The 56,487-nt window shown below is 61.1% G+C and carries 50 protein-coding genes and 4 tRNA genes; 26 read left to right on the top strand and 28 right to left on the bottom strand.

Annotated elements, in window-relative coordinates:
- Positions 1-99: 99 nt before the first annotated feature.
- The 6 genes from AC1VXC_RS04060 to AC1VXC_RS04035 all read right to left on the bottom strand — a co-directional run bounded on the left by AC1VXC_RS04060 (position 100) and on the right by AC1VXC_RS04035 (position 4,857).
- The gene (locus AC1VXC_RS04060) at positions 100-375 is read right to left on the bottom strand and encodes a hypothetical protein (protein WP_313170122.1); all 276 of its coding nucleotides are present in this window, start codon (positions 373-375) and stop codon (positions 100-102) included.
- 180 nt (positions 376-555) lie between these two features.
- Positions 556-631, bottom strand: a tRNA-Glu gene (locus AC1VXC_RS04055).
- Between the two features lie 51 nt (positions 632-682).
- Positions 683-758: transfer RNA gene (locus tag AC1VXC_RS04050), tRNA-Ala, on the bottom strand.
- 135 nt (positions 759-893) lie between these two features.
- Positions 894-969, bottom strand: a tRNA-Glu gene (locus AC1VXC_RS04045).
- A 51-nt stretch (positions 970-1,020) separates the two neighbouring features.
- Positions 1,021-1,096 (bottom strand) — tRNA-Ala (locus AC1VXC_RS04040).
- Positions 1,097-1,803: 707 nt separating this feature from the next.
- The gene (locus AC1VXC_RS04035) at positions 1,804-4,857 is read right to left on the bottom strand and encodes a response regulator (protein ID WP_481538100.1); all 3,054 of its coding nucleotides are present in this window, start codon (positions 4,855-4,857) and stop codon (positions 1,804-1,806) included.
- 192 nt (positions 4,858-5,049) lie between these two features.
- Here AC1VXC_RS04035 and AC1VXC_RS04030 point away from each other — a divergent pair, with 192 nt between their 5' ends.
- Together AC1VXC_RS04030 and AC1VXC_RS04025 are read left to right on the top strand one after the other, a co-directional pair.
- A complete protein-coding gene (locus AC1VXC_RS04030; RefSeq protein ID WP_481538099.1) occupies positions 5,050-6,276 on the top strand; it encodes an EAL domain-containing protein in 1,227 nt (408 codons plus the stop codon).
- A gap of 586 nt (positions 6,277-6,862) precedes the next feature.
- Positions 6,863-7,543 carry a response regulator gene (locus AC1VXC_RS04025; protein ID WP_482995006.1) on the top strand — a complete coding sequence of 227 codons (681 nt, stop codon included), beginning with the start codon at positions 6,863-6,865 and terminating at the stop codon, positions 7,541-7,543.
- Between the two features lie 60 nt (positions 7,544-7,603).
- Here the strand turns inward: AC1VXC_RS04025 and AC1VXC_RS04020 are convergent, their stop codons facing one another.
- Together AC1VXC_RS04020 and AC1VXC_RS04015 are read right to left on the bottom strand one after the other, a co-directional pair.
- Entirely contained in the window at positions 7,604-7,780 is a 177-nt protein-coding gene (locus AC1VXC_RS04020; RefSeq protein WP_313170127.1) for a hypothetical protein, read from the bottom strand.
- Positions 7,781-8,038: 258 nt separating this feature from the next.
- A complete protein-coding gene (locus AC1VXC_RS04015) occupies positions 8,039-8,716 on the bottom strand; it encodes a response regulator (protein WP_481527540.1) in 678 nt (225 codons plus the stop codon).
- A 505-nt stretch (positions 8,717-9,221) separates the two neighbouring features.
- On the opposite strand from AC1VXC_RS04015, the gene AC1VXC_RS04010 reads away from it, so the two are divergent.
- The 3 genes from AC1VXC_RS04010 (at position 9,222) to AC1VXC_RS04000 (ending at position 12,118) form a co-directional block, all read left to right on the top strand.
- Positions 9,222-9,530 carry a hypothetical protein gene (locus tag AC1VXC_RS04010; protein WP_481538096.1) on the top strand — a complete coding sequence of 103 codons (309 nt, stop codon included), beginning with the start codon at positions 9,222-9,224 and terminating at the stop codon, positions 9,528-9,530.
- Positions 9,531-9,732: 202 nt separating this feature from the next.
- A complete protein-coding gene (locus AC1VXC_RS04005; protein ID WP_481538095.1) occupies positions 9,733-10,632 on the top strand; it encodes an AraC family transcriptional regulator in 900 nt (299 codons plus the stop codon).
- Between the two features lie 388 nt (positions 10,633-11,020).
- Positions 11,021-12,118 carry a zinc-binding dehydrogenase gene (locus AC1VXC_RS04000; RefSeq protein ID WP_481538094.1) on the top strand — a complete coding sequence of 366 codons (1,098 nt, stop codon included), beginning with the start codon at positions 11,021-11,023 and terminating at the stop codon, positions 12,116-12,118.
- Positions 12,119-12,208: 90 nt separating this feature from the next.
- Here AC1VXC_RS04000 and AC1VXC_RS03995 read toward each other — a convergent pair whose 3' ends face one another.
- Complete coding sequence (locus AC1VXC_RS03995; RefSeq protein WP_481538093.1) at positions 12,209-13,096, bottom strand: LysR family transcriptional regulator; 888 nt, start codon at positions 13,094-13,096, stop codon at positions 12,209-12,211.
- A 124-nt stretch (positions 13,097-13,220) separates the two neighbouring features.
- On the opposite strand from AC1VXC_RS03995, the gene AC1VXC_RS03990 reads away from it, so the two are divergent.
- From AC1VXC_RS03990 to AC1VXC_RS03980, 3 genes are all read left to right on the top strand, one after another.
- Positions 13,221-14,270: an NAD(P)-dependent alcohol dehydrogenase gene (locus tag AC1VXC_RS03990; protein WP_481533726.1), complete on the top strand. Its 1,050-nt coding sequence runs from the start codon at positions 13,221-13,223 to the stop codon at positions 14,268-14,270.
- A gap of 259 nt (positions 14,271-14,529) precedes the next feature.
- A complete protein-coding gene (locus AC1VXC_RS03985) occupies positions 14,530-15,024 on the top strand; it encodes a (R)-mandelonitrile lyase (protein WP_481538092.1) in 495 nt (164 codons plus the stop codon).
- A 231-nt stretch (positions 15,025-15,255) separates the two neighbouring features.
- Positions 15,256-16,467: an MFS transporter gene (locus tag AC1VXC_RS03980; RefSeq protein WP_481538091.1), complete on the top strand. Its 1,212-nt coding sequence runs from the start codon at positions 15,256-15,258 to the stop codon at positions 16,465-16,467.
- 93 nt (positions 16,468-16,560) lie between these two features.
- Here AC1VXC_RS03980 and AC1VXC_RS03975 read toward each other — a convergent pair whose 3' ends face one another.
- Positions 16,561-17,628 (bottom strand): LLM class oxidoreductase, encoded by a 1,068-nt coding sequence (locus AC1VXC_RS03975; RefSeq protein WP_481538090.1) that lies wholly within the window; start codon positions 17,626-17,628, stop codon positions 16,561-16,563.
- Positions 17,625-18,290 carry a glutathione S-transferase family protein gene (locus AC1VXC_RS03970; protein WP_481538089.1) on the bottom strand — a complete coding sequence of 222 codons (666 nt, stop codon included), beginning with the start codon at positions 18,288-18,290 and terminating at the stop codon, positions 17,625-17,627. Before AC1VXC_RS03970 ends, AC1VXC_RS03975 begins: the two co-directional genes overlap by 4 nt.
- 558 nt (positions 18,291-18,848) lie before the next feature.
- On the opposite strand from AC1VXC_RS03970, the gene AC1VXC_RS03965 reads away from it, so the two are divergent.
- The 3 genes from AC1VXC_RS03965 to AC1VXC_RS03955 all read left to right on the top strand — a co-directional run bounded on the left by AC1VXC_RS03965 (position 18,849) and on the right by AC1VXC_RS03955 (position 21,462).
- On the top strand, positions 18,849-19,820 hold the full coding sequence (locus AC1VXC_RS03965) for a LysR substrate-binding domain-containing protein (RefSeq protein WP_481538088.1): 972 nt from the start codon (positions 18,849-18,851) through the stop codon (positions 19,818-19,820).
- Between the two features lie 139 nt (positions 19,821-19,959).
- Complete coding sequence (locus tag AC1VXC_RS03960; protein ID WP_481538108.1) at positions 19,960-20,451, top strand: glutaredoxin family protein; 492 nt, start codon at positions 19,960-19,962, stop codon at positions 20,449-20,451.
- A gap of 9 nt (positions 20,452-20,460) precedes the next feature.
- On the top strand, positions 20,461-21,462 hold the full coding sequence (locus AC1VXC_RS03955) for a 2Fe-2S iron-sulfur cluster-binding protein (RefSeq protein WP_481538087.1): 1,002 nt from the start codon (positions 20,461-20,463) through the stop codon (positions 21,460-21,462).
- Between the two features lie 185 nt (positions 21,463-21,647).
- On the opposite strand, the gene AC1VXC_RS03950 is transcribed toward AC1VXC_RS03955, so the two are convergent.
- Genes AC1VXC_RS03950 through AC1VXC_RS03940 form a run of 3 tightly spaced genes read right to left on the bottom strand, consistent with a single transcriptional unit; the run spans position 21,648 to position 23,880 of the window.
- The gene (locus AC1VXC_RS03950; protein WP_481538086.1) at positions 21,648-22,247 is read right to left on the bottom strand and encodes a DNA-3-methyladenine glycosylase; all 600 of its coding nucleotides are present in this window, start codon (positions 22,245-22,247) and stop codon (positions 21,648-21,650) included.
- Between the two features lie 47 nt (positions 22,248-22,294).
- Positions 22,295-22,750 (bottom strand): hypothetical protein, encoded by a 456-nt coding sequence (locus AC1VXC_RS03945; RefSeq protein ID WP_481538085.1) that lies wholly within the window; start codon positions 22,748-22,750, stop codon positions 22,295-22,297.
- Between the two features lie 20 nt (positions 22,751-22,770).
- Positions 22,771-23,880, bottom strand: coding sequence for a hypothetical protein (locus tag AC1VXC_RS03940; RefSeq protein ID WP_481538084.1), 1,110 nt, complete (start codon positions 23,878-23,880; stop codon positions 22,771-22,773).
- A 431-nt stretch (positions 23,881-24,311) separates the two neighbouring features.
- On the opposite strand from AC1VXC_RS03940, the gene AC1VXC_RS03935 reads away from it, so the two are divergent.
- On the top strand, positions 24,312-24,596 hold the full coding sequence (locus AC1VXC_RS03935) for a hypothetical protein (RefSeq protein WP_481538083.1): 285 nt from the start codon (positions 24,312-24,314) through the stop codon (positions 24,594-24,596).
- Between the two features lie 298 nt (positions 24,597-24,894).
- Here the strand turns inward: AC1VXC_RS03935 and AC1VXC_RS03930 are convergent, their stop codons facing one another.
- The 7 genes from AC1VXC_RS03930 to AC1VXC_RS03900 all read right to left on the bottom strand — a co-directional run bounded on the left by AC1VXC_RS03930 (position 24,895) and on the right by AC1VXC_RS03900 (position 32,892).
- Positions 24,895-26,466 carry an SDR family NAD(P)-dependent oxidoreductase gene (locus AC1VXC_RS03930; RefSeq protein WP_481538082.1) on the bottom strand — a complete coding sequence of 524 codons (1,572 nt, stop codon included), beginning with the start codon at positions 26,464-26,466 and terminating at the stop codon, positions 24,895-24,897.
- 269 nt (positions 26,467-26,735) lie between these two features.
- On the bottom strand, positions 26,736-27,542 hold the full coding sequence (locus AC1VXC_RS03925) for a class I SAM-dependent methyltransferase (protein WP_481527550.1): 807 nt from the start codon (positions 27,540-27,542) through the stop codon (positions 26,736-26,738).
- Entirely contained in the window at positions 27,542-28,318 is a 777-nt protein-coding gene (locus AC1VXC_RS03920) for an ABC transporter ATP-binding protein (protein WP_481538081.1), read from the bottom strand. The genes AC1VXC_RS03925 and AC1VXC_RS03920 overlap by 1 nt, the downstream gene beginning before the upstream one ends.
- Positions 28,315-29,334 carry a FecCD family ABC transporter permease gene (locus AC1VXC_RS03915; protein ID WP_481538080.1) on the bottom strand — a complete coding sequence of 340 codons (1,020 nt, stop codon included), beginning with the start codon at positions 29,332-29,334 and terminating at the stop codon, positions 28,315-28,317. Before AC1VXC_RS03915 ends, AC1VXC_RS03920 begins: the two co-directional genes overlap by 4 nt.
- A complete protein-coding gene (locus AC1VXC_RS03910; protein WP_481538079.1) occupies positions 29,331-30,368 on the bottom strand; it encodes an ABC transporter substrate-binding protein in 1,038 nt (345 codons plus the stop codon). Before AC1VXC_RS03910 ends, AC1VXC_RS03915 begins: the two co-directional genes overlap by 4 nt.
- Positions 30,365-30,904 carry a DUF2478 domain-containing protein gene (locus AC1VXC_RS03905; RefSeq protein WP_481538078.1) on the bottom strand — a complete coding sequence of 180 codons (540 nt, stop codon included), beginning with the start codon at positions 30,902-30,904 and terminating at the stop codon, positions 30,365-30,367. The genes AC1VXC_RS03910 and AC1VXC_RS03905 overlap by 4 nt, the downstream gene beginning before the upstream one ends.
- A 2-nt stretch (positions 30,905-30,906) precedes the next feature.
- Entirely contained in the window at positions 30,907-32,892 is a 1,986-nt protein-coding gene (locus AC1VXC_RS03900; RefSeq protein WP_481538077.1) for a TonB-dependent receptor plug domain-containing protein, read from the bottom strand.
- Between the two features lie 181 nt (positions 32,893-33,073).
- Between AC1VXC_RS03900 and AC1VXC_RS03895 the strand changes: the two genes are divergently transcribed.
- Both AC1VXC_RS03895 and AC1VXC_RS03890 read left to right on the top strand, forming a co-directional pair.
- Positions 33,074-33,880: a TOBE domain-containing protein gene (locus tag AC1VXC_RS03895; RefSeq protein WP_481538076.1), complete on the top strand. Its 807-nt coding sequence runs from the start codon at positions 33,074-33,076 to the stop codon at positions 33,878-33,880.
- 209 nt (positions 33,881-34,089) lie between these two features.
- On the top strand, positions 34,090-35,652 hold the full coding sequence (locus AC1VXC_RS03890) for an EAL domain-containing protein (RefSeq protein WP_481538075.1): 1,563 nt from the start codon (positions 34,090-34,092) through the stop codon (positions 35,650-35,652).
- 59 nt (positions 35,653-35,711) lie between these two features.
- Here AC1VXC_RS03890 and AC1VXC_RS03885 read toward each other — a convergent pair whose 3' ends face one another.
- Together AC1VXC_RS03885 and fdhD are read right to left on the bottom strand one after the other, a co-directional pair.
- Entirely contained in the window at positions 35,712-37,988 is a 2,277-nt protein-coding gene (locus AC1VXC_RS03885; protein ID WP_481538074.1) for an FdhF/YdeP family oxidoreductase, read from the bottom strand.
- Between the two features lie 455 nt (positions 37,989-38,443).
- On the bottom strand, positions 38,444-39,286 hold the full coding sequence (gene fdhD / locus AC1VXC_RS03880; RefSeq protein WP_313493399.1) for a formate dehydrogenase accessory sulfurtransferase FdhD: 843 nt from the start codon (positions 39,284-39,286) through the stop codon (positions 38,444-38,446).
- 308 nt (positions 39,287-39,594) lie between these two features.
- On the opposite strand from fdhD, the gene AC1VXC_RS03875 reads away from it, so the two are divergent.
- Positions 39,595-40,236, top strand: a complete 642-nt coding sequence (locus tag AC1VXC_RS03875; RefSeq protein ID WP_313493400.1) for a lysoplasmalogenase — start codon at positions 39,595-39,597, stop codon at positions 40,234-40,236.
- Between the two features lie 86 nt (positions 40,237-40,322).
- Positions 40,323-40,883, top strand: a complete 561-nt coding sequence (locus AC1VXC_RS03870) for a dihydrofolate reductase family protein (protein WP_313493401.1) — start codon at positions 40,323-40,325, stop codon at positions 40,881-40,883.
- Between the two features lie 126 nt (positions 40,884-41,009).
- Here the strand turns inward: AC1VXC_RS03870 and AC1VXC_RS03865 are convergent, their stop codons facing one another.
- The 3 genes from AC1VXC_RS03865 to msuE form a co-directional block, all read right to left on the bottom strand.
- Positions 41,010-42,038 carry a methionine synthase gene (locus tag AC1VXC_RS03865; protein WP_313493403.1) on the bottom strand — a complete coding sequence of 343 codons (1,029 nt, stop codon included), beginning with the start codon at positions 42,036-42,038 and terminating at the stop codon, positions 41,010-41,012.
- Positions 42,039-42,067: 29 nt separating this feature from the next.
- Positions 42,068-43,051 carry a DUF1852 domain-containing protein gene (locus AC1VXC_RS03860; RefSeq protein ID WP_313493404.1) on the bottom strand — a complete coding sequence of 328 codons (984 nt, stop codon included), beginning with the start codon at positions 43,049-43,051 and terminating at the stop codon, positions 42,068-42,070.
- Positions 43,052-43,124: 73 nt separating this feature from the next.
- Positions 43,125-43,709, bottom strand: a complete 585-nt coding sequence (msuE, locus tag AC1VXC_RS03855) for an FMN reductase (protein ID WP_313493425.1) — start codon at positions 43,707-43,709, stop codon at positions 43,125-43,127.
- 127 nt (positions 43,710-43,836) lie between these two features.
- Between msuE and AC1VXC_RS03850 the strand changes: the two genes are divergently transcribed.
- The 3 genes from AC1VXC_RS03850 to AC1VXC_RS03840 all read left to right on the top strand — a co-directional run bounded on the left by AC1VXC_RS03850 (position 43,837) and on the right by AC1VXC_RS03840 (position 46,184).
- Entirely contained in the window at positions 43,837-44,748 is a 912-nt protein-coding gene (locus AC1VXC_RS03850; protein WP_481538073.1) for a LysR family transcriptional regulator, read from the top strand.
- A gap of 5 nt (positions 44,749-44,753) precedes the next feature.
- The gene (locus tag AC1VXC_RS03845; RefSeq protein WP_481538107.1) at positions 44,754-45,626 is read left to right on the top strand and encodes a methylenetetrahydrofolate reductase; all 873 of its coding nucleotides are present in this window, start codon (positions 44,754-44,756) and stop codon (positions 45,624-45,626) included.
- Positions 45,627-45,788: 162 nt separating this feature from the next.
- On the top strand, positions 45,789-46,184 hold the full coding sequence (locus AC1VXC_RS03840; protein ID WP_481538072.1) for a DUF4124 domain-containing protein: 396 nt from the start codon (positions 45,789-45,791) through the stop codon (positions 46,182-46,184).
- Positions 46,185-46,369: 185 nt separating this feature from the next.
- On the opposite strand, the gene AC1VXC_RS03835 is transcribed toward AC1VXC_RS03840, so the two are convergent.
- A protein-coding gene (locus tag AC1VXC_RS03835; RefSeq protein ID WP_481538071.1) for an IS3 family transposase occupies positions 46,370-47,475 on the bottom strand; the annotation gives its coding sequence in 2 pieces (ribosomal slippage) (positions 46,370-47,217 and positions 47,217-47,475; 1,107 coding nt in all).
- A gap of 54 nt (positions 47,476-47,529) precedes the next feature.
- On the opposite strand from AC1VXC_RS03835, the gene AC1VXC_RS03830 reads away from it, so the two are divergent.
- Together AC1VXC_RS03830 and AC1VXC_RS03825 are read left to right on the top strand one after the other, a co-directional pair.
- Entirely contained in the window at positions 47,530-48,228 is a 699-nt protein-coding gene (locus tag AC1VXC_RS03830) for an autotransporter outer membrane beta-barrel domain-containing protein (protein ID WP_482995005.1), read from the top strand.
- A gap of 392 nt (positions 48,229-48,620) precedes the next feature.
- Positions 48,621-49,199 carry a hypothetical protein gene (locus tag AC1VXC_RS03825; RefSeq protein WP_481538069.1) on the top strand — a complete coding sequence of 193 codons (579 nt, stop codon included), beginning with the start codon at positions 48,621-48,623 and terminating at the stop codon, positions 49,197-49,199.
- A gap of 387 nt (positions 49,200-49,586) precedes the next feature.
- Here the strand turns inward: AC1VXC_RS03825 and AC1VXC_RS03820 are convergent, their stop codons facing one another.
- Positions 49,587-51,230 (bottom strand): phosphoethanolamine transferase, encoded by a 1,644-nt coding sequence (locus tag AC1VXC_RS03820; protein WP_481538068.1) that lies wholly within the window; start codon positions 51,228-51,230, stop codon positions 49,587-49,589.
- Between the two features lie 74 nt (positions 51,231-51,304).
- Between AC1VXC_RS03820 and AC1VXC_RS03815 the strand changes: the two genes are divergently transcribed.
- The 5 genes from AC1VXC_RS03815 (at position 51,305) to ku (ending at position 56,482) form a co-directional block, all read left to right on the top strand.
- Positions 51,305-51,997, top strand: a complete 693-nt coding sequence (locus AC1VXC_RS03815) for a response regulator transcription factor (RefSeq protein ID WP_481538067.1) — start codon at positions 51,305-51,307, stop codon at positions 51,995-51,997.
- Between the two features lie 17 nt (positions 51,998-52,014).
- On the top strand, positions 52,015-53,256 hold the full coding sequence (locus AC1VXC_RS03810; protein ID WP_481538106.1) for a sensor histidine kinase: 1,242 nt from the start codon (positions 52,015-52,017) through the stop codon (positions 53,254-53,256).
- Positions 53,257-53,515: 259 nt separating this feature from the next.
- A complete protein-coding gene (locus AC1VXC_RS03805; RefSeq protein ID WP_481527577.1) occupies positions 53,516-53,908 on the top strand; it encodes a diacylglycerol kinase in 393 nt (130 codons plus the stop codon).
- A gap of 472 nt (positions 53,909-54,380) precedes the next feature.
- The gene (locus AC1VXC_RS03800) at positions 54,381-55,043 is read left to right on the top strand and encodes a hypothetical protein (RefSeq protein ID WP_481538066.1); all 663 of its coding nucleotides are present in this window, start codon (positions 54,381-54,383) and stop codon (positions 55,041-55,043) included.
- A gap of 533 nt (positions 55,044-55,576) precedes the next feature.
- Complete coding sequence (gene ku, locus AC1VXC_RS03795; protein WP_313493426.1) at positions 55,577-56,482, top strand: non-homologous end joining protein Ku; 906 nt, start codon at positions 55,577-55,579, stop codon at positions 56,480-56,482.
- The last annotated feature ends 5 nt before the right edge of the window (positions 56,483-56,487 follow it).

Raw genomic sequence — 56,487 nt, 5'->3', positions numbered from 1 at the left:
ATTGTGGGGATATCCGGGCATCACGCTGCCGCCTTCTGGATCCGTGGCTTCGCGGCTTACGCCGTTCGCTCCCACAAAGGTATGCAGCTGCTTGCGGGCTTAGTTCTGTACGCGGTTTCGCTGCAGGGCGCCGCCCTTGGCGCCCAGCAGAAACAATAGAATCCCGGCGCCGAGAATCGACCAATGCTGCATGCGGTCGCCGTTGGTGATGTAAACCGTGCGATCCGATCCTTTTACCTTGAACTCAATGATCTCGCCTTTGCTCGGGTCGGGCGTTTGCGAGCGTTCCGCAAAGAGGTGGTTGGCGTGCAGCGTCGTCCCTGCGAACGCTAGAAGTGCTCCGGCCAACAAGATGGCGAGTGCTTTCATGTTCATTGGTTGATCCTGGCCGTTGCCCGCGCCCAAATAGCGCTCAAGTATGCTGGCGCGGGATGCTGGCTGTCGATGAAGGACTCGCTGGAGATTGGGTGCTGTGCTCGGCCTGGGCGGGCAGGGCAGCGCTGCTGTAAATCGCAGGCAAGAAAAAAGCCCCGATTGCTCGGAGCTTTTTAGAAATGGCGTCCCCACGGGGATTCGAACCCCGGTCGCCACCGTGAAAGGGTGATGTCCTAGGCCTCTAGACGATGGGGACGCGTATTCTTCAAATCTCAAATTGTAGATCCAGACGGCCTAAGGCCTGGATTGGTGGAGCCAAGCGGGATCGAACCGCTGACCTCCTGCATGCCATGCAGGCGCTCTCCCAGCTGAGCTATGGCCCCACGTTGTTGCTAGCCCGCCATTATAGCGGCCTTTTACCGAATTGGAAGCTTTTTCTTCTTCCTGTGCAATCCCTTGGGAAGATTGCTTCGATAAAAAAAGACCCGATACGGCTGGGTCCGTTTGTACCTGATGAATGGCGTCCCCACGGGGATTCGAACCCCGGTCGCCACCGTGAAAGGGTGATGTCCTAGGCCTCTAGACGATGGGGACGCGTTATACTCATCAAATTGTCGACAATTCAGACGGCCTAATGCCTGAATTTGGTGGAGCCAAGCGGGATCGAACCGCTGACCTCCTGCATGCCATGCAGGCGCTCTCCCAGCTGAGCTATGGCCCCGGTGGAACGTTGTTGCGTCGTTGCCGAGAAAGAAATAATAGCGGGGCTTCACATTTACCGCAAGCGATTTGTGAAGAAATTTCTTCATTCCATGAGATGCCACTGAAAGGCCGCCGAACCTGCCGCTGACCGTTATCGCGGACGAGTCTGACGCCCGGCTACGTCGCCGACCTGCATCGCGTGCAGGGTCAGGGTGGCAAGTTGGGGCAGGGTCAGTCAGTTGGAGCCGCAGCCGTGGCAGCCTATCTCCATGTCGTGTTGAGTTGTCTGCTTGTCCAGGGAGTCGGCGGGCCTGAATTCTTTGTTTACAAGTGCCGGACAGCGGACGGGTATTCCTATCAGCAGGCTGCCTGCGAAGGCGCTGAGCTGGAACGCAGGGCTTTTGCGTCCGGTGCCGAGGATGCGGCCGTGGTCCCGCCTAAGGACGCGGTTGGGTATCCATTGCGGGGAAAGACGCCGAGGCCGGCGGCGGCTGTTCGGCCAGTGCGGCAACAGCCGGCGGCACCGTCAAGAGCGAGCGCCTGTGAGGTGGCACGGCAAGGGCGGGACCGGGCTTATGCCAAGGCAGGACTGAAGCGCGACTTCAAGATGTCGAGCATCTGGGACAACAAGGTTCATCAGGCGTGCCGTTAGCGTGGCGCGTGAGGTTGGCTTCGATAAGGTAATGCCGTGCCACTGTGCGCTGCTTGGGCGACTTCCTGCTGGTTCTAGTTGTCTTTTGAGGAAGGGGGGCTCTTTCGCCTGCGCGCAAGTGCCGCATTTGCCGCAGCATCAAGATCGCTAAGTGCCTGTTTGAGTCGGTCCAGCTGTTGATGCTGCAAAAGCGTTTCCATCGCTGCGCATTGCCGGGCGATGTCCGCCTCGTGGATGAAGGCGAATGCGCCGCGCAGCGAATGCAGATGCTTGCCGATGATGTCGGTGTGGTGATGGACGCTATTCGGTTGCAGGCCATTCGCGCCGATTGAGTCCAAGGTTTGGCGGATTGCGGTGACGGAATCCTGAAGCGAGGCCAGCAGGGGGGCGTGCACCTCTGCGGGAAGCATGCCGGTGGCAATGTCCCAATGGCCTTCGTTGGTTTCTAATGGCGCGCGGGGCTTGCCAAGTTGGGCGAGTGTTGTGCGTAGCGTTTCCAGCAGAACTGGTTTGATCAGGATGCCGCTGATACCGGCTTCCCTGCTGCGCGCTCGGTCCCGGTCCGAGGCATGTGCGGTGACTGCGATGATGGGGGTGGCAACCCCGCGGTTACGCAGACAACTTGCGAAGGTGAAGCCATCCATGCCGGGCATGTTCAGGTCAGTCAGAATCAGGTCATAGGGCTGGTCGTTGAAGGTGGCAATGGCTGTACCGCAGTCTTCGAACGTTCTTGCGCTGCATCCAAGTGCTTCCAGTTGAAGCTGCAGCAGCTTCCGATTGGCGGGATGGTCATCAACCACCAGAACATGCAGTGCGGCCGTTTGTACGAGACCCGCCGCGTCGGGTGATGCGGCCAGGGCGGGGGCGCCCGCTGCGCCTGCTAGAGGCAAGGTGACGATGAAGGTACTGCCGTTGCCTGGTGAACTCTTCACCAGGATGGCGCCGTGCATCAGCTCGGCCAGGCGTCGACAGAGCGCCAGCCCCAGTCCGGTGCCGCCATAGCGTCGCGCGATGGTGGAGTCGGCCTGGGAGAACGTCGTGAACAGGGCTGTTTGCTGGGCTGCACTCATGCCGATGCCGGTATCGCTCACGCCGAGGACTATGGCCGAGTCAATAGCGTTGTCATCCTGGAGGTAGACTTCAACCAGTACGTCACCCGTGTCGGTGAATTTGATCGCATTGCTGATGAGGTTGAAGAGTATCTGGCGGATGCGTGTGGGATCACCCATGTAGCGTGGCTGGATCTCGTCGCCAATGATCAGATCCAGGCCCAGGCCTTTGGCCTGCGCCATTGGCGAGAACATATCGATGCACTGCTGTGTCACTTCTTTCAGGTCGAAAGGTATCGACTCGATGGTCATCTGTCCGGACTCGACCTTGGAGAAGTCCAGAATGTCATTGATGATATTGAGCAAGGCAGAGGACGATGAGGTGACGGCATGTAGTCGACTGTGCTGTTCGGCCGTCAACGAAGTGCGTTCCAGCAACTCCAGGTTGCCCAGGATGGCGTTCAACGGTGTGCGGATCTCATGGCTCATGATGGCCAGGAAAGTCGATTTCGCTTCATTCGCTGCTTCGGAGGCGGCGCGGGCGTTCTGCAGTTCCTGTTCAACCTTCTTGCGCAGGGTAATATCGGTGAAGTTGCATAACAGTACGTCGCGTCCCTGGTACTTGGTCGGTACCACGCTTACCAATAACGCGCATTCGTTTCCTTCGCGGGTCAGGACGCTCAGTTCCACGCCGGGGGAAGCGATGCTGGCCGTATCATGTTCATGAAAAGCGTCAAGAAAACCCAGGTGTAGCGGGCGCGCTGTTTCGGTCAGCGCGTTCGCATAGCTGGTCATGACGGTATTCTTAAGTAGCACTTCGCCCGTTGAAGCCGACAGAAGCGCTTGACCGAAAGGGGCAGTCTCGACCATCGTCCGGTTCAGGTTCTCGCTCTCGACAATTCGTTCCGAGCGGACATAGCCGGGGCGGAACACTTTCCGCTCAATCAGCAGCAGGACGGCCCAGACAAACCCTATCGCCAGCAACATTGCACCGATATAAGCCAATAGGGTTGGCCACAATGCGGCAATGATCGTCCGCCAGGAAAAAGTGTGGATCAGCTGCCAGCCGCCGTTGGCCGGAGAAACCGGATCGGTGGCGACAAATCGCCCGTCCATCCTCTCGAACCTGTCGCGCTTTTCCGCGGGTGCTGCGCCGGCCCAATGGCTGACAGGGAGCTGGGCAATCGCGCGGACGTTGGGTTGTTCGGCGCCAAGCAGAAGATCCCCGCGGCGATCGGCGATCATCCAGAACTCGTCGGTCTGTGTCGAGCCGAGCAAGGTCGTCACCAGTTCGACAGGGTAGGAGGCCACGAAAACCGCAAATGCCTCGGAGTCTGCGAATGCCCGCTGTTGCAGCAACAACGAAGGCCGGCCGGTGAGGGGGTCATCGGCAACGGGCAACCAAACCGGGCCTGTCGACGTGGGCACACCTCCGCCCCCGGCGGTGGTTGACTGGCCTGGCGTCAAGCGCTGGATGAGAGCGGAGGTGGACTCTTCCTGGTGCCGGGCAAGCAGGTTGGCGTCCGGCAGAGGGCCCGCTCCGAGGAAGCTGTGGTCGGGGCTGGAAAAGTAGATGGAAGCGTTCAATGCGCGCGCGAAGGTGCCGGCCTGATGGCTGACTTCATCAGCCAGTTTCAGATAGGGCGCAAGGCTTTCCAGCGCACGGCCCCGATCCGCATCTCCCAGAACCAGCACGGGCGGAGAGTTGGCGGAACGCTGGATCGTCATGCGACCGCGGCTTTCGGTAAACCTGAGAACAAGGTCGGGGTCAGGCTTCTGACGCGATTCCCAGGCGTGTTCTTCCTGTGCGGTGGTGACGCGGATTGCCCCCTCGCGTACCGCGAACAGCGACTGCAAAGCGATGCGACGGCCGCCCTGGTCGGCATGCCGTTCGGCGATGTAGTCCTTGATCTGCGAATGGATGACCACGATTGTCACCGCGGCCAGGATCAGCGTCGTGACGATGCCCCCGACGTACAACAGGGCGCGTTGGTGGCGGCTCAGAAGTTTCAGGGCGTTGGCCCGCGTAGGCGTGTGAGGGCGTGTGTCGTTCCCGGCATTGTCTGGTTCAGAAGCCATTTGAGATTCCACTCACGTTTGGCAACAGCCGGTTGGTGTGGTGAAAAGCCCGATTTCAGGGCGTTGTCTGAAGCTTGCAACACGAATATTAGGACTGGGCCGATGTAGGCCGGACGGCCGCACTGGAAGAATGACTCCATCGAGAACAGCCCTTTCCCAGATATCGCCGCTTCTGGCGTGGAGACATCGCCCATGAACGCTCTTGCCCAGTTCGTATCACCCCAACCGGAAGCCCGGATGATCCAGAATGCGCTGGTGGTAGACAGCAACGAACTGCAGCATCTTCCGATGGCCAAGGTGTTGCGTCAATCAGGGGTGTCTGAAGTCATTTCGGCCCTGGATGGTGCGCGGGCGGTGGCTGCATTGCGTGATCGCAGCTGGGACCTGATTGTCCTCGATCTGGATATCACCGACCTCACGGGGCTGCAGGTGATCGACCTGTTGGCCGAGCGTTGCCGTAATGTCAGGCTGGTGATCGTAAGCAGTCAGCCCAGCAGGATACTGAACGCGGCCTCGGCGTATGCACGCCATCGCGGGCTGGCCGTGGCAGCCGCTCTGCGCAAGCCGCTCAAGGCGGAGCAGGTGCGGAACATCGTTGCTGCCGCGGTCGAGTCGCCGACGTCAGCCCATGACGCCGCACCGGTGAAGCGCTCCGCACAGCAGTTTTCGCGTGAGGAACTGCGCGGTGCATTGCTGGAGCAACAGATCCAGGCCTATTTCCAACCTCAGCATTGCGCAATCACCGGTGTGCTGCGTGGTGCCGAGATCCTCGCGCGTTGGCACCGGGCAGATGGCTCGGTACTGGCACCGGCGGAGTTTCTTCCCGCAATGGAGCGCGAAGGATTGTTGGAGTCGCTCACCAGCTACATGCTGTCCTGCGCGTTCGACTGCATCGCTGCGGAAGATTCAGAATCGTCCTTGTTGATGGCGGTGAATGTTCCGGCATGCATAGCTACCGGCGTTCACTGGGCACAGAGCGTTGCTGATCATGCCTATCATGCAGGAGTCGATCCGAGCCGGGTGGTTATCGAGATCACGGAAGATGGTGGTGAGCGCTGCAATCCCGCGCTTGCTGGTGCTGTAACCCAATTGCGGCTGCGTGGTTTCAATTGTGCCATCGACGATTTTGGCAGCGGTGATTCATCTCTGGACAGATTGCTGCAAGTGCCTTTCAACGAGCTGAAGATCAACCGCAGCATGTTGGTGGAGGCGCGCGATCACGCGCATGCCCGCTGCCTGCTGGCCAGCACCATCGCCATGGCCCGGCAGATGGTTGCCACGGTTGTCGTCGAGGGCGTGGAAACCTATCGGGACCTGGACATGGTGCGCAGCCTGGGCTGCCACACCACCCAAGGGTACCTGCATGCTCGTGCCATGCCCAAGGCGGACTATCTGCAGTACGTCGCACGTCAGGACTGATCTGATGCGGAAGGCGTCTGCTCACCATGATGGCGCCGCGGACGATCTGCTTCTGTAAGCCAGACGCTCTTACCTGATTGCGGCCTTAGCTGTTTGCACACGGCTTACTTTCTGGCCACGCGATGGGGGCTGGCGTGCGGGTCTGGGCAGGCCGGTCGGGTCGGACGCCGGTGCGAAGGCGGGACACTCCCGATGCTCAGGCGTCTACGGAGACTTGGGCACGGGCAGTGTCGGCAGCGGCCTCTGCTTCCTGCGCAGGACTGGGGATAGCGCGCGGTTGCCCTGCGGTGGAAAGCTCACTTTACGGTAGGCGGGGCGCACCACAAGGTTCGCACCCATGCTACCGGTTTGTGCTCCCCTCCTGCTGCAATATGGGACGGGAGTTCTTCCCATGACTGGCCAGCGCCACGGCATGGGGGCCAAAGGGGGGGCGCTCAAACCGGCAGGCGAGTCTTTCCTTCGCTCACAAGTCTTTGTCTTTGGGCGTGATGTGACATAAATTCTGTCCAGACGTGCCTCGCAGGGTAGGGGATGCCTCCCCAGCCTGGATTGGCCAGCTGCCAGCGCACTTCACGGAGACCTCGCCATGAGTGGTTTCAGGATCAGGGTGATCTTGGCTGACGATCATCCGGGCATGATCGCCGGGGTGAAGTACGAATTATCGTCCATAGCCACGCTTGAGCTGGTGGGAACCGCTTCCGATTCGACCGAATTGATGGCGCTGCTTGGTAGCGTGGCATGCGATGTGGTGGTCTCCGACTACGCAATGCCGGCCGGCGACTTCGGCGATGGGATTGCGCTTTTCGGGATGATCGCCAGGCGTTATCCGCAGGTGCGGCTGGTCGTGCTTACGATGCTCGACAACCCGGCGGTACTGCATACCCTGCTGACGCAAGGGGTGAGCTGCATTGTCAGCAAGTCGGATGCATTGACGCATCTTGTGCCGGCGGTTCATGCGGCGCAGAGCGGCGGCAAGTACTACTCGCCCACCATCGACAAGGTGGTACAGGGCATCGAGCTCAACAGGCGCAGCCGCAACCCGGCCGGCGTGTTGAGCATCCGCGAGTCCGAAGTGGTGCGGCTCTATGCGTCGGGCCTGACGGTAAACGAGATTGCCGAGCGTCTGCATCGAAGCAAGAAGACCATCAGCACGCAAAAGGCCAGCGCGATGGAGAAACTGTCAATTGAAAAGGATGTGGACCTGTTGCGTTACGCGATGGAGAACGGTCTGGTTACTTGTTCTGGCGGCACCCCGGCCGCACCGTAAGCTGTGATCGTTGGGGGCCAGACATGAATGCAAGCGGCTCGCGCCAGCAATCGGACGGTTTCATTCCAAGTCCAGGCCAGCCTTTCCCGACTCCCACTGCAGCATGATCTTGCGCCTACGTTGTGGGGAGGCATACATGAACAGATTGAGAGTCTCCAGAAACTGATTTTTCTGGGCGGTGGATAGTCGGGCGAATTCGATCAGCAGCCGTCTGACGTCCGCGGTTTTCTTGTCCATCTTTGTGTTTTCTCAGCCGCAGCTCAAAAGCAAAGCACGCATGCGAGCGCCAGGTTGGCGCCGCACAAGGAATTTGCTCATGTTGTGTCAAGCGGTCTGGCGCAGCCATAGGACCGGTCCCAATAAGACAGAGATGTCTTGCTTTTGGTGGGTTCCCGAATTTCGGATTTGACTCCTTGATAGGCCATGCCGCGGGGAGGCGAGGGCTATCAATGTGCGATGCAGTGATGGGCAGCTGGCGGATGCACGCGGTAGTGATTACGACGCACGGGCGATGGAGGGAGCCGCTTCCGCGTCGGCCAGGCCTGATTCGATGCCGTATCTCAGCAGATCGACATCGCGCTTCAGTCCCAGCTTCAGCATGGCTGCCCCCTTTTGGGTGCTGATGGTCTTCTTGCTGCGACTCAGACGCTCGGCAATTTCGTTTACCGTCAGGCCGGAGACGAAGAAGCGGATGACCTCCAACTCACGGGTGGTGAGCGTCTGCACGCCGGAGTTGCCGGAAGTCACAGCGCCAGCGATCTCGGTGATGGTGGGCGACAGATAGCGTCCATTGGCGAAAGCGCCATGAACGGCTGGCATGAGGTGATTGAGCGAATCCGTCTTGCTCAGGATGCAGGAAATGCCCAGCGTCAGCAGTGAGTGCACGATGCCGGGATTCTCCAGCATGGTGAGCACCACGATCTTGATCGAGGGATAACGCTTCTTGACCAGCTTGAACAGCGCGATGCCATCACCGTAGCGTCCCCCAGGCATCGAGTAGTCGGAGATCAGCACGTCGCAGGGACTGCGCGCCAGTACATCCATGAGCTCGGTCGAATTGCGCGCTGACCCTGTAACGGAAATCGTGCCGGCGCTGGTAAGTACGTACTGAAGGCCGGCACGCACGGCTGAGTGATCGTCCGCGAGAACAACGCGGAGGCTGAGTGGCTTCATGGCGGATCGGCTTCAGTTGTTGAACGGGAGGAACCTCTACAGAGCAGACAGCCGCGCTGTGGGCAGCCGGCGCATGGCATGAAGGAGCAAAGAGATATTGGTTTGCCCTGCGCCTGCTGTTACTTTATTTGTGTAGTGTCAGCAAAGTAAGCACTACGGGTCCTATTCAACGGCTTTGCTTCGTAGGACGAGTCTGAACTGCGGGCCCTGACCACGCCGCCTGCGGGATCTGGTCCGCGCCCTTGCCCGGCGCTGTAAGCAAGCGGGGCAGACGTTGTTTTTAAAGGACTTTGTGGGGACGTCGGCGCAGCCCAGATGCTGGAGTCGGCTCAGGTGCGCAGGTATGAGGTACCAAACCCGGATCGCTGGTTTCATCACCAACATTGCACGCTTGATCGCCGCGTGTTCCCCGAACATTGCCGTGCTGGCGCAGGCGGCGGCGACACATCGCGCAAAATGTGATGAATCACTTTATTATTGAGCGCGAGCCAGCGGGGGATAGACAATGCGTGATGATCACGGTGCTGTGGATGAAGTTGAACCAACGCCCACCCCCGTGCCTGCAAAACGGCGTGGCCGACCGCGGCTCTACGATACCCCGCTATCACAGGCCGAGCGCGCAAAACGTTACCGCAAGGCGCGTCAATGGGATGAAAGCACTCTGGATGAGTGCCGTGACCCGGTATTGATGGATCGCCTGGGCTGGGCGTTGAAGCACAAGGAGACCTCCGAAGACGCTCGTGCCGCTTTGGACATCTATCTGGAAGAACTGGTTAGACGGCACCACAGCAAGGGCAAGCTCGCGCTCAGATGATCCGCGCTGCCGGTGCGCTGAACGCCGACGTCCGGTATCCGTTGCGGAATACCCACACGCAGCGTGCGGAACGGCAGTCAGCACCGTTGCTGTACTGACTGAACGAGGAGGCACGCAACTAGCCGCCATCGGTGCTCCTTGCCATTGTCGAAATGGCAGTTCCGGTCATTCCATTGCGCCGAATGCCCGCTAGGCTGACCGAATGGCATTGTTGACGGAACTGCAGGCAGCAATCGCCAGGCATGGTGCGCCTGGTTTCGCCGGCACGGTCATCCCACGTGTCACGCTACTACGCTCGGATGCTGGCGGTGCGATATCTGCGCCCGTGCGGGGCACCTGCTTGTTGCTTGTTGTGCAGGGTCGAGCGCGCCTGAGCTTGCGTGGGACGCCCTTCGAGCTGGCAGCACCGCGCTACGTGGTGGCGCAGGCACAGCCGCAAATGGCGGGCGAGATATTCCAGGCCGGCCCCGCACGGCCGTTTCTGGGTGTTGCCTTGCGCGTGGATCCCGCGATACTGTCCACGGTGTTACTGGATATGGGCGAACAGTTGCCTGACCCGGTGACGTCGATCGCTGTTGTGGCGGGCGTGCCAGGTCCCGAATTGCTCGATCCGCTGCATCGCTTGATCCGGTTGCTGGACAGTCCGGCAGACATCGGGATGCTCGCACCGTTGTTCGAGCGCGAACTGCTGTATCGGTTATTGCTTGGTGAGCAAGGGCCGGTTCTGCGCCAGTTCGCGTTGTCGAACGGCCGTCTTGCGCGGGTTGGTATCGTGATCAATCAGATCCGTGTCGGATATGCGCAACCGATGCAGGTGGGGCTGTTGGCCAGCCGCGTTGGCATGAGTCTGTCCTCGCTGCACCGCCACTTCTTGGCAGCTACCGGCATGAGCCCCTTGCAGTACCAGAAGCCTTTGCGCCTGCAGGAGGCACGGCGGAGATTGGCTGCGCAACCGTCCACCGCAGCCAGTGTCGCCTACGCCGTGGGTTACGAAAGCCCGTCGCAGTTCAGCCGCGAGTACCGGAAGATGTTCGGCGTGACGCCGTTGCGCGACGCGTTGGCAATGCGCGACAACGTTCTGCGGCCAGATCTGGCGAGGTGAACGATGTCGGTGGCGGCCTGTCATCGCGTGCGTCGGGGTGAAGACAGGATTGGGCAAGGGTTGGCCGATATCCGGCTACTGCAGGTACGTCAGATGTCCCTACGCTTGTTCCCGGCCTGCTCTGAGTGTGATGTCACGCATCCGCTGGTGGGCCGCTGTATCCCGCAACTCGCAGACGTTACGACAAATGCCGGCTGAGCCCATTCAGCAACGCGATGTCTGTGCGTTGCAGCTGTTGCCTGTTGTCTAAGCGTCAACCTGGATGGAGGTGGGCTACTGCACTGCTATCTGGCCTTGACTGGCGTTGGTAGCCAGGAGCGCGGCATCCACGCTCGCGTGGTGCTCATCCACCCCAACGCACCGTGCATCTCAACCGAAGAGAGCTTCAATGAAGGCATCCGTAGTGAGTTCAGTGGGTGGAGGTTTCGATGTGCAGGACATCGAACTGGACAAGCCCATAGGGCGAGAGGTTCTGATCGACGTCAAAGCCTCCGGGCTCTGCCATAGCGACTTGACGCTTGCCCGGGCCGGCATCGGCTACGCGCCGCCGGTAGTGCTGGGGCATGAAGTGGCCGGGGTGGTGATTGCGCTCGGTGAGGAGGCGTCGGAGTTCAATCTCGGCGATCATGTCGTCGCCAGCCTGATCCAGTTCTGTGGCAGGTGCGTGCAGTGCCTGTCCGGCCATACCCATGCGTGCCTGCAGCCGGAAGCGACATTGCGGGGGGACGCCGAGCCTGCCCGCCTGCGCAGCAGTGGCGGGCGTGTGATCAACCAGGGGTTTGGCCTTGGCGGCTTCGCGGCACAGGTACTGGCGCATGAGAACCAGATTGCACGCGTTCCGAAAGCGCTGCCCTTTGCACAAGCAGCGCTGTTGGGCTGTGGCGTGCTCACCGGAGCGGGCGCGGTGCTCAATACGGCTGGTGTGCAGCACGGCGAGACGGTGATTGTCATTGGCGCCGGCGGTGTCGGACTCAGCGGTATTGGAGGGGCACGGCTTGCCGGGGCGTCGCGCATCATTGCAATCGACGTGGCCGACGGCAAGCTTGAACGCGCAAGACGTTTCGGCGCCACCGACGTGATCAACTCCCGCGAGCGCGATCCAGTGCAGGCAGTGAGAGCTTTGCTTCCGGGCGGCGCCGATTATGTGTTCGACTTCGTCGGTGTCCGGGCAGTGATCGAGCAAGGCCTGCAGATGCTTGCCAAGGGCGGCGGGCTGTACCTGGTAGGAATCGGTGACGGAGCGACGAGCGTTGAGCTCCATGCCCTCAGCCTGCAACTGAACCAGAATCGGATCGAGACGGTTTACATGGGCTCGTCAAACCTGAAGCGTGATATCCCGTTTTACGCAGAAATGGCATTGGCCGGCCGCTTCAATCTGGCGGAGTTGGTGTCAAAGGAGATAGCGCTGTCGCAGATCAACGATGGCTTCGAGTCATTGAAGGATGGAGCGATCGCCCGTGTCGTGATCACCGACTTCAATAGTTGACCGTCTGGTCGGCCCCATCGCAGGGATTGTCGGTGATGCAGCAAGCAGCTCGGGACCAGGCGTTCAAGCAGCTGGTCCCGATGCTGCGGTTCAGATCCGCAGCGCATCCACCACCAGTGCGAATGCAGCCGAATGCTGGCGGCGGCTGGGGTAGTACAGGTGATAGCCGGGGAAGGGCGGGCACCAGTTCTGCAGTACGCGCACCAGCCTGCCTTGCTCGATGTGATCACCGAACTCTTCCTCCGGCAGGAAGGTGATACCAAGACCATCCAACGCCGCCTGCACCATTGGCGGCGAGGTGTTGAATACCGCCTGACTCTCGACCCGTACGTTCACCTGTCTGCCATTGCGCTCGAACTCCCAGACGTAGAGACCGCCGGAGGTGGCAAAGCGGATGTTGATGCATTTGTGCTGGGTCAGGTCTGCGGGAACCTTGGGAATCGGATGCTTCTCGAAATAGGCCGGCGACCCCGCTGCCGCCATGCGCACCTTGGGGCTGATCGGCAGGGCGATCATGTCCTTGTCGATGCTCTCACCCAGCCGCACGCCCGCGTCAAAGCGATCGGCGACGATATCGCGCAGCGCATAGCTGACGTCGAACTCGATGCGGATGTCGGGATAGCGGTGCATCAACGGCAACAGCTTGGGTAGCAGGATGGTCTGCAACGAGTGATCACCGCAGGTCAGGCGCAGGGAGCCGGCCGGCTTGTCGCGCAGCTCGGTGAGTGCATCCAGCTCCGCTTCGATCTCGTCGAAGCGGTTGCCAATGGCCAGCAACAGGCGCTCGCCTGCCGGCGTGGGCGAGACGCTGCGGGTGGTGCGGGTGAGCAGGCGGATCTGCAGCCGCTCTTCCAGTGCCTTGATGGCCTGGCTGAGCGCGGACTGCGAGACGCCCAGCAGCGCACCCGCGCGGGTGAAGTTCCCTTCACGCGCCACGGTGACAAAGGCCAGTAGATCATTGAGGTTGCGTCGTGCCATGGCCGCAGTGTGGCATGGTTGATTAATTAGTTCAGCTAATAGTGGCTAGAAGCATTGATTACCTTATCAGTCGAGTCGCCGCAGTGGACAATGGCCACCTTCCCCAAACACCGCCGGAGTTCCCATGTCTGTCAAAGCCTATGGCGCCTATGCCGCCGACAAGCCGTTGGAGTCGATGGACATCAGCCGCCGCGCGCCCGGGCCGCACGATGTGCAGATCGACATCGCCTATTGCGGCATCTGCCATTCCGACCTGCATCAGGTGCGTGCCGAATGGGCGGGGACCCAGTTCCCTTGCGTGCCTGGCCATGAAATCGTCGGCCGGGTTGCCGCAGTGGGCGCGCATGTGAGTGGCTTCAAGCCCGGCGATCTGGTCGGTATCGGCTGCATCGTAGACAGCTGCAAGCAGTGCGAAGACTGCGATGCCGGGCTGGAAAACTATTGCGATGGCATGGTCGGCACCTACAACGGTGCTACCGCGGATGCGCCGGGTTGGACGCTGGGCGGCTATTCGCAGGAAATCGTGGTTCATGAGCGCTATGTGCTGCGTATTGGGCACCCCGAAGACCAACTGGCTGCGGTAGCGCCCCTGCTATGCGCCGGCATCACCACCTATTCGCCGCTCAAGCACTGGAATGCCGGTCCTGGCAAGACGGTAGGCGTGGTCGGCATTGGCGGTCTGGGCCATATGGGCATCAAGCTGGCCCATGCGATGGGCGCACATGTCATCGCCTTCACCACGTCCGAGTCCAAGCGCGAGGCCGCCCTGGCGCTGGGTGCGGATGAAGTGGTGGTGTCGCGTGACGCTGCAGCGATGGCAGCACAGGGCAAGCGCTTCGACCTGATCGTCAACACGGTTGCCGCGCCACACGACCTGGATGCTTTCCTGGCACTGCTCAAGCGTGACGGTGCGATGGTGCTGGTGGGGGCGCCGGCGACGCCACACCCGTCGCCGAATGTGTTCAACATGATCACCAAGCGCCGCACCCTGGCCGGTTCGATGATTGGTGGCATTCCGGAAACCCAGGAGATGCTGGATTTCTGTGCGAAGCACCAGATCGTGGCGGATATCGAGTTGATCCGTGCCGAGGAGATCAACGAAGCCTACGAGCGCATGCTCAAGGGCGACATCAAGTATCGCTTCGTGATCGACAACGCCACCATGGGCGGCTGAGGCGGCTTGCCGAGTCGATAGTTGCCTGCAGCGTTGGCCCTGACGGCCAGCGCTGCAGTGAAGGCGCCGTATGGCCTGCTGGCGGCTTTCACTGCTGTTGCTGCCATACCACGTCGCCCGGCAGGTAGTGCTGATCAAGCGGATCAGCTCAGGGCGCCCGTATCTTCCATGGAATCCAGCCAGCCCATCGTCCTGATGGTTGCTGGGCGCTTCCCGACCGTCCAACGCCTTGGCAGGGCCGGTCTTTCAAGGAACACCTATGCAGGACTCACTGAAGAGCCTCGGGCTCATTGCGGTGGCTGTGCCGATGGCCGCGATCACGGCAGTGCCGGTATCCGCAGCTTCAACAACGCAGCATGTTTCGGAAGCCGGCAGTCGGCCATCGCTTGCAGGCAGCGCCGAGCACTTCACCGGGCGTGTACGCATCGATCCGGTGTGGTCGGCCGATCCAGCGCTCACCGCCTCCGGCGCCAGGGTCACCTTCGAGCCTGGCGCGCGTTCGGCCTGGCATACGCACCCGGCAGGGCAGCGCCTGGTGGTGATGTCCGGGGTGGGGCTTACCCAGGAATGGGGCAAGCCGGTGCAACAGATCCATCCGGGCGACGTGGTCACCTGCCCGGCGGGCGTCAAGCACTGGCATGGTGCCGGGCCGACGACGGCCATGACCCATCTGGCAGTCACTGGCGTGCTCGATGGCAGCAATGTCGAGTGGATGGAGCAGGTGAGTGATGAGCAGTATCACGACGCTCAATAGCCACACCCCCGTTCCTGTCTTCGCATCTTGCCGGGGAAGACCCACTGCGTGCACGAGGGTTTCACGCGTCGTTGTGACCACGCGGCAGTAGCCGGCTGCGTGCAGGGTTTGGTTCCCGCGACACGCTGATGCTCCCCCCGTGGCTCTGGACGCAACGAGCCCGCTTCTGTGCCGGCACCGCGGCAACACCGCGGTGCTGATCAATACAAACATCAAGTAAAGAGGTTTCTCATGTCGACTCCCGTCGTCGGCACGCCGGTGCGTGCCTGTGCGGAGCTGGACGAGGCTGCATCGCATTGGAGTGGCGTTTTCGCCATGACCCTGTGCGTGTTCGCCTTGATCGCCTCCGAGTTCCTGCCTGTCAGCCTGCTCACGCCGATGGCGGCCGATCTGGGTGTCAGCGAAGGCCTGGTGGGGCAGGGCATCGCCATCTCGGGTGCGTTCGCGGTGGTGACCAGCCTGTGCATAGCGCGATTAGCAGGCAATGCTGATCGCAGGACCTTGCTGCTCGCATTGACCGCGTTGATGGCCGTGTCCGGCAGCGTGGTGGCACTGGCACCAAACTACCCTGTCTATCTGGTCGGGCGCGCGCTTATCGGCGTGGTTGTGGGTGGATTCTGGTCGATGTCCGCGGCCACCGCCATGCGGTTGGTGCCTGTTGCGCAGGTGCCACGCGCCCTGGCCATCTTCAACAGCGACAACGCATTGGCGACCGTGATTGCGGCGCCGCTGGGCAGCTATCTCGGTGCCGTCATGGGCTGGCGCAGTGCCTTCTTCTGCCTGGTTCCGATCGCACTGATAGCGCTGGTGTGGCAGTGGTGCAGCCTGCCGTCGATGAAGGCTGAGCGTGTCGATGCGGCCAGCGGCGTGCTTCGTCTGCTCAGTCGCAGGGCCGTGGCGCTTGGCATGGCGGCCTGCGCGGCATTCTTCATGGGACAGTTCGCACTGTTCACCTACGTGCGACCTTTCCTGGAGACGGTGACGCAGCTCGACGTGTCTGCGCTGTCCTGGGTGTTGCTGGGGATTGGCCTGAGTGGATTCATCGGCACCGCCTTGATTGGTGGCGTCCTCAAGCAAGGTCTGTATCGGGTGTTGATCCTCATACCCGTACTGATGGCGGTGATCGCGCTGGCCTTGATACCGATGGGGCGCTCGCTGACCGCCGTCGCCGTGCTGCTGGGGTTGTGGGGGCTGCTTGCCACCGCTGCGCCGGTGGGCTGGTGGAGCTGGATTGCGCAGACCCTGCCCGGTGAGGCGGAAGCAGGCGGCGGCCTGATGGTTGCGGTGATCCAGCTGGCTATCGCGCTGGGGTCTACGCTTGGAGGGCTGCTGTGGGATCACAGCGGCTACCAGAGCACCTTCGTCTTGAGCGCGGTAGTACTCGCATCGGCTGCGCTGCTTTCCGTGGTGATTTCACGATTGCCTGCTGAGGCCAGTCCGTAGGCATTCCTCCGTGTTGCGCGCCTCCCGCCAGGATGTATTCCTGGCGGGACACGCCGGCAAGCGTCGCTGTGATCCGGCAAGCCGATGACAGTGCTACCAACGAATCGCTGGCGGTACCGGCGAATCGTGCGAAGGGTACAGGGGGAGCACGTACTCCGACAGCTCCTGCAGGACGTCCTGTGCCGGACGCTGACTGAACTGGATTCCCAGGGCCGCATGGTTGACGCCTGCACGCTGCCATTCGCCGAGTAGATTGATCAGGCCGTTACGGCCCGTCCGCAAGGTGTAGCCGCCATCGATCGCCGTTCTGGGATGATTGGGGTCTTCCACCAGATCGATCCACTCGTTGGTGACGTGCGGGCGGAAGCCGTCATCCCCGATCAAACCTCGCCACGCGCGTATCTTCTCGGCCAGGCGCTTGGGGCCAGCGGCGTGGTGGGTGGCATCCGGGTAGGTCAGCCAACCATCGGCATGTTCGGCAACCCATTGCAGCGATTGCCGCGAGGTTCCGGTCACCAACAGTGGCACCGCAGCGGCCACCGGTTTGGGCAGCAGCTCGACGCCTTGCGCACGACCCAGGGGCGAGTTGATGTCCAACATGCCCGGCTGCATCAACTCGCGGACGTAGCTGACCGTATCTGCAAAGCGCTCGGCACGTTGTGCGTGTTCGATGCCATACGCCGGAAACTCCACCGGTCTGTCGCCAGAAGCGATACCCATCACCAGGCGCCCACCAGACAGCTGGTCAATGGTGGCTGCCGACTTGGCCAGGTCGATGGGGTGCCGCAGCGAGAAAATGGCGCTGCCAGTGGCCAAGGCGATGTGTGCGGTCTGGGCCGCAAGGAATGCCAGATAGGTGAACGGGTCGAAGACCTGCCCGGCATCACCGAACAAAGGATCGAACAAGGGAACATCACGTACCCATACCGCAGCAAAGCCAGCGCGATCCAGTTGAGCAACCATCTCCGACTGCCCGGCCAGGATTCGCATGTCGCCCCGATAGAAGCGCAATGGCAGGAAGATGCCAAGACTCAGCGCGTCCTGACGGAACATCCGCTGATAACCACGGTGGTGCGCAAACGCGGGCGCAGATGCACCCTTGAGCGCTGCTTGCGTATCGATTCTGTTGCTCAGTGCGCTCACTTTCTGGTTCTCGATCATGGGCCGGTCGCCGGTTCGGGGATAAGTACGCCGCGCTGTACGGCGGGTCGTTCGGCGACACGGGCGTGCCAATCGCTCAAATTCGGATAGGCGCTGAAGTCCAGGTCGATGACACGGGCGATATGCGTCCAGCCAAAACCGGCGATGTCGGCGATGGAGTATTCGTCTCCGGCCAGCCAAGGCCGGTCAGCCAGACGCTGATCCAGGGTCGCGAAGAACTCGTTGCTCAAGCGCCGGTAGCGCTCAATCGCGACTGGGAGTGCTTCGTCGGCAAACATCTCGAAGTGAACACGCTGGCCAAGGATCGGGCCAACGCTGGCGGCATGGAACATCAGCCAGGTGATCGCTTCCCATCGTGCCGTGGGTTGCTGTGGAAGGAGGCGGCCGCTCTTTTCAGCCAGGTACAACAGGATGGCAGCCGACTCGAAGACAGTGATGCCAGCAGATTCGTCCACAAGCACGGGAATGCGCGCGTGAGGATGCAGTTTCAGAAACTCCGGCCGCCGGTGCTCGCCTTCGGCGATGCGCACGTGATGCAGCTGATAGGGTAGTTCGAGCTCTTCCAGCGCAATGCTTATCTTGAAGCCGTTTGGTGAGCTGTCGGTATACAGATGAAGTGTTGGGCTGGGCATGAAGTAGTCCATTTTTGGGATGCGGTTCACCGAAGCCACCTGGGGGAGACCCGGTGCGCAGCTGGCGAAAGTGAGGAGCAGATGTTGGGCCTGCGGGTTGCTGCAGGCCGCCATGAGAGGTCGCATGGTGGTGAGCTCGATTGCCCAGCTCACCCCTGCAATTGGCGGACGCGGTTGTTGCGCTTGATCTGAAACCGGAGCGTTTTAACTCGCGCTGCGCGTTTTCTCGCCAGTGCAATTTCAGTGCGCGCTGCTAGGTTTTGATGGTTTGTTGGAGTGGCGCAAGCTGATCGCCTGCTGTTGGAAACCTTGGTCCTGTCGACCGGGAATGCTTGCAGTCTATGGGGCGTCGTCAGCTCTGGAAAACGATCTTATCTGCTCGATAACATCAGATTTTCTAATGTTTGTTCGTACCGGCCTCGACGCGATCGCGGGAAAAGGGATGCGCTATCCTCACGCCTCTCAGTGGGTTTAGTGTTGGATTTACTAGCGGAATGCACATGGTGATCAGTCCTTGTCATTCATGCCGCAGATCGCCGACAGCCGGGCATTGATAAATTCAGCTTTTCTCATTTGACGAAATGATCCATGCTGGTCCGACTTGAAGGGCACAAGCTCAGCAGATACGCATCACTTCCAAACGCGAAAGATCGGGAAATTGAACCAATGGGTGCTGTCCTACCGTTGTTGGCCTTGCGCGCATTCGTGGAGACCGGTCGTCACGGCAGCCTCAAGGCAGCTGCCGAGGTCATGGGGGTTACGCCGGGTGCCGTGAGCCAGCAGCTGAAACTGTTGAGTGCGCGTACCGGCGTCACGTTGTTTGCCCGCAATCGGCATGGCGTCGCGCTCAGTCCAGCAGGCGCGCAGGTGTATCCGGCCTTGCTTCGCGCCTTCGACACTATCCAGGACAGCATGGCGCTGCTGGAGGCGATCAACGGGCGGCAGACACTGACGATCAGCACGGTGCCCGGTTTTGCCGCGTCCTGGTTGGTGCCTCGACTGGGCCGCTTCACCGAAAAGCATCCGGATATCGAGGTGCGCGTTGAAGCTTCATCGGCCTTGGTTGATCTGCGCCGTGACCGCATCGATATAGCGATTCGTCACGGCTTGGGTGAGTACCCGGGCCTGGTCTCGCGTCACCTTGCTTCGCCGGTGTTTCTGCCGGTAGGGAGCCCTGGTTTGCTGGCCAAGGGCAAAGCGATCCGAAAGCCAATCGATTGCCTCAAGTACCCACTTCTGCAGGACTCCGATCGCAGCGATTGGAGACTTTGGTACAAGGCACTGGGTGTGGCGGACGATCCCCGTATCGAACGAGGCGTCGCGTTCGATGATGATGTGTTGTTGATCCGCGCCGCCGAGGCGGGGCAGGGGATTGCTCTGGTACGTGACGTGTACGTGCAGGCGGAAGTCGCCAGCGGCCGATTGGTGGTCGCCTTGGATCAGCCATGGCCCACCGAGTTTGCTTACTACGCCGTGACCCTTCCCGGGGCGGATGAGAAACCGGCCATCGCCGCGTTTCTGTCATGGTTGCAGACCGAAGCCGGGCGCGAAGAGGCATAGGCTTGATTCCAGATGGTGCTTTCAGTGGCACCCGCGGTCGCGGCAGCGACCGCATGGATAGCTGAGCTTCCGCCAGGGCAGAACGCGTTGCTCGTGATGTCGCCGGGCAGGCGACCATCGTGGAGCTTGAGCCTTGTTCGTGCGTGCCGCAGAAAGATTGCTGGAGCCCCTTGACCTTCCAATGGCGGCAATCTTTAGACTTCGCGCCAACACAAAGAAACCATGGATTGCGCACAGTGTTCTGCGCGGCTACGGAACGAAGTCCATTGGTCCGAAACACCTGCCGCAGGCCAAGCGCTCCAGCCTCTATTTCAACCCGACGTACGGATTGAAAGGACATCACAACAACGATGAGGACGTCGTCATGAGCAACGCTTCCAACCCGCATGTAATCGTCTACACAACACCTACTTGCCCTGACTGCCGGATGCTGAAGGATTGGCTCAACCGAGCAGGAGTAGCGTTTGAAGAGCGCGACCTGACTGACCCTGCCATCAGTGACGAGGCGAAAGCTCGTACCGGTGTGCGCATCGCGCCGATCACCTTGGTCGATGAGCAGATCTTCTACGGTACGTTCGCCTCGCAGAAACCTGGTCTGGTCGAGGCGCTCGGTCTCTCCAATATTGCCTGAGTAGTCGCCATGACGAACCATGTTGAAATTCTGCAGACCGGCGCGATCATTGCAGTACCGGCAGGCGTCACGATTCTGGATGCAGCACTCGCCGATGGAATCGCCTATCCGCACGGATGTCGTACGGGGCGCTGTGGGTCCTGTAAAACCCGTCTCGTCAGCGGGGAAGTCGAATGTCTAGAACACAGCCGTTTTGCGCTGACGCAGGAAGAAAAAGCCCAAGGATTGGTTCTGGCGTGTCGCGCCATTCCGACAACCGATGGCGTCGTCAGCTGGCTTGATGACGATCAGGTAGTTCTTTATCCGCTCCGCCGTCTGAACTGCAAGGTGACGCTGGTCGAGGCAGTTACGCACGACATCAATCGTATCCAGGTCGTCAACGATGAAGGCGAGCCGCTGAGCTTTGCTGCCGGCCAGTATGTTCGACTTACGTTCCCGGGCCTGCCAAGCCGTGATTACTCTATTGCCAGCCCGTCAGGTAGCCAAGTACTGGAGTTCCACCTTCGTCGAGTACCCGGCGGGACAGTGACTGAGCCCATCCATGCGCAGCTGCAGGCCGGTGCCCAGGTGCTTGTTGAAGGTCCATTTGGGTCTTCGTTCCTGCGCGAACAGCACGCCGGTCCAATGTTGTGCATCGCCGGCGGCTCGGGTCTTGCACCCATCACTTGCATCGTTGAGGCTGCAATCGCGCGTGGTATGCGCCAGCCAATACATGTTTACTTCGGCGCCAGAAGCAGCAGAGATCTATACCTCGTTGAGCACTTCCAGAGTTTGACCCGGCAGCATTCGAACCTGACATTCACGCCCGTGCTATCCGAGGCGTCCGAGCAAAGCACTTGGCGGACCGGGTTGGTAACAGACGCTGTTGCCGAAGACCTGGGGGATCTTGATGGTTGGAAAGCTTATTGCGCCGGGCCACCGGGAATGGTTGAAGCAGTTATGCGGATAACAAAGACCAATGGCCTGCGGCCAGGCGATTTGCATGCGGATGTGTTCCATACGCCGGGATGAATGCTGTACTGGCTCCCGAGAACATCGGCTCGCTCCCTGAGTCCATTGCCAATGCAGCGCCGCAGCGCGCATAGAGAAGTTGTCATGGAAAGTGGCGCTGATGATGCTGCCCAGCGCTAGCGTTGCACTACGTTCGGAAGCGCAAGGGTTCGTTTCCCCCGCAGGCCGGCAGTCGTGGCCTTCTGCTATCTTCTGGAGGTATACGGCTGATCCGGTACGGACCAGCGCCATGGCAGGTCCACTGCTTTGGATATCCCAACACGAGGACCTATCACCGGTGCAGCAGGGGGAGGTGTGCCATCGGACACAATCCGGATGCCGCGATCACCGCTGACCAAGTCCGCGCCGTCATGCGCGCGGTTGATGTCGAATGCCTGGGAAAGTTTACCGGGGCCGTTGGCGAGATCGATGGGGCGCTTTGCAGCAGACCTTGCCAGATACATGAGATCCAACCTGCTCAAGGGTTGCGCTGCCCTGAGCAGCACGCCAACACCTTCACCGACTTCACCGCAGACTGCATTGCTTCCCCAGTGCATGCCATAGGTGAAGTAGACGTACAGATGCCCAGGAGGGCCGAACATCGTCGCGTTGCGCGCGGTCTTGCCGCGGAACGAGTGAGCCGCGGGATCTTCGCTGCCGGCATAGGCCTCCACTTCAACGATGCGTGCGCAGCGGCCGTCGTCACTTAGCAGGATCTTGTTCAGCAGCTCCGGCGCCACGACCGTTGGATGCCGACGATAGAACTCGCGTGGCAGCACCAGGTTGCGTTCAAGAAGAGACTTCATAGGCTGTGATCCTACCCGCAACGTCGAGCCTGCGCGTGAGGCCCCCGTCAGCAGGGTTCCTTGGGAAGGTCGCGCCATCCGCCTTCGATTCGTTCCAGTCGACGCCCTTGGATGCAGCGTTGCCCAGCGCGAAGTGGGGCAGGCCGGGATTGTTCCCACAGTAGCTGTCGCAGCCGAGCAGCTTCCGCCACGCCAACGCCGTCTGCGGCTGCCATCTGCCGTTCGAGTTGCTTCAATTCGGTTTCAATTGTCGCCTGCTGCTCTGGCGTGGGCGTCAGTACGCGCTCCAACGCAGCCACTTGTCGTCTTGCATTCCACTCGATCAAACCCATGGCGATCAGGACGGCTGCGACGACCAGAATGATCGCCCGTACCCAGAACCTGTGCTCGTCCGAAGGCAGGGAATTGACGGCGGTTCGCGCCCCATGCCGGTGCCGCGGACGGATTTCCACTTCGCTCAGATCGGCCTTGCCGAATGTTGGTTCCTGGCGTTCTCGTTCCATGAAATACTCCGGTACGGCTCTTACTCCATCCCGCAACTTGCCCCCGCGCAGGTCATCGTGTTGTAGTCCAGCAGTGTTGAATGACCTGGGTTGCCGGTGGGGCGCGGAACACCGTAGGGCACGATGAAGGTAGCCGAGTGGGCACCGTACAGCCCGGCAGGAATCTGCATCGCTTTCAGCACGACGTAGCCGTTATGCAGATAAGACCGGGTACGCCGGTTGTCGCTCGCACCCGATACGGGCGGGACATCTTTTTTGTTTGCGGCGTCGTAGGCGACCTGCCATTCCTGCGCGTCACTGGACCGCGCTTCACGCAGCAAGCCCTTGGCAACGGCATCGCGCAAGCCGGCTTCGCCCGCCAGCGGCACGCTGCGGTTACGAAACTGGTCTGGTGGCTGACTGGCGTCGGTCACCATCCCTGTGCCGTTGGCCGTGCCTACGGTAACTAAGCCGTTGTTGGCGATGAATGCCCGCGCCACCGGCTGACCAAACAGCCGTCGCGCGATCGGGTTGACCTGATCAAGCCTGCTCTCGCTTAGATAAAAATAGCCACACGCGCCTTTGTTTTCGTAGCTGCTGTTCAGGCGCGGCACCGATGCTGGCAAGCCGGCAATGGTTTGCCTGTGATAGCCGCTGACCAACACACCGACGATACGCGTCTGTGGTGACCAGCCAATATTCCAGACAGTGGGCTCGTAAGCGCCGAGCATCAACACAACGGGGCTGCTGGTCTCGTTCACGGCGACATCGATCTGGGTCGCTTCGTGGCCGCTTTGGTCAATCTGATAGTCCAGTTTGCGGCCGGAATAGGCACCGGCGGCGTAGACGGTGAATTTGGCTGACAAGCCCGGCATTTCGCAGGTGGCAGGGCCTGACGGCTGAGCGGCAGAAGGACGGGGTTCGAACGGAACAAGGCGGCTTTCCGCTGCGGGTGTTGCGCTATCGGCTACTGGACTCCCCGGACTTGCTGTGGCGGGTGCCAAAGTGGTGCTCTCCGGCGCCGCGTCGGTAGCTGCATCGCGGGAAAGCGGTTCGGCGGCATCCGCAGCACCGTTATCTTCCTGCTTGTTTTGCCCTTGCGTGCGATCAAGAAAGTCGCAGCCGGACAAGAACATCAGCGCGAACAGCATGCCCGCAGCATTCCCTATGTTCATCGAAGACCCCCATGTCGTGGCGCAATCCTATGGTCAGACGAGGCTGCTGTCGACTGCCCCTGGCGCCGCATGGCAGGTGCCCGTTTGTGCCAGATGCGACACGCCAAATTTCGTTCCACGGCATGCGAGTTCGAGATTTCCCCAATGCACGCCGAATGCTTCGGCAAGTTCCTTGTAAGATGGGTGGATGTGCAAGCGGCGGATGCAAGTTTGACGTGATTCCGGAACATTCCCCATTACTGGGTAGATTCTCCGCTTTATAGTCGCGGACCATCTGAATCTGAAGGAAGCAGATCGAATGTCAAAGGGTCCCCCCGATCCATGAGCAACTAGGGTTCTGGGCTGGTCTACTGGGGCCAATCATTGCGGCTTGGGTGGTATTCGGAGGTGAAGCCGCGCGGGACAGGATGGCTCCGTACGTCGGTCTCTACCATACAGTTGTAGCCATCGCGACCGCGACCGTGGTGCTGTGGGTGATTTTGTTCACGGTAATGCTGATCACCCGGGAATGGCTCGCTTGCGCATTGGGAGCTTCTATCGGAGTACCGCTTGCATTGGCATTTTGGTTTGGTGCCAGCGCGATTCGAGATTACGTGGCCGAGCAATGTGCCGAACGAGTCCCAACCGAACAGCCATTTGCACGTAACCATCACCCTTGGCTTTGCTTTGCGGCCAGCCGCATCGTGCAATGAGCAATCAAAGCGTTCGATAAACGGGTAGTCAAGGGCCTGCCTGGACAGGGAGCGTGATAGAGACCCTTTGGTCGCTGCTCCGCTTGTCCACTGGCGTGTCTCCGACGCAGTTTCATGCGTGGAGGCACCATCCGCGCTACTCAGACTCAGACCCATTAAGAAGGTCATGAATTCGCAACCGAAATAGCGCCTGGCCACGATCGAACAGGAGCTGTATCGATGGTTTCCAAGGCCACTCCAGAATCGGAGCCTGCTTGTTCCGACACTGGTGATTCAACACGGAATGTATTGCTACACCTCACCAATCAGTAGGCGCATAGTCCTTCAGGAACTGCCCCCAGACGTGTTCGCCGGTGTTGAAGCCGTGAATGATCGGGTCGACGATGCGGGCGGCGCCGTCAACGATGTCCAACGGCGGGTGGAAGCGCTCTTCCTGCACCTTGCGGGCGGCCAGACCTGCCGGATCCTCGTCGGTGACCCAGCCGGTATCCACGCTGTTCATGTGGATGCCGTCGTTCTGGTAATCGGCCGCCGAGGTGCGCGTCATCATGTTCAACGCGGCCTTGGCCATGTTGGTATGCGGATGGCGGGTGGTTTTGAAGTTGCGGTAGAACTGGCCTTCCATCGCCGACACGTTGACGATGTGCTTGTCGCGCTCTGGCGTGGCCAGCATCAGCGGCTTCAGGCGTGCGTTGATGATGAACGGTGCAATGGCATTGACCAGCTGGGTTTCCAACAGCTCCACCGACGGCACCTCGGCCATGCGCAGGCGCCAGGAATTGCTGTCGCGCAGGTCCACCTGCTGCAGGTCCTGGTCCAGGCGGCCATCGGGGAATAGATGGCGCTGGCCCAATAGTTCGTCAGCCAGCAGCGGCACCTGCGATAACTCGGCAGCACGGGTCAAACCGTCAGTACCGACAGCTTGCGGCGATGGCAGTGCGGCTGCCGCGACGGGGAGCAGGTCGGCGCTGCGCAGGCCTTCGTAATTGCCGATCAGCTTGCGGATGGTTTCCGGCAGGCTCTGCACGGCAGCGGTTTCGCCGGCCATCATGTGCGCATAGAACTGCGGCGGACGACGCACGGTCTGGCAAGCGTTGTTGATGATGAAGTCCAAGCGCGTGCGCGTGGCCAACAGCTCGCTGCAGAAGGCTTCGACGCTGGGCGTGTGGCGCAGGTCCAGCCCGTACACCTGCAGGCGGTGGCCCCACACGGCGAAGTCGGGTTCTTCGGCATAGCGGGCGGCCGAGTCGCGCGGGAAGCGCGTGGTCACGATCAGCTCGGCGCCGGCACGCAGCAGCTTCAGGCCGGCCTGGTAGCCGATCTTGACGCGGCCACCGGTCAGCAACGCCACGCGCCCACGCAGATCGGCGGTCTCGGTGCGCTTGATGTAATTCAGATCGGCGCAGGCCGGGCACATCTGGTCGTAGAAGTGATGCAGCTGGGTGAACTTCTGCTTGCACACGTAGCAGTGGCGCAGCTCGGGCGAATGCACCGGCTCTTCCGCTAGCGCGGCACCTTCACCATTGCTGGCATCGTGCAACCCGGCTGCATGCGGTGGGAAGTAGTTCGGGGTGCTGAAGACCGGCTTGCGGCGCAGGGCGCGGATGCCGGTCTGTTCAAGCAGCGCCTCGGACTTGCGCACCTTTTCCTGGTGGCGCTCACGGGCCTGCTTCTTGAGCATCTGCCGGCGTGCCTTGGGTTCGGGGTGGAAGATCCTGGCAACGACCTGGTGCAGGCGTACACGGTCGGCTTCAGGCAGCGCATCGAGTACGCCGCGATCCGCGTCGATGGTCTCCAGCAGATCCAGCGCGTCGCGCAGACGATCCGCCAAGGGCAGGGCAGTGTCAACAGGGGTATCGATGGCGTTCAAATGACGATCCGGGAAGAGCGGCGGCAAGCCGTGAATGGACAGCAGAGCGATGACCGCCTCGATGCGGGTCCATGCTGTAGCGGGCCGGGAGCGTCCGGCCGGCGGCAATTGTCCCAGATATCAGGGGGTTGGCGCCAATGTCGGGTTGATGGATGGGCGGCAGCGCCTGCCCAGCCGCCTTCCAGGGCTGGGCGCACCGCAGCTGATGCAGCTTGAACGGTGCCAAGGACCGGTCTCGCCGACCTGGGCCATCAGCGCCATGCACCACCTCAGCTAGCTTGGGCAGTGGTTTCCCAGGAGATGAAGGCCCAACGCCTGGTGGGTGCCAATCCAAGCCGATTCAGGGGCGAATGCCCGTGCCACTCCGCGATCCTGCTGCGCTCGTTCATCTGCAGCTCGCCGAACAACTGTTCCGCCTGGCGGACCAGATCGTCGGCAGTCTGTGTCTGGTCCAGTGCCGACACCGGCAGATAGTCGAGCCGGGGCTCCCGTCCCATGTCCCAAAGCAGCTCCATCACATAGCGATGGTCCGGCATGGGAATCCATTGCCGACCCAGCAGCGCCGCAAGCTCCAGGACGCCAGTACGCGGCTGCGTGGTACAGCTCACGTAGACGCGCTGCGCTGCGTGCGCGTCGAGTTTCATCAGCGCCCGTTCCAGCTCAGGGACCATCAGTGAACGCGAGGCGATGGCGACATCGCAGACGGGCAGCTTGCTCCAGTCGTCCTCCCATGACAGATGGTGTGGCTCGATGTTGTCGACCTGTTGGGCGCGGATGGCGGCATGCAGGCCATCAAGCATGCCCTGGCTGTAGTCCAGGGCATGGACCTGTTGCACCTGCGCGGCGATTGGCAAACTGAGCAGGCCGGGCCCGCAACCAACATCCAGCACGCTGTTGACGCCACTCAGGTCGAGCCGCGCCAGGAATGCCTCGCTGTAGTCGTCGTGCCGACGCTTCCAACTGGACTGCGCCGCACGCGCATCCCACGCGCTGGCGGGCTTGGCCTGGAAGCCGCAAGCCAGCAGGTGCTGGCGGTAGCGGGCCATGTGATCGATGGGGGCTGGAAGTGTGGTCATCAGGACAGTGACTGCAGGTCAGGAAGGGCAATGGCTATGCGCGAGGCATCGACGTTGTAGAGCTGCGCCAATCGTTCGGGTGTGGCGACCTCGCGGGCGGGGCCGAGCGCGTGCAGGCTTCCGTTGGCCATCAAGGCAATGCGGTCTGCCACCTGCAGCGCATGCTGCGGTTGGTGTGTGGACAGCAACACGCCGATGCCGCGATCGGCGAGGCTGCGCACGGTGTCAAGAATGCGCAGCTGGTTGCCGAAATCGAGGCTGGCGGTAGGTTCATCCATGATCAGGATCCGTGCACGCTGCGCGAGTGCGCGCGCTATCAACACCAGTTGGCGTTCACCGCCACTGAGGGTGCTGACCACGCGTTGCGCCAATACGGCGATGCCGAGCTGATCCAAGCAGTCAAGGGCAATTGCTTCGTCCGCACGCGTGGGCGTGGCCAACAAGCCGAGATGGGCCGCGCGGCCCATGGCAACGACTTCCAGCACCCGCCAGGCAAAGGCGAACGGCGCCGACTGTGGAACGTACGCCAACTGCCGGGCCCGGTGGTTGCGGCTGAGCTGATGCAGCGGCTGCCCCTGCACCGCAATCTCGCCAGAAAAGGCGGGGAGCAGGCCAAGCAGCGTGCGGAACAGCGTGGTCTTGCCGCAGCCATTGGGCCCGAGCAGGCACAGTACTTCGCCCGCATGAAGGTGCAGGTCCGAAGGCTCGCCCAGGGGCTGCTGGCGATGGCCTACCGTCAGCCCGCGTGCCTGCAGGAGAATATCGCCCATGCTCATGCCCGGCTCTCGCTACGTGCCAGCACCAGGAGGAAACACGGAACACCGACGAACGCAGTGAGAATACCGAGCGGCAGTTCTATCGGAGCCAAGGTCCGCGCCAGTGTGTCGGCGGCGAGCAGGAAGCTGGCACCCAGCAGCAGGCTGGCCGGCAACAGCCGACGGAAGTCGGCGCCTACCAGCAAGCGCGCGATGTGTGGCACCACCAGCCCGACCCAGCCGATGATGCCGGCCAGTGACACAGCAGCCGCTGTGCATAGTGTTGCCGCGGCAATCAGCGTCCAGCGTAGCGGTGTGACGGCCACTCCCAGTGCGCTGGCCTCCTCATCACCGAGGCTGAGCAGGTTGATGCGCCAGCGCAGCAACAGCAGCGGTAACAACCCGACCAGCAGCAGCGGTGCGGTGACGCGCAGATCATCAAGCACAACGGCATTCAATCCGCCGAGCAGCCAGAACGTGATTGAAGGAAGCTGGGTGTAAGGGTCTGCAAGCAGCTTCAATAGCGAAATGCCGGCGCCCAACAGTGCCGACACCGCAACGCCGGCCAGCACCAGTACCAGTATCGGTTCATGCCGACGCACCAGCGCTGCCACCAGACAGACCAGGCCGACCGCTGCCAGCCCGCCGGCGAAGGCGAAGCCCTGCACCAGCAACAATGGCAGGCCGAGGAACAATGCCAGTGACGCACCGAGCCCGGCACCCGCGGAGACACCAAGAATGTCGGGTGAGACCAGAGGGTTGCGGAACATCGCCTGATACGCCGCCCCGGCAGCGGACAGCACCGCACCAATCAGCACCGCCGCGATCACGCGCGGCAGGCGGATGTTCCATAGCGCCGCATGCACAGCGGGTGGACTGGGCTCGCCAATGCCAAACAGCTGCCAGCCTATCGCCTGCACCACGCGTGTCGGCGATACAGGGAACTGGCCAACCGAGAATGCCAACAGGATCATTGCCGCCAGCAGCATCCAGCCACCGACATGCCACGCCCAGCGTGGCATCGGGCGCGCCGTCATTGGCGCCCATCCAGGCTGCGCGCGATGTCCGCTGGTAGCGGCTGATCCCAAAGCAGTTGATGCAGCGCGTTGATGCGCGTGCGCAGTGCTGCCGGTGCAAGCGCCGGCGATGCACCGGGATGCAGCCGCGACAGCAACCACGGCAAGCCGAGCAGGCGATTGACGCCGGGCGGGCCATCCAGCCAACCGAACGGTAGTGACGGTGCGCAGTGCAAGCGCCCTTCGCGCACCGCACGCAGGCTGCGCCAACGTGTGTCCCGCGCCGCGCTTGCGGCAAATTCAGCGTCCTGGGTAAGGATCACGTCCGGGTCCCAGGCCAGCAGCTGCTCCAGCGAGACACGTGCCAGCCCCCCTTTGCCAGCGGCGGCAGCAACATTGCGGCCACCGCAGAACTCGATGACCTCGGTGTTGATCGAACCGGACAGGCCACTTTCCAGCCCATCGCTGCCGCGCCCGTAGTAGACAGTCGGACGCGAGGCGGCAGGGCGGGTGGCAAGCACCTCGCGCACCAACGCCAGCTGTGCTTCCGCTGCCAGCGCCAGCGCCTCGCCACGTGCGGCCATACCAAGCAGCTTGCCGACATGGCGCAGCTGTGCAGGATGATCGGGCAAGCGTCCTGCAACCAGCTCGACTGGAATTCCGGTCTGCTGCCCCACACGCTCGGCGGAGTCGCGATAGCTTGCGTCGAAATCACCAGCATCCAGCACCAGATCCGGCTGCAGCTCAAGCAGGCGTTCCAGGCTGACGGTGCTGCCGCGTCCGGCAAGACGGCCAACCATCGGCAGGCCGCGGAGTGCCGTGGGCAGCAGCGCCAGCGCGCTTGGCGAAACCCGCATGGGCCAGCCCAGTAATCGCTGCGGCGCGATCGCTGCAACCAGCACCGCTGCTGGGGCGCCCGCAGCAAACACGCGCTGCGGCGGGCCTTTGGGTTCGCCGAGGCGCAGCACGCGTTGTGCGGGCATTGCCAATAGTCGGCTTCCTGCAAACAGCAGCGGAGCCAGCGCGAAGGCCTGCAACAGGGCGCGACGTTTCATATCGCCTCCTGATCTTGCTGGCGGCAGCCATCCCACCAGTGCTGCAGGGCCGCGTCGGTGGCGGGAAGCTCAACCGCCATGCCACCGGTGAACGCGCGCCAGGCTTCCAGATAGGGAAGCTTCACTGCGGTGAGCAGCGGGATGCCGGCCAGCATCAGCGCCAACAGTTCGTCGGCCATGCCGCCGCCTTGCGACTCGAGCGTGCCGAACCGATTGGCAATCGCCAGCGCCGCCGGTTCCTGCGCGGCGCGACGTAGTACGACACTGGCATCGGCAATGCCACGCGGATCGAGATTGCAACCACAGGCAGCCGCGCCCAGCGCCTGGCTGATGGGGTAGCGGGACTGCGGATCGGTTACGTCCATCAGCACCATGCGCTTGCCCGTGGCTGTTGGCGCATGAGGCAGGTGCACCAGCCCGCGGACGCGGTGGCCGGCTGCGAGCTGGCGGGTAGCGAAAGCCGCCAGCAGCTCATCGGGCTCACCGTTGCCGTCGTGCACGATGGCGGCGATGCGTGCGGGCTGGGCGTTGCTCATGCTCAGTACCTCCAGTTGGCATTGGCAAACCAGGTGCGGCCGGGCATGGGGTAGCCATCGGCCAACTCGTACCATTTGTCGCCGATATTGCGCACGCCCAGATCGAAGCCGACGTTGCCGCGCGGTGACCAGCTCGCCTTCAGTCCACCGATGCCGAAGCCAGGCAGGGCACGCACCGGACGAGTTGTATCGGCATAGCTGACCTTGCGACCTTGTTCGGCTTCCAGACTGGCCTGCAGACGCAACTGCGGCAGCAGCTGCCAGCCAACGGCCATGAACAAGCGCTGGCGTGGGCTGTCGAGCAGGGCCACATCCCGGTTCTCCAGGTTGGTGCGCCGCAACCAGGTGTAGCTTGCCTGCAGGTCCCAGTCGTCGCCTATGCGCTGCTGCAAGCCCAGCTCCATACCGACGTTGCGGGCACGGCCAATGTTCTGTGCCTGATTGCAGGTGCGACCGCCGCACTCAGGCGAGGCAACGACGGCGGTCTGGATCAGGTCATCAATGCGGCTGTGGAACACCGCTGCCTGCAGTTGGCTGCCTTGCCACCAGCTACCGCGCAGGCCGAGTTCGAGATGGGTGGCATGCTCGGGGGCGAGGTCAGGGTTGGGCAGTGCGGCCCCCATGCGTGCCGAGTAGCGATCCTTGATGGTGGGGAAGCGCGTGCGACGTGCGGCGCTGGCATACCACTGCTGCTCCGGTGCCAATTGCTGCACGTACTCCAGAACGGCATTGGTGGCATCGGCACTGCCGGTCGGCCAGTAGTAGACACGCTTGGCCTCGCGACGGTCATGGCCGAGGCCTGCGCGCAGGTGCGCGGTGTCAGTCAGTGCGATACGGTCTTCGATTGCCACCGAGGTGGTGACATCGCGGAAGTCCTTGGTCGGCGAGTGCGGGTTGCGCTCGCTGTGCTGGTCTTGCTTGCAATGCAATGCAAGCTGCAGTTGCTGGCGGGGCAGGGCGTTGCTGGCCAAGGTCAGCGAGCCGCCGATTGTCTTGTCGTCGTAGATGCTGGGGAAACTGGTGTTGTCCAGCGTGGTTTGATAACTGCCGTCGGTGTAGGCCTCCAGTCCGTTGCCGTAGGTGTCGCGGTACAGGCGGGTGCGCAAGGTCGTGTGCTGACCGAGCTGGGTATTGCCGATGAAGTAAAGGCTGTCCTTGTCCCACCATGGCCAGCGCCAGTAACGGATGCCGCTGCGTGCGGTTCCCGTGTACACCGGGTTGCCCTTCTCGCCATCCTGGCGCGCGTAGCCGATGGCATATTCATCGCCCTCACGCGGCGTATAGCCGAGCTTGAATGACAGCCGGCGATCTTCGCGGTCGGCGTTGCGACGGTCATCACCGGTGTCGGTAGGTACGCGCTTGTAATCGACGAACCCGTCCGGGAGTGGGAACGCATCCGCCTTCAGGATTGACCAGCCGAGCTGGTAGTACCAATCACCTTGGCGACCGCCGAGGTTGACCGCCGCCTTGCGCTCGCCGCCATCGGCGACGCCCAGCCGCAGGTCAGCCTCGAATGGACGCTCCGGCCGCCGGCTGATCAGGTTGATCGCCCCGCCGAGGATGTTGGGCCCATAGAGCAGTGATGCGGCGCCACTGGCAACATCGATCCGGGCCAGGTCGAAGGTGGTGAAACGACCGAAGTCGACATAGCCGTCATAGGGCACGTACAGCGGGACGCCGTCGAGGAATACCGGCACCTGGCGGGGATCGAAGCCGCGCAGGTAGACCATGTCCTCGTTGCGCGAATTGCGTGCCAGGCTGACGCCCGGCAGTACGCTGACTGCCTCTCCGACTGTGTTGCGGTCCAGCTGCTGGATGCGGTCCGCGTCCAGGTTGCGTTCGGCGACAGTGGGAGAGGTGCCGCGCTCGGCGTGGACATCGACACTGCCCAAGGTGAAAACCGGCGGCGCAGTCGCTGTGTCGGCAGCTGCGGCCGACAGGGGGAGCAGTAGGGCTGACAGCGGCAGAACGAAACGGCAGGTGCGCATGCTCGCAATCCTCGGGTTCGCTATATCCAAAATGATATAACGGTACGGTGAGGTCAACTTCGTGACCGATGCAGGGATTGTCGGGGGGGGAGCGCCGGAGCGTCCTTGATCGATATCAAGCCGGGTGGAGATGGCGCCCGGCTTACACTGACCGCCGCTACCGCTGCAGGGACCAGACCATATGAGCGAGACCGACCCCACGCTTGAGCTGCAAGGCAGCCTATGGCTGAACGTTGCGGGGCAAAGTCTGGGCGGCCGTGGCCGCTTCGCCTTGCTGGGGTTCATCGACGCCTGCGGTTCGATCAGCCAGGCCGCCAAGCGGATGGGAATGACCTACAAGAACGCCTGGGACGCCGTAGACGCCATGAACACGGCAGCCGGCGAACCCTTGGTGTCACGCAGCGTCGGCGGGCGTGGCGGCGGCGGTGCGCAGTTGACCGAGCGCGGACGACAACTGGTTGCGCGCTTCGAGCAGCTTGAACGCGCACACCGCGCCTTCCTGCAATCCCAGCAGATTCCCGCCGGATTGGACGAGGACATGGCATTGATACGGAGGATCGGAATGATCACAAGTGCGCGCAATCAGTTCCATGGCCGGATCAGCGCGGTGGCAGCCGGTGCCGTGAACGATGAAGTGCAGATTGAAGTCGCGCCCGGGTTGACGGTCGTGGCGACCATCACCCACGGCAGCATGGCATCGTTGGGGCTGGAGGTTGGCATGCCAGCCTATGCGCTGATCAAGGCGTCGTCGGTGCTGCTGGCGCAGGGGCAGGGCACGCGGTGTTCGGCACGCAACCAGTTCAACGGTACGGTGGCGCGCATCACCGAAGGCGCCGTGAACGACGAAGTGGTGGTGGATATCGGCCACGGCTGCAGTGTAGTTGCCGTCATCACCCGGGCCGGGACAGCCGCATTGGAACTGGAGGAAGGCGGCCCGGTGGTGGTGCTGTTCAACGCATCCAGCGTCATCATTGGTGTTTCGATGTGATACCCCGGGAAAGCACCGGTCTGGCCCCCGTTGCGCTGGAACAGACGCGTGAACCCGCCGGCAATGACGGGTTGTCATGCGAGCGTCCGCGGTGACCACCCGGCTGACGCGTTCTGGCCTTTGATAGCGCACGGATCTGCGCGCTGCGATGGCCTGTGGCTTTGCGGTACGCTGTCAGGATTGGACGTGTGCCGAGACGGCGGGGCTGCATGAGAAGGAAATCGGTACTGCTTGCCGCCGGCGTCCTGGCGGTTGCGGCGGGTGTTCTGCCACTGATCGGAATGTCCTGGGTGCAGCGCGAGCAGACGCTGAGGACACAGCAACAGCACCTGGACGATGTCGCTGCATCCACCGCAAAGCGCACCGAGCGCACGCTGGATGATGCCAAGCGCGCGCTTGTACGCGCAGGCAGCATTGATCGTACCGACTGCTCGCTCGCGCACCTGAAGATGATGGGCCAGGTGGTTGCCGACGCGCGCAGCATCGAGGACCTGGGCTATTTCGAGGACGGAAAACTGGTATGCACGCGGCTTGGCGTGATCTCGCCGCCGGTGCCGGCCGGTGATGCGGACCTGGATCTTGGCGACGGCAGCACGCTGTCGTATGCCGAGTTGCCCAGGCTGTTCAGGGGCGAGCCCCGGGTGGAGGTTCGGCGCGGCGACTACGGGGTGCTGATTACCCCGGGCCGGCTTACCGACCTGGTGATCAGTACGCAGGTGGTGTACGGCGTTGCCAGTCGTGATGGGCGGGTCCTTGAAGCCTCTGGTGCCGTCCAGCCACGGGTGATCCAGATGCTTCTTGCGGGCAACCAGCCGGGCATAGGCGATCAGTACGCATTTTCCTCCCGACCGGCGGCTGGCCTCGTCGCCTTTGCGCTGACTGACACCGCGCTGACCGGGGCCGCGGCAGGCTTGGATTGGCGGTACCTGCTACCCATCGGCGCGGCCATCTCGCTGATACTGATCGGCCTCATCATCTGGGTATCGAGGCAGCAGCTGTCGCCGGCGAAGACGCTGGAATTGGCGATCAGGAACAGGGAATTCGCGGTTCATTACCAGCCGATCATCAACCTTGCAAATGGGCTGTGCATCGGCGCCGAAGCGCTGGTCAGGTGGCAGCGACCAGGTACGCCGATGGCATTTCCTGACCAGTTCATTCCGCTGGCGGAGGCCACCGGTCTCATCTCACCGCTGACCGATCTGGTGATCGACGTCGGCGTTGCTGAGATGAGCCAGTATCTACGCGGACATGCAGATGCCCATCTCTCAATCAACATACCCGCCAATGAAATGGAGAGCGGGCGGTTCCTGCAAGGCTTGAATGCAGCGGTGGCGAGGGAGGGTCTCCGGCCGGCGCAGATATGGCTGGAGATCACCGAACGCGGCTTCATCAACGCCGCAGCGGCTGTAGCGGTAATCGGCAATGCGCGCTCTCTCGGCTACCGGGTCACCATTGATGACTTCGGCACCGGTTATTCAAGCCTATCCCTGCTGGAGGGCCTCTCGCTGGACGCACTCAAGATCGATAAGTCCTTTACCCGCGTTATCGGCGCTGATGCTGCGCAGAGCATCGTGGTGGACCATATCATCAACATGGCGCATGCCCTGAAGCTGACGATCATCGCCGAAGGAATCGAGACGCCGGAGCAGGAAGCCTATCTGAAGCATTCCGATGTGCAGTTCGGGCAGGGCTGGCTCTATGCGAAGGCGCTTCCCATACATCAGTTCCTGGCCTTCGCGGCAGGGAAGGGTGTTCCGGCTGGAGAGAATTGAAGCAGCGTTATGAAGCCACACCGCTTCAACCACCACGCGCCACGAAGGCGGGAACGCCGCTACGCCCTGCTGATGTGCACCGGCACTGATTTGTAGGACGGCGTGCCACTGGCAGGGTCGATGTAGCTCAGTGGGATAAGGCAGTTTCCTTCCGGGTAATACGTCGCTACGGACCCACGGGAAATCTGGTAGCTCACCGCAATGACGTTCTCCAGGATCCTTTCGCCCTCGTTCTCAAGTGCCGTCGTTATGCGGATGCGGTCGCCCTGTTGGATCCCGCGTTCGCTCATGTCCGCTTCGTTCATGAACACGACATCGCGGCGACCGAAGACGCCACGGTAGCGATCATCCAAACTGTAGATCGTGGTGTTGTACTGGTCGTGACTGCGGATGGTTGCCAGCTTCAGCACCGCCTTGTCGACGGCTTTCGGGTCTTCAGCCAGCCCCGAGAAGCGGAGGAACTCGGCCTTGCCCGATGCAGTGCGCCAGATGCGTTGGGTAGGCGGCAACGGCAGGCGGAAGCCACCGGGAATCCGGATCCTGGCGTTGTAGTCGGAGAAATCGGGGAACACCGCTTCGATGGCTTCGCGTATCAGGTCGTAGTCAGCCACCATTTCCATCCACTGCACGCGACTCGATGGCAGGGTTGCGCTGGCGATGCCTGCAACGATTGCCGGCTCTGAACGCAGCTGCTCAGAGGCTGGTCTCAGTTTGCCCCGCGATGCATGCACCATCGACATCGAGTCTTCCACGGTGACCGCCTGCGGCCCGGTGGCTTGAATGTCCAGCTCGGTTCGGCCGAGGCAGGGCAGGATGAAGGTGTTCCTGCCGACCAGCAGGTGGCTTCGATTGAGCTTGGTGGCTATGTGGACCGACATTTCGAGTTGGCGCATCCCGGCGAAACAGGCATCGCCATCGGGTAGTGCCACGGCAAGATTTCCCCCGAGGCAGATCAACACCCGCGAGCGGCCCTCAATGATGGCCTGCATCGCAGCGACGGCGTCGTGGCCATGGTCGCTGGGCGCGCGGAAGCCAAAACGCTTCTCGATCCTTTCGAGGAGTTCGGTACTCGGCTTCTCGGTGATGCCGACGCTGCGGTCCCCCTGCACATTGGAGTGTCCGCGTAGTGGGCAGATGCCTGCACCCGGCTTTCCGAAGTTGCCACGCAGGAGCAGCAGGTTGGCAATCTGCTGGACATTCCTGGTGCCCGTGCTGTGCTGGGTGATGCCCATGCCGTAGGTGACGATGGTCGCGTTGGATCTGGCATAGGCCTGGGCGACCTTGCGCAGATCGCCCTCAGGCAAGCCTGATTCGGACACGATTGCTTCCCAGCTCGCCGCCTGCAGGTCCCCGACGAAGGCGTCGAATCCCCGGGTGTGTTCTTCAATGAACGCGCGATCCAGGATGCCGGCATCCTCGCCCTCGGCCGCCTCCATCTCCAGCAGGGCCTTCATGATGCCTTTCAGTGCTGCGGCATCGCCACCTATGCGTGGCTGCAGATAGGAAGAGGCGATCTCCGTTGCGCCGAGTGTTGCCATCTCCAGCGGATCCTGCGGATCGGCGAAGCGCTCCAGGGCGCGCTCGCGCAGCGGATTGAGCACGATGATGGGGGCGCCGCGGCGTGCGACCTCGTGCAGCGTTCCCATCATGCGGGGGTGATTGGTGCCGGGATTGTGGCCGATGGAGATGATCAGCTCGCAGGCATCAAAGTCATCCAGCGAGACCGTGCCCTTGCCGATGCCTATCGACGAAGGCAGGCCCATGCTGGTGGCTTCGTGGCACATGTTGGAGCAGTCAGGGAAGTTGTTCGTTCCATACTCACGCGCGAAGATCTGGTACAGGAATGCGGCCTCGTTGGAGGCGCGCCCAGAGGTGTAGAACTCAACCATGTTCGGGTCCGGCTGTTCACGCAGAATCTGCCCGATCCGGCCCAGCGCCTCGTCCCATTCCACGGCCTCGTAGATGTCCTTCTCCGGGTTGTAAGCCAGCGGATGGGTCAGGCGCCCCTGGTCCTCCAACTGGTAGTCCGTCATTTCCAGAAGCGAGGAAACGGTGTTGGAGGCAAAGAACTCCGGCGTAACGCGTTTCTTGGTCGCCTCCCAGGTCACGGCTTTCGCGCCGTTCTCGCAGAACTGGAAGGTAGAGGTGTGCTTGCGGTCAGGCCACGCGCAGCCAGGGCAATCGAAGCCCTCCGGCTTGTTGGTACGAAACAGGGTGATCGCAGCTTCGGGGGCCGCCATCTGTTCGCTGATCGCTTTGGCCGTTGCCCTGAGTGCCCCCCAACCACCTGCCGGAGCATCGTAGTTGCGAATGCCGGGGATGTCCTTCTCAGTCATGGTGCTGCCTCACTCTGGTATGGGTACATCAAGGACGGGGAGGGCAAGCCTGAAGCCGGGTCTGAACAACGAGGGACAGCCTTTGTCGGACGCGATGGGGCTGCGGAAAGTCTGCTTGTCGCAGGCGCGACACAAGGCCGACAGACGACTCGATGATCGTGTGCAGGCCGAATCCCCGGTACCGAACCAGCATTCCATGTAACAGAGAGCCTCCAGACCCGCCACAACACTGACCGTGTGAATGTTGTTTTCGTGTGATTTCCAGAAGTGGATTCCCTGTCGTTGTTTCGCCCGGGCGTCGCGGGTGGCAGATCCGGCCCATGATCACCCGGGCCCGCCAGATCGAGGCCTTGAAGCCACGGCCGGCGCTCGGGTACAGGCTTTCCATTGCTCGGAATTCATGGCACACGTTGGTCCAGCAAATCCGGGTGGACGTTGTGGCTGCCGCCAATCCCCTATTCAGATCCCAGCAGACGTTCCGGATGCGAATACACGTTGAACCGATCACGCCGGGCGAAGCCGATCAGGCAGATGCCAGCCGCGTTTGCCAGATCGATCGCAAGCGCAGTCGGCGCGGATACGGCAGCGACGACGGCCATGCCAGCGTGGGCCGCCTTGCTGACCATTTCATAGCTGGCACGGCTCGATAGCAGAACCAGCCCTGCTTCGGTCGATCGGGAACCGCGACGGAGGCTGCCAACAAGCTTGTCCAGTGCATTGTGCCGTCCGACATCCTCCCGAAGCCGTGTGATCCGGCCGTCCAGCTCCACCCAGGCCGCGGCGTGGGTGGATCCCGTTGCCATGTTCATGGGTTGCATCCGGGGAAGCGAGGACAAGGCCAATCGCAATGAGGCGACCGGAAACGTCGAAGCGCTCTCGATCGGCGGTGTCAACCGCATGATGTCTTCCAGGAGTCTTGCACCGCACAAACCGCATCCGCTGCGCCCAGGCAAGGCCCGACCAGAAGTGGCTGGCAGGGACGCTGCACGGGCAGTGCCCGTTACCTGCATATGAATCTCGATGCCTTCGATGCTGGGATGTACTTCCACCCCGATCAGCTCGGAAGCATCGGTGAGGAGACCTTCGGTCAGCGAAAAACCCAGTGCCAGGTCTTCCAGGTCCGACGGTGTGGCCATCATTACGGCGAAGGGAACACCGTTGTAGCGCATCGCAACGGGGACCTCCTCCGCCACGCTGTCGACGACGACACTACGCTCTCCCATGCACCAGCGGAGCGTTCGCCGAACGGCGACCCCGGGAGGCGTTTCGGCAACAGCAGTTGGATCGACTCGGGACATGCGGGCGGTAACCTGGCGGCTTGGCTTGGCTTGGCGATGTGGACTGCTTGGGCGAGCTTCTCTGACCAGAGAATAGCGCAACCTTGTGATGGCCAAGCCTTGGTGGATGCAGAGTCAGGCCAATTCCGGCCCGCTCGTTCGATATCGACGCTGTTGCCTGGAAGACGGCGGCCAAGGCAAGCTAGGTGCAGCAGTGGCCTGGGTCGTCGCTTGGCGTTTGGTTGGCGGGTCCCCGTCAACCATCAGCCTCAGACGAGCCCGTTTCCCGTCCTGAGATCACTACAGCGTTGGGGAGAACGCAGATAGCCATGGTGAACGCTGCAAGCGCCACGATCATCCTTTGCCTTGTTGCCTGTGGCACATTGGTCTTCTGCGAGTACCGCGGTTGGAAAGCGGGCAAAGTCCTGCTGAAAGTTGTCGCCAGTACGGCATTCCTTGTGTTGGCGCTTCAGCTCGACGCGACAGCATCCGTCTATGGGAAGTTGATCCTGGTGGGGCTTGGGCTGAGTTGGGTGGGTGACGTTTTGCTGCTGTCCCACAAGAGCCGTCTCTTCCTGCTTGGCCTGGCCAGCTTTCTGTTTGCCCACGTTGCGTTCGCGATGGCGTTTGCATCCCTGCCCACGGCTGGCACCGCCTTGGTGGCAGGGTTCGCCATCATGGGCTGTCTCGGCATCGCGGTTGTCATATGGCTTTGGCGCTACCTGAAAGTGTTCTATCGCCTTGCCGTTGTGGCGTACGTGACAGCCATCGTTGCCATGTGTGCGTTGGCGATCGCCGCAAACGCTGCCTCCGGAACGTGGTTGCTTGCAGTGGGGGCGGTGATGTTCGCGGTTTCGGACGTTGCTGTTGCCCGCAACCGCTTCGTGGCACCGGGGGCGATCAACCGGTTTTGGGGCCTGCCGCTTTACTATGTGGCCCAGATCATCCTGGCTTCGTCAGTCGCCGGATGATCGTGGCAGGGATAGGCGTCCGGTGCTGCAATGCGCGCGCCGACGAGCGACAATCCGGTGGGACGCCCAATTCTGAGTAAACTCGCATGGGACTTCTGACCTTCAGCCTGAACGTCACCCTGGATGGCTGCGTTGACCACCAGGAGGGCATCGCCGACGACGAGACACATGCCTTTTTCAGTCGCCTTATGGATGAGGCCGGTGCGATGCTTTGGGGCCGCGTTACCTACGAGATGATGGAGGCCTATTGGCCGGCGGTCGCGCGCGGCGACGAAGACGCTACAGCGGCGATGCGCGACTGGGCGGTCAAGCTGGAGGCCAAGCCGAAGTACGTGGTGTCGTCGCTGCGGACGGCGTTTCCCTGGACCAACAGCCACCACATCGGTGGCGACCTGCGCACGAGCGTGCAGAAGCTCAAGGAGGCGACGCCGGCTGGCGTGCTGCTCGGTAGCGGCATGCTCGCTACCGAGTTGGACCGACTGGATCTGATCGATGAGTACAAGTTCCTCATCCACCCCAGGATTGCCGGACATGGGCCGACCTTGTACCAGCGCGGGCTGGCGAGTACGCGTCGGCTGGAGCTGATTTCATCGACGCCGCTACACAACGGCACAGTTGCCATGCATTACCGGCGTGCGCCTGCCTGACAGTGGGTTGCGCCGGAAGAGCGGGGTTCTGCGGTTTGGTGGGCAACTTGGCCTGACTCGAAAGCCTGTCGCTGGTGCCTCCAGATCGTTATCCCGGGTGCGCTGCGCCCACCCGGGCTGCAGGGTTCAGGTCAACAGCTCTCGGCGAACGATCTCTGCACCGGCGCTGAGTGCATGCAACTTGCCTCTGGCCACTTGGCGAGACAGCGGGGCCATGCCGCAGTTGGTGGATGGATAGAGCTTGTCCGCATCCACGAACTGGAGGGCCTTGCGCAGGGTATCGGCTACATTCTCGGGCGTTTCGATGATGTCGCTGGCCACGTCGATGGCGCCTACCATCACTTTCTTGCCACGTACCAGTTCGATCAGATCGATGGGCACATGCGAGTTCTGGCACTCCAGTGAGATGATGTCGATGCCGGATTGCTGCAGTTTCGGGAAGCTTTCTTCGTATTGGCGCCACTCCGAACCCAGGCTCTTCTTCCAGTCGGTATTGGCCTTGATGCCGTAGCCGTAGCATATGTGCACGGCAGTCTCACACTTGAGCCCCTCGATCGCCCGTTCCAGGGCGGCAACACCCCAGTCATTCACTTCATCGAAGAAGACGTTGAAGGCAGGCTCGTCGAACTGGATGATGTCGACACCAGCCGCTTCCAGCTCCCTGGCTTCCTGATTGAGGATCCTGGCGAACTCCCAGGCAAGCTTCTCGCGGCTTTTGTAATGATCATCGTAGAGCGTATCGATCATCGTCATCGGGCCGGGCAACGCCCACTTGATCGGTTGCGTGGTCTGCTTGCGCAGGAACCTGGCATCTTCGACGAAGACCGGCTTCTGCCGGCTGACCGCACCTACGACGGTTGGCACGCTGGCGTCATAGCGGTTGCGGATTCTGACCGTCTCGCGCTTCTCGAAGTCAACGCCGTCGAGGTGCTCGATGAAGGTGGTGACGAAGTGTTGGCGGGTCTGCTCGCCATCGCTGACGATGTCGATGCCGGCCTGCAACTGCTCATGCAGCGAAAGGCGCAAGGCATCCTGCTTGCCTTCAAGCAATTCCTCGTCCTGGAGCTTCCATGGTGACCAGAGTTTCTCGGGCTGGGCAAGCCAAGCGGGTTTGGGAAGGCTGCCAGCGGTTGAGGTGGGCAACAGTTTCTTCATGGCGGATTATTTTGTATTCCTTGGAGTGATCAGAGCGCGCAGGCTGCGGCCCACTGTTCCAGTGTTTTCCGGTGCGGTCTGATGAAGTTCTCTTCGGTGAAGCGTCCTTGCTTGATCGCCAACTGGCTGCGTTCCTCTCGGTCGTAGACGATCTTTGTCACGGAGTAGTCCTGATGCTTCAAGCTCGGTTGATAGACGCTGCCGGCCGCAGAGTTGGCGTTGTAGATCTCGGGGCGATAGATCTTCTGGAAGGTCTCCATCGTGCTGATGGTCCCGATCAGTTCCAGATCGGTGTAGTCGCCCAACAGGTCGCCAAAAAAGTAGAACGCCAGCGGCGCAACACTGTCCGGCGGCATGAAGAAACGGACCTGCATCCCCATCTTCGCGAAGTACTGGTCGGTTGGGGACAGCTCGTTCTGCAGGTATTCCACGCCCAGTGCCGGGTGCTGATTGGCGGTACGGTGGTAGATCTTGCTGCTGGACGCGCTGATGCAGATCACCGGCAGCTTGTTGAAATTGTCCTTGTAGGCACGCGAGTGCACGAAGTGTTTGAACAGTTTTCCGTGCAGGTCGCCAAAATCATCCGGTGCGGCAAATGCCGTACGGTTGCTGTTGTATTCGGGCAGCAGGACGCTGAAGTCGTAGTCACGCACGTAGGAAGAGAAGTTGTTTCCCACGATCCCGTCGATACGTGTCTTTGTGCGGCGGTCAACGATGGTTGTGTTCAGTATCTCGATCAGCGGAAAGGAATCTGCCGGGCTTTGACCAGATATGTCCATTTCGGCAGAGATGATCTCAAGTTCGATGGCATAGCGATCCCCCATCGGGTTGTCCCAACCGGCCAGACTGTTGAACCGGTTGTCTATCATCCGCAGCGTATTGCGCAGGTTCTGTTGGCGGCTGTTGCCCCTGGCCAGATTGGCGAAGTTGGTCGTCAGCCGCGTACTGTCCAATGGCTGGTAGTTTTCATCGAAGCGGATTCGCTTGAGGCTGAATTCAAAACTGTCTTTCATGGCGGTGCGCTACCCTAGGTTCTGCGGATGGGGGCCGGCACAGCGTCGCGCTGATTCGGCAGGGAGTTTGCTGTCAGGCGGCGATGGTTCTGTTGCTGCTTGCCGCGGCCCGGTGGGTGAGTTCGAGCACCGGCAACGCGCGTTCCACTGCCAATCTGGCGCGTTCGAGCAGATCGGCGTTGTCCAGCGCATGGCCGACGAAGTCCCTGTCGGTCGCGTACACGCCCAGCGGCAGGGTGCGTGCCTGGAAGAAGCTGAAAAGCGGTCGCAGTTGGTGATCGATCATGAGCGCATGGCGCTCGCTGCCGCCGGTTGCAGCCAGCAACACCGGGGTATCGATCAGTGCGTCCTGGTGAATAAAGTCGAAGAAGTGTTTGAACAGCCCGGTGTAGGAACCGCGGTAGACCGGCGTCGCTACCACCAGCACATCAGCGTTCTCGACGGCTGCCAGATCAAGTTCCACAGAAACGGGTAGTTCGCTACGCCTTACCGTACCGGCAAGTTGCGGCGCGAGTTGGCCGAGCTCCACGAGCTGCGGCTCGCAATGGAGCTCGGCAGCGATTAGCTTGGACAGATGCTCGACCAGGGCAGCGGCCTTGGAGGGGCGCTGCAGCCCGCCGGAAACAGCGACAACGCGAAGTGGGGGAGGGTGTGTCATTTCTGCCTTGATGGGGGCTGGATAGTCGCCAGCTGAATGGCGCCGCGTATGAGGTTCGATCCTAGTTGCGGTTTTCGATGAGGTAAAATGGTTTAATTTCACGATTCCATGAAGAAAATTCATTCACATGCTTGAGCGCATCCATCTGAGCATCGTCCAGCAGGTCGAAAAGCAGGGCTCGCTGACTGCAGCCGCGGGCGTGTTGAACCTGACCCAGTCAGCCTTGAGCCACAGCATCCGCAAGCTCGAACAGCAGTTGGGCACCGACATCTGGCTGCGTGAAGGTCGCAGTCTGCGACTCACCCAATCCGGTCAGTACTTGTTGGCGGTGGCGAACCGGGTATTGCCACAGCTGGACCTGGCCGAAGAACGCCTGGGCCAGTTCGCGCAGGGCGAGCGTGGTGCATTGCGCATCGGTATGGAATGCCATCCCTGCTACCAGTGGCTGCTCAAGGTGGTGTCACCCTATCTGGCCGCATGGCCGGACGTGGATGTGGATGTCCGGCAGAAGTTCCAGTTCGGCGGAATCGGGGCGCTGTTCGGCTACGAGATCGATCTGCTGGTCACCCCCGACCCACTGTTCAAGCCAGGCCTGAAGTTCGAGCCGGTGTTCGACTACGAGCAGGTGCTGGTCGTAGCCAAGGACCATCCGCTGGCATCGGCCGCATACGTCAAGCCACAGCAGCTGACCCGGGAGATTCTTATCAGCTACCCCGTGGACATCGAGCGCCTGGATATCTACAGCCAGTTCCTGCTGCCCGCAGGCATTACACCCAGGCGGCACAAGGCCATTGAGACCACCGATATCATGGTGCAGATGGTGGCCAGCGGCCGCGGCGTGGCCGCACTGCCGCGTTGGCTGGTGGAGGAGTACGCGAGCCGGATGGCGGTGGTACCGGTTCGGCTGGGTGCGCGCGGTATCGCCAAGCAGATCTTTCTGGGCGCGCGCGAAGCCGATACCGGCATTGACTATGTGCGGGCTTTCTTTGAACTGGCCCGCAACTCAAGCGCGGTGGCTGCAGCCGGCCTTCGCCAGTGAGACCCCTGATTCCTTCCGATATGTCCAGCCTCCCCAGTTCCCTCACCAGTGGTTACTCGCTGGAAGTAAGTGTAAAAGCCATTCCGGCGTTGATCACGGCCACGCCGCGGATAGCGCCCGGCACCAGCATTTTCATTCCCTATCTTGCAGGGGAAGACAACGCTGCACGGCTAGCTGCGACCACAACGGTTCGGGGACTTGGCTTCGAGCCTGTGGTACACGTTCCTGCACGCCGGATCGCCTCGCTTGAAGCACTGGAATCTTTCTTGACGCGCGCAGCCAATTACGCTGGGGTCGAGCGTTGCTTCGTGATTGCCGGTGATTCGCCCAGCCCCAAGGGCAGGTTCGCCGACAGCGTCTCGCTGATTGAAACCGGGGTGTTCGAACGCTCGGGTATCAAACACATTGGAGTGGGCGGCCATCCGGAGGGCCACCCGGTCATGAGCGAAGCGATTCGCTGGCAGGTACTTGCAAGAAAGTGCCACAGCATACAGATCCGTGGCATGTCGCCCCTGATCGTCACGCAGTTCAGCTTTGACGCGGAGCTCGTGTTGCGGTGGCTGCAAGAGCTGCGCCAGCGCGGCATCCATCACCCCGTGCGTGTGGGTGTGCCTGGACCTGCGAGTGTCGCCACGCTTGCACGCTACGCGGCAATGTGCGGCGTCAGCGCAAGCGCATCGGTCTGGTCCAGATATGGCGTTTCGATCGGCAGGCTTCTGGCCGCGCCGGGACCGGATGGATTTGTCGATCGCCTGGCCAACGGCCTTACCGAAGCGCATGGCGACGTGAGTCTGCATTTCTTCCCGTTCGGAGGCATTGCGCAGACGGTGGAATGGATGGAAGTTTACCGAGCGCGTGGTCATTCCAGTCCCGCTTGAAACCAACGTCTTGTGGGGCGGGGTAGTTGCAACGGGTGTTCGCATATCTCCCCCGGGTAGCGAAGAGGTGCATCCGCCCCAGATACGGCCGCGGCCTGCCGGCCACCGGAAACAGCAACTACCACGCTATGATTCCGACCAACGTTCGGCATGGAGCACGGAATGTATCGGTGGATTCTGGGGGGATTTATTCTCCTCGTGGCCGGTTACGGCCACGCGCAGCAGGTCTTCAAATGCGTCAACGGCAAGGACGTTTCCTACCAGTCGGATCCATGCCCGGGTGCTGCCGTGAAGTCATGGGATGCGGCGCCGGTACTCGAGCCATCGAATGCCGAGCAGTGGCGGATCTATCGTATGCGACGGCAGTTGGACCAGCGGTACGCGAATGATCGAGGTGCAGCGGCCTCGGCTTCTGGCGGCATGGGCAGTGCCAACCGTTCAAACGCTTGTGAGTCAGCGCGGCGGGGACGGGCGGCCGCCTATGAGGCGGCGGGGGTCAAGCGCGATTTTGCCATGTCCAGCTATTGGGACAATCTGGTTCACAACGCTTGCAAGTGAGATTTGTGGCAGAAAAGCCCCTGCGATGCAGCTCGGTATTCCGTCTTTGGGATCAGCCACCAGTTCGGACGCGTTCAAAGCTTTGAAGCGATCTGTTCCAGATATTTGCATGTAGGCGGTGAGGCTGCTGCCTCTGGCATATGCTCAACTGGGCGACGTCCCCCCGGCCTGAGTAGAGGTCGGGTTTAGAGTCCGGTTTTGATCTTATCTGTCTTCGCCACCAGCTGCGCGGCGTACTGGGCAGGTGTCATCCCGCCGAGTGCTCTTTTTGGCCTTTCTTCGTTGTAGTCACGTCGCCAGCTTTCGATGCTGGTACGGGCATGGAGCAATGTTGGGAACCAGTGTTCATTGAGGCATTCATCGCGTAGCCGGCCGTTGAACGACTCAACATAGGCGTTCTGATTCGGTTTCCCTGGCTCGATCAAGCGCAGGGCGATTTCCTTGTCGTGAGCCCAGGCAACCATGGCTTTTCCGCAAAATTCCTTTCCATTGTCCGTCCTGATAACTCGAGGTAGGCCGCGCTGAACTGCCAGCCTGTCCAGCACTCTGGAGACTCCTTGGCCAGATATGGCTCGCTCCACTTCGATGGCAACTGCCTCATGGGTCGCATCGTCGACGATGGTCAGACACTTGATCACCCGACCCTCAGCAGTTCGATCAAATACGAAGTCCATCGACCACACTTCATTTGCAGCGGACGGCCGTATCAGCGGCTGGCGCTCACCTACTGGCACCTTCTTGCGCTTCCTACGACGCACCTGCAGGCCGGCTTCCTTGTACAGGCGCTCCACCCGCTTGTAGTTCACAACAAGCCCTTGCTGCCGCAGCTTCAGATGGATCATGCCCACACCGTAGCGTTTGTGCCGTTGCGCCAAAGCGGCGATCTGCTCACGAAGCTCGGCGTTGTTGTCGGGTCTGGGCACATATCGCAACGCGCTGGCGCTCATGCGCGCTACCGCCAGCGCTCGTCGTTCGCTCAACCCCTTCTCAACCATGCTCCGCACCAGCAGCCTGCGCACTGGTGCGGTCACCACTTTTTTCGCAAGGCGTCCTTGATCACGTCGTCCTCGAATACCTGCTCAGCCAGTAGCTTCTTCAGGCGCGTGTTCTCCGCTTCCAGGTCCTTCATTCGCTTGGCATCTGGCACGCTCATACCGCCGAACTTGCTGCGCCACAGGTAGTACGAGGCCTCGCTGAAGCCGTGCCGGCGGCAAAGATCCTTGATGGGCATGCCTGCTTCAGCCTCACGCAGGAAGCCAATGATCTGTTCTTCGGTAAAGCGCTTCTTCATGTCCAATCTCCTTGTCATTGAGAATTGGACTCCAAACCGTTGTGCTACTCAATCTTGGGGGGACGTCGCAACAGCCGCAGTCGCATCAACGCGCGCGCGTCGAACGCACAGACCGACAGCTACAGCCTGACAGGCTATGGCGGCAAGGCGTTCGACGCAGGCAGCGGCACGCTCAACCTGAGCTTGGGCGCGTTTTATACATGGCACGACATCACGACACAGCGCTACGCCGACGCGGCGGGGCTGCCGCAGAAACTGGAGGCCGACTACAGCGGCAACACCACCCAGGTGTTCGGTGAGCTCGGATATGCCATGGCGTTGACTGATGGCCTCACGCTGGAGCCTTTTGTCGGCGCCGGTTTCAGCAGCCTGCGTACGCACGCCTTCACCGAGTCTGGCGGCGACGCCGCTTTGCGCGGCGATGTCGGTCGCAACAACGTCACCACTTCCGCGCTCGGCCTGCACGCCCGCAGCGCCTTCAACAGCACCCGCGTCCAGGGGCAGTTGATTGGCACGTTGGGGTGGCGCCATGCCTTTGGCGATGTCGATCCCGCCAGCACGATGTCGTTCGTGCAGGGCGGCGAGTCCTTCACCACCCGGGGCGCGCCGATCGCGCGCAACGCCGCGCTGGTCGAGCTGGGAGTGAATATGGCGGTCAGCAAACGCACCACGGTAGGCGTGATCTACGGCGGACAGTTCGGCGATGGTAGTCACCAGCACTCGGGCGCACTGGATGTGCGCTATCGATTCTGATCGCAGACATTGTCCCGGTCCGAACCATCACCATTGCAAATGATGATGCCATGGTGACGGTTCGGCGCCGTCCGGCCTTGCCGCCACATGCATAGGGAAATTTTTGGCCAGCGCCGGCACGGGGGGGTGCTCAGCCAGCTTTGTAGTGAGGGAAGATGGGGGCTGCCGGAGGATGCAGCACACCTGATCGTCAAGCGAATGTACAGACTTGGCGGATTGCTCGGTGAGGCGGAATCGGGAGTAGAGATTTCGGATAGTTGAAGCGCTTTCGGGTGTTTCTTGGGAGCAGGGAAGTGCCCCTTCTGTCTCGGCAACGTCATTCGAGTTTCGATGGTCGATGTTTGTCATGCCGCACTTACCGGCACGTACCCGCATGGAAGCCGGCTGGATGCGTGGAAACCGGTATTCACACTAGCTCGATGCAGTGCTTGCTGTTGGCAAGGATTCCATTTAAGAAGGAAAATAGCGCCATGTGGAAATCGTGCGTGTATGTCCTGGCCTTCGCCCTGATGGTCTGGGCCGGCGACATGGCTGTCGCTTCGTCCGCCCCCGAGTTGCCGCTGCCCAACGAAGCCGAATACACCGCCGAGGTCAATGCCTGGCTGGAGCAGCAGAATGCGGGAAGAGCTGCCGATCAGCTGAGATGGCAACGGATAGTGGCAGGTGTCTCGACAGGGTTGGTTCTGGGCTTTGTGGTCTTCGTCTGGCACACATGGCGCCTGCGTAAAACCTTGACCTTCCGCATCAGCCGTCTGCTGCTTTGGACACCGTGCTTTCTGCTGGCAGGCGCATGGTTCTTTTCGCCCCTGCTGCTGGCCGCGACGGCGCTGGCCCTCGCGATACCGTGGATATGGTGGAGGCACGCTCTGTCGTGGTGGGAGCTGGGCCTGGGCACGTTCCTGAATGTCGCGATGCTGGCCGGGGTATGGACGGTGTTCAGCGTGCTGGCGGGCTTGGGGACCGGCCTATGAAGTCGTATCGGCGTGTCGGTTGCAGGTAGACCGTCTGCATGCCAAGCCGATGCCGCTGGAGGCGTACAAGTGGAATACTGGGATGTGGGTCGCGGGGTTGATGAACCGATCTTCCCAGCACCTTTGCGCAAGCTTTGCTTTTGAGAGTTGGCACAGGGTGTGAAAGCGCGAATAGAGATATTTATCGGGAGAGCAGGGAAGGCCCCGATCTGTCTCGCTATCTTCTTCCAGTTTCCTGCAGGGGCACGGGAACGCAATCAGGCGGAGCGGGTGTGAACCCGCTCACATGAGCTGCGCCCGCCACAGCCTCCTGCACCAGCTTCCGGGCGCCGGGAGCACGGCGCCCGATCCACGTGTGTATTGCAGGTTTGTCTGTGTGGGGCCCACTCAGGTCCTGCAGGGGGAAAACGCATCCAGTGCCGGCTGGTAGACCCGGCTCCGGACGTCGAACAGTCCCAGCATCGAGTGGTAGACGTTGTCATGGCTGTATGCGTTGCGCCACGCGTTCCCACGTACGCAGGCATGGTCCAGCGCTGCGTTCTGCAGGAATTGCGGCGAGAACCACATGATCATCGGTACATGGGTCTGCTCACGCGGTGCAATCGCATACGGCGTGCCATGCAGGTACATGCCTCGCTCGCCCAATGACTCCCCATGGTCGGAGACGTAGACCAGCGCCACGTCGCGTTCACCGGAATAGTGCTGTAGAAGCGCCAAGGTCCGGCCGAGCATCTCGTCCGTCTGCAGCAGCGTATTGTCGTAGGTGTTCACAAGCTCTTCCTTGCTGCACCTGTGGATCTGGTTGCTTTCGCAGGTCGGGGTGAATACCCGGTTGTGCTGCGGATAGCGTTCGAAGTAGGTGGGCCCGTGGCTGCCGAGCTGATGCAGCACCACCAGGGCGTCTCCCTGCATGGCGTCGATCCGCGTCCGGAGGCCATGGAGCAGCACGCTGTCATGGCAGGTTCCATCCTTGTTCGGACAATCGCCGGCAATCTTCATGCGCGGCATGTCCTCGGTGACGATGCGCTCACATACGCCCTTGCAGCCACCGTTGTTGTTGTTGCGCCACAGGATCTGGATGCCTGTGCGCTGCAGGATATCGAGCAGGTTCTCCTCGGATGAGGCACGTGCGCCGTCGTAGTCCGCACGCCCCATGCGCGAGAACATGCAGGGAACGGAGATGGCCGTGGCGGTCCCGCAAGACGCGACATTCCTGAAACTGATGATGTCCGGATACCGCGACAGCGAGGGATTGGTCGGGCGTGAATAGCCATTGAGCTGGAAGTTCTTTGCCCGCGCGGTCTCGCCGACCACGAAAATGACCAGCTTTGGCCGGGCGGCGGCCGAACGCGGGGCACGGATCGCATCTTCGCCTACGCGTTGCAGCGGCTGCCGCTTTGCATCGTGGTGGCTGGTCAGGTAGCCATGCGCATGGCGCACAACATTCAACGGAAGCACCAGGTCCCGGATATGGCGATTGTTGCGGAACAGGGACGCATAGTCCTTGTAGAATCCCAGCGAAATGGTGGCAAGCACGATCGCGGAAAGGACGATGTTCCCGCTCCACCAAAGCGCTGTCCGCGGCACGCTGGCGTCCCTGGTCCTGCACAGGCCGATCATTGCCGCCGGCAGTATGCCCAGCCCGATGATTGTCAGTAGCAGCGACATCGAAAAGTAGGATGCCAGTTCTGCCTGGTTCGTCTCGAAGAAGTTCTGAACCATGCTGCGGTCGATCAGTACGTTATAGTGCAGCATGAAGTAGCTGCAGCTGGCGCTGATGATGATCAACAGCGCCAGTAACGGCTTGCGCAGGTAGGGAAGGATCAGTATCGGCGCCAACAGAAGGTTGAAGGCGAAAAAAAGAAAGACCGGAACGCTCAGGAAGAAGAAAAAGCTACGCGGGTCATGGATTTCAATCGTGGTTGCGAGCGTTTTCCAAAGGGCAGGGTTGCCGATACTGGCGAAGAAGAGTGCGGCTATCCAACCAAGTTGGACGGGATGTAAGCGCAGGGATGTCAGACGATGAAGCACGCACGGTTCCAATGAATAGAAAGTCCGCGCAGTCTCAGAAAGCCGTTGTCAGGAAGTTGTCAGCCGATACCGCCATGACGCGGTTGCTTGTCATCGAGGACAATCCAGAGCTGGTGGCCAATCTGTACGCCTTCTTCGAGCCTCTGGGGTACGTGCTGGACGATGCACGCGATGGCGCAACTGGCTTGAAAATGGCGACGCAGAATGACTATGACGCCATCCTGCTGGACCTCATGCTGCCGCGGCTGGACGGCATGGCGTTATGCCGCAGGCTGCGCCAGGAATTCCAGGACCCCGTGCCGGTGCTGATGCTGACGGCCAGGGACCCGGTGGACGACCGGATACAGGGGCTGGAGGTAGGCGCTGATGACTATCTGATCAAGCCCTTCTCGCTCAAGGAGCTTGATGCACGCATCAAGGCCCTGGTGCGTCGTGCACAGGGCAGGCAGGTGCAGGGTTCCCTGACCTGGGCTGACCTGCAGGTCGACAGCCGGGTACCCACAGCGATGCGCGAGGGGCGCGTCGTCACCTTGACGCCGAGCATGCACAAGTTGTTGCTATGCCTGATTCGGGCAGCACCGGATGTCGTCAGGAAGCAGGAGATGGAGTACCTGCTCTGGGGTGAGGATCCGCCCGACAGTGGTGCGCTGCGCACGCATATCCATGAACTTCGCCAGTGCATCGACAAGTCATTCTCGAGCGCACTTATTGAAACCGTGCACGGGGTTGGTTGGCGTCTGCAAGCCCCAGCGGACCTCGCACAGTAAAGACGGGTGGGGTGAAGATGATCATGGGCTCCTTTGTCCGCAGGATGACGCTCAAAACGCGCATCACCATCACGTTCGTGCTGCTGATGGTGGGGGCAATGGGCGTGGTGATCGCAGCCGAGCAGTTGGACTACGACGATCTGCGGGCGTACGTGATTTCCAAAGGACTGCGAGACGAGGCGCACCAGTTGGAGAACAGCCTGGCCAAGGGGAGCCGCCCGAGCTTGCGCGAAGGCAGCCGCTTGTATGACTCCACGTCGGCCCCGGCTGGGTTGCGTCGGTTTGGTCCGGGTTACCACAGCGTCGAGGAAGCCGATGTCTGGCATCTGCTCGTATTCGATCTGGACGGCGAACGCTACTACCTGCTACAGGATGCGCAGATGTATGCGTATCTGGAGCACGTGATCGATGGGTATGCAGCAGTCGTCATACTTTTCTGCATCTTCTGTGGGTTCTGGATCGGCCGGGTAACTGCCGCGCGGGTAATCTCCCCGATCACCCGGCTGGCCGAGGCGGTTCAAAGCAAGCAAATGCCGTTCCCGTTCCAGGACGCGCGCGACGAGATCGGGGTACTCGCCCGTGCATTCGCACAGCACAGCGATGAAGCCGAGCAATTCCTCCAGCGCGAGCGATGCTTTGTCGGTGATGCGAGCCATGAGCTCCGCACGCCCTTGGCGATCATTGCCGGTGCCGCGGAGACGATTGAGCACCAGCTCCCTCCGCACAGCCACCTGATCGCGAGTAGCCAGCGGATTCTGCGTACCACCCAGGAGATGCAGCGCCAGTTGACCTGCCTGCTGCTGCTCTCACGCGATCCGCAGGGGCTTGCCCGCACCGAGGTCTCGCTGTCTGCGTTGATAGAGGAGTGCACGGCGCGTTGCCCGCCTTGGCTGGGGAACAAGCCGGTAGGGCTGGTGTTCGATGTGGTGACGGAAACCAGGCTGCATACCAACGAGGAGCTTGCCCGCAGCGTAGTCTGGAACCTGATGCGCAACGCCTGCCAGTACACGGACCTAGGCGAGGTGCGCATTGTCCTGGACAGGACGCGCCTCACCATTTCCGACACGGGACCAGGTCTTCCCCCAAGCATCGATCCGCGTCAGTTTCAGCGCTTCGACCCGGGCACGCAGCAGAGCGGGGAAGGCCTCGGCTTATCGATCGTGCAGCGCATCGTCGAGCACCTTGGCTGGCAGATGACAGTGGACAGCTCGGACGCAGGCTGTTGCTTTACGCTGGATATGATGGGTGGCACGACGTGAGCAGGAAAGGCATTGCGCGGGACGTGTTCAGTTCGGCTTCCGTACCACTCAAAGCAATGCCATCCAATGAAGCCGACTCAATAGCGACAGGTCCTGTAGCTGACGTTCTCCGACCGGTTCATAGCGGCCACTCGGAAAGAACGCAAACTCGCCTCCCGCAACGCCCTTGGACATCCCTGCACTTGGCTTGAAGGTCTGACAAAGTCCTGACACTGAGCTCCGCACACTGTGCCCTCGTCAATGGAAAGGAGAAGGTCCTGTGGAATCCTCGGGGTCTGCGAAAGAGGGCAAGTTCGATCACGGAAGATCCGGAATAAGGCGAATCATTTACACAGCTATCTATTCGCGGGATGGGTTTGTCGCTGCCTTCAGGAGTGAGGCGGCATTCCGCCAGCTTCTGGTCCTGCATGGAGCATTGGTTCTCGTTGCATGCGTACTGGACGTCAATGCCATCGAGCGGGCGATCCTGCTGGCGGTGTGCCTCATTAGCCTGCTGGTGGAGCTCCTGAACTCTGCCATAGAAGCTGTCGTCGACCGTATTTCGCTGGAGATTCACCCACTCTCAAAACGCGCAAAGGATATGGGCAGCGCAGCGCAGACGATTGCCTTGCTGATGGTAGCCGCGGTTTGGGGCTTGGTTCTGTTTGGTTGAGGAGCATCGAACCAAGGGTGCTGTGTAGGACATTCGTTGGTGCTTTCTGAAGCGCGTTGGCAAACCACATCGAGTGTGGTGCTTGTTGAAAACCGGTTCCTGACATTTCGTGGCTGAGTAATGATCGTGCTTGTGCAGTTGCCGGCACGGTCGATAAGGTTTCATATGAAATAATTCCGATCAACTCCAACCATGAAATGGTCCCGCAGGTGATCGCAGGAAAAGCCCAGTACGAAGGTGCTGTGCAGACCACATACTCCGTAAACTTTAGTGGCGACCCCGAATGCCAACGCAAGCCAAACCCACCACGCTTGTGTCGTGATTGATCCTGGGAAATCCGTGGTGAGGCTTATCTCACCACGCCCAACAGAATGCCGATATGCGAAAACTCTGCTGCTACGCAATCATTGTTGGAATGGCAACCAGTTGCCGGACAACGCCCGACGTCCCCTCAGGGGTTTCGGGTGAGGGCGTGAACTACATGGAAATTTCGCGCAGCATGGGGATCGTCCATCTTAAAACCCATATGTATCTCCCAGGGCGCGAAGGACGCAGTACGGAAGGATCGAAGTACAGGTGCACGGATCATCATGGCAAAGACATCACGCTGATCGCCCATGCTCCTTTGCGAATACCCCTTCAATCCTATTGCCGGGTGGTAGCGGATGCCTTGTCATATGTCTCGTTGAGGTACCCGGACAGGCCTGTTTCAATCGAGTTGCACCTCGTCCCGCATGGAATTGGATTCCGTTCCACCCGAAGTTCGTGGCGCATATCAACGCCAAGGCTCAGCCTTGTGGCGCCTGAGTTCATTGAAGAACAAAGAACACTGGCGAACATCGTTGATCTTGTCGCGCACGAGACGTTTCACCTCGCGGGTGCATTGTCAGGCGACGAGCTTGCAGAATCGGAATCTGCCGCCTACATGACCGGGCTGTGCGCGCAGCTTGCTACGTTGGGAAGTATCAATGTTGCGAATCTTCCTGGTACACAGTTGTTGGCCAAAGACGAAGCGATCGCGGAGTCTTCACGTGCCGCCAGGGAAGTTCGCGACATTGTTGCGCCCATGATGGATGGTGAGCGAATCGAATTGAAATCCCACGGAGGTGACCGCCTTATGGAAATCTGCGAATAGAGAGTGACCAAGCATCGCGACTGACTGCATTCCTACGCTTTTCTTCGGGTTACAACCTCGACTCGTGCGCCATAGAAATCAAGTGCTGTAGGAGAGCCGGCGAAAGCTGGTTCTTTCGTATGTGCGTTGCGGTTCGCTTCTCTTTGGCTCGGCAGCCCCCGTTGTTTAAGCGGAGTCCAAAAGTGGGGCATTCGACGAGTGGCGAATTCTGTATCGGGGATGCCGCCGAGGGCTAGGGTCGCCAAGATCCGCGTCCCGACCTGATAGCTGGGGGCCCCGGTTTCCGCGTGACGCGGCGCCGCTTTGCCAGAAGCCGGCGCTGGTTGGGGCAGAGGGTCAGAAGGCGACGACGGGCATGGTTGTCGGGTCGTCGTTCTGTGAAGAATCATGTCATCAAGTGGGTTCTGCAACGCCACGTTGTTCTAAAATCGCTCAAGTGGTTGCGCATTCATTGTTTTCGTGGACATATCTTCACGAAGAATTTAGGTGGACTTGGCCAGCGTTGGCATTTCACCTTTATCGGCCAGGTCGCCATGGCACGCCCTATCTGGACTGGAACCCTGTCATTTGGCTTATTGAACATTCCTGTTTCGCTGATGTCTGGCGAACGGCGTGTGGATTTGAGTTTCCGCATGCTGGACTCCCGCGACAAGAAGCCCATTCGTTTCGAACGGGTGAATGCGGATACCGGCGAGGAAGTGCCCTGGAAGGATATCGTCAAGGCGTTCGAGTACGACAAAGGCAGCTACGTGGTGGTCGAGAAAGAGGATATCGCCTCTGCTGCGCCACAGACGCATGAGTCGGTTGATGTGGAAGCCTTCGTCGACCGCGACGAGATTGGCATGCGGTTCTTTGAGAAGCCCTACATCCTGGTGCCTGGCAAGAAGGCGGAAAAGGGGTATGTGCTGCTGCGTGAGACGCTGAAAAGCACCGGCAAAGTCGGCGTCGCGCGGGTAGTGATCCGGACGCGGGAGTATCTGTGTGCCGTTGTTCCCGAGGATGATGCGCTGGTGTTGATGATGCTGCGTTACCCGCAGGAGCTGGTGGAACCGGACGACTACAAGCTACCCACCGGCAAGCCCAGTGACTATCGCATCGCGCCGAAGGAAATGCAGATGGCCAAGGATCTCATTACATCCATGGAGGCGCATTGGAAGCCGGAGACATATCACGACGAGTTCCGTACACGCTTGGAGGCGATCATCAAGAAGCGAATCAAAGCGAAAGGTGCCACCACGAAGATCGTGGAGCATGAAGCGGACGGTCACGAAGATGCCGCGACCAATGTCGTTGACTTCATGGCACTGCTGCAGAAGAGTCTGGAGAGCAATCGCCGTACACCCGCCCAAAAGAAGTCGGCAGCCAAAAAATCTGCCAGGAAGGCGACCGCGAAGGTGGCGAAGAAGGCCGCGAAGAAGGCGGTACGCAAGACGTCCTGACAGCC

The sequence above is a fragment of the Stenotrophomonas sp. STEN033 genome (assembly GCF_056856655.1).
The sequence above is the reverse complement of the archived record's forward strand: the minus strand, read 5'-3'. Positions and strand labels throughout refer to the sequence as shown.

Coding starts and splice junctions, on each gene's coding strand:
- AC1VXC_RS03900 (WP_481538077.1), bottom strand. CDS start 32,892: ATGCGCACCTGCCGTTTCGTTCTGCCGCTGTCAGCCCTACTGCTCCCC.
- AC1VXC_RS03840 (WP_481538072.1), top strand. CDS start 45,789: ATGTATCGGTGGATTCTGGGGGGATTTATTCTCCTCGTGGCCGGTTAC.
- AC1VXC_RS03965 (WP_481538088.1), top strand. CDS start 18,849: ATGCTGGTCCGACTTGAAGGGCACAAGCTCAGCAGATACGCATCACTT.
- AC1VXC_RS03890 (WP_481538075.1), top strand. CDS start 34,090: ATGAGAAGGAAATCGGTACTGCTTGCCGCCGGCGTCCTGGCGGTTGCG.
- fdhD (WP_313493399.1), bottom strand. CDS start 39,286: ATGTCCCGAGTCGATCCAACTGCTGTTGCCGAAACGCCTCCCGGGGTC.
- AC1VXC_RS04010 (WP_481538096.1), top strand. CDS start 9,222: ATGCGTGATGATCACGGTGCTGTGGATGAAGTTGAACCAACGCCCACC.
- AC1VXC_RS03995 (WP_481538093.1), bottom strand. CDS start 13,096: ATGGCACGACGCAACCTCAATGATCTACTGGCCTTTGTCACCGTGGCG.
- AC1VXC_RS04015 (WP_481527540.1), bottom strand. CDS start 8,716: ATGAAGCCACTCAGCCTCCGCGTTGTTCTCGCGGACGATCACTCAGCC.
- AC1VXC_RS04000 (WP_481538094.1), top strand. CDS start 11,021: ATGAAGGCATCCGTAGTGAGTTCAGTGGGTGGAGGTTTCGATGTGCAG.
- AC1VXC_RS03955 (WP_481538087.1), top strand. CDS start 20,461: ATGACGAACCATGTTGAAATTCTGCAGACCGGCGCGATCATTGCAGTA.
- AC1VXC_RS03945 (WP_481538085.1), bottom strand. CDS start 22,750: ATGGAACGAGAACGCCAGGAACCAACATTCGGCAAGGCCGATCTGAGC.
- AC1VXC_RS03910 (WP_481538079.1), bottom strand. CDS start 30,368: ATGAAACGTCGCGCCCTGTTGCAGGCCTTCGCGCTGGCTCCGCTGCTG.
- AC1VXC_RS04025 (WP_482995006.1), top strand. CDS start 6,863: ATGAGTGGTTTCAGGATCAGGGTGATCTTGGCTGACGATCATCCGGGC.
- AC1VXC_RS03815 (WP_481538067.1), top strand. CDS start 51,305: ATGACGCGGTTGCTTGTCATCGAGGACAATCCAGAGCTGGTGGCCAAT.
- ku (WP_313493426.1), top strand. CDS start 55,577: ATGGCACGCCCTATCTGGACTGGAACCCTGTCATTTGGCTTATTGAAC.
- AC1VXC_RS03895 (WP_481538076.1), top strand. CDS start 33,074: ATGAGCGAGACCGACCCCACGCTTGAGCTGCAAGGCAGCCTATGGCTG.
- AC1VXC_RS04035 (WP_481538100.1), bottom strand. CDS start 4,857: ATGGCTTCTGAACCAGACAATGCCGGGAACGACACACGCCCTCACACG.
- AC1VXC_RS03915 (WP_481538080.1), bottom strand. CDS start 29,334: ATGACGGCGCGCCCGATGCCACGCTGGGCGTGGCATGTCGGTGGCTGG.
- AC1VXC_RS03860 (WP_313493404.1), bottom strand. CDS start 43,051: ATGAAAGACAGTTTTGAATTCAGCCTCAAGCGAATCCGCTTCGATGAA.
- AC1VXC_RS04020 (WP_313170127.1), bottom strand. CDS start 7,780: ATGGACAAGAAAACCGCGGACGTCAGACGGCTGCTGATCGAATTCGCC.
- AC1VXC_RS03870 (WP_313493401.1), top strand. CDS start 40,323: ATGGGACTTCTGACCTTCAGCCTGAACGTCACCCTGGATGGCTGCGTT.
- AC1VXC_RS04060 (WP_313170122.1), bottom strand. CDS start 375: ATGAACATGAAAGCACTCGCCATCTTGTTGGCCGGAGCACTTCTAGCG.
- AC1VXC_RS04030 (WP_481538099.1), top strand. CDS start 5,050: ATGAACGCTCTTGCCCAGTTCGTATCACCCCAACCGGAAGCCCGGATG.
- AC1VXC_RS03950 (WP_481538086.1), bottom strand. CDS start 22,247: ATGAAGTCTCTTCTTGAACGCAACCTGGTGCTGCCACGCGAGTTCTAT.
- AC1VXC_RS04005 (WP_481538095.1), top strand. CDS start 9,733: ATGGCATTGTTGACGGAACTGCAGGCAGCAATCGCCAGGCATGGTGCG.
- AC1VXC_RS03905 (WP_481538078.1), bottom strand. CDS start 30,904: ATGAGCAACGCCCAGCCCGCACGCATCGCCGCCATCGTGCACGACGGC.
- AC1VXC_RS03850 (WP_481538073.1), top strand. CDS start 43,837: ATGCTTGAGCGCATCCATCTGAGCATCGTCCAGCAGGTCGAAAAGCAG.
- AC1VXC_RS03810 (WP_481538106.1), top strand. CDS start 52,015: ATGATCATGGGCTCCTTTGTCCGCAGGATGACGCTCAAAACGCGCATC.
- AC1VXC_RS03985 (WP_481538092.1), top strand. CDS start 14,530: ATGCAGGACTCACTGAAGAGCCTCGGGCTCATTGCGGTGGCTGTGCCG.
- AC1VXC_RS03990 (WP_481533726.1), top strand. CDS start 13,221: ATGTCTGTCAAAGCCTATGGCGCCTATGCCGCCGACAAGCCGTTGGAG.
- AC1VXC_RS03975 (WP_481538090.1), bottom strand. CDS start 17,628: ATGATCGAGAACCAGAAAGTGAGCGCACTGAGCAACAGAATCGATACG.
- msuE (WP_313493425.1), bottom strand. CDS start 43,709: ATGACACACCCTCCCCCACTTCGCGTTGTCGCTGTTTCCGGCGGGCTG.
- AC1VXC_RS03875 (WP_313493400.1), top strand. CDS start 39,595: ATGGTGAACGCTGCAAGCGCCACGATCATCCTTTGCCTTGTTGCCTGT.
- AC1VXC_RS03935 (WP_481538083.1), top strand. CDS start 24,312: ATGGCTCCGTACGTCGGTCTCTACCATACAGTTGTAGCCATCGCGACC.
- AC1VXC_RS03885 (WP_481538074.1), bottom strand. CDS start 37,988: ATGACTGAGAAGGACATCCCCGGCATTCGCAACTACGATGCTCCGGCA.
- AC1VXC_RS03920 (WP_481538081.1), bottom strand. CDS start 28,318: ATGAGCATGGGCGATATTCTCCTGCAGGCACGCGGGCTGACGGTAGGC.
- AC1VXC_RS03865 (WP_313493403.1), bottom strand. CDS start 42,038: ATGAAGAAACTGTTGCCCACCTCAACCGCTGGCAGCCTTCCCAAACCC.
- AC1VXC_RS03925 (WP_481527550.1), bottom strand. CDS start 27,542: ATGACCACACTTCCAGCCCCCATCGATCACATGGCCCGCTACCGCCAG.
- AC1VXC_RS03980 (WP_481538091.1), top strand. CDS start 15,256: ATGTCGACTCCCGTCGTCGGCACGCCGGTGCGTGCCTGTGCGGAGCTG.
- AC1VXC_RS03940 (WP_481538084.1), bottom strand. CDS start 23,880: ATGCTGTTCGCGCTGATGTTCTTGTCCGGCTGCGACTTTCTTGATCGC.